The organism is Acinetobacter thutiue, from assembly GCF_030385805.1.
Taxonomy (GTDB): Bacteria; Pseudomonadota; Gammaproteobacteria; order Pseudomonadales; family Moraxellaceae; genus Acinetobacter; species Acinetobacter corruptisaponis.
Map to the genome: position 1 here is coordinate 1 of NZ_JAUDZE010000009.1, position 57671 is coordinate 57671.

Here is a 57671-nt window from a genome sequence, read left to right on the forward strand (position 1 = left end):
AACCAGTAAAAATCCACACAAGTTGTTCTTCTATTCTCTTAATGATCTTCTCGATGATTCGTCATCATCAAGCTAGGTCGGCTATGTTACCCTAAATCTCTTTAAAGTCAACTGATAATTTGGATTTCTTAAAACTTATCTTAATCTAAACAAACCTGACCAACCCAGCCTAGAACCCAGACCACCTTAATCAAATCCTTGTTTATCAACAAGTTTTTATCCACATCACCGCCGATGAGTGGGCATTCTACAGCATTTCAAATACGATGCAAGCGTTTTTAAAATCTTAGTCAATCGGTTGTCTTCTTTTTAAACTTTAAGCCACCTAATCTACTGATTTATATAATTTAAAATTTATTCATTATCTTTAAAAGCAATTTAGTTGATCTAAACATTAATTCAATACACTGTTATTCAATGACTTTTTATTAATATTGCTTTAATTATCAGCTAAAAATCTTGTGAAATAGGTCTTTTATTTATCAATTCCTTGTTATTTATCTTTTTATAAAAGCTGTTTCCTGTAATTTCTTCGATTTAAATTTAAACGCTTAGACGAAAACAACGGCTTTGAATCAATCAAAACCGTTGTTCCAACTGGTTAAATGACAACCATCTATGAAGAGGTTGTCGTTCTGACAATATTCAGGAAATAAAGATGACGTTCATATTGGTCAATAATGTCCTGAATCAAGTCCTCCTGAGTCCAGTCCATCACATCATAGTTTTGACCGCCTTCCCGTAAAAGCACTTCCGCCTGAAAGTAGCTGGCCGCATCCCCATCCGCCCGCCCCAACATAAAACTTGGTGGCACAGTTTCATGTGAGACCACTTTATAGGTGAAGTTAATTTCATGGTGATGGTCAACATGCAGTTGCAGGCCCTGTTCAATCTCCCGAATATCAACCTCTAAATGACGGCGTTTAAATTCACGCTGGATACTTTCAAATGCCTGACGCACCTGTGTATTGATATACTGCTGCACTTCAGCCTCGGTATGTGGATAGTGCATGATCAGGCCCAAACGCTGCTGCCAACTTCGTGGATTATGAATCGCCCGTGGGGTAATCCGCGCTTCCTGAATGGCGTTCATCTTGGTCACATCAAGCTTCAGGGCTTTTAACAGACCCCAACTCATCAGCAACATCACAAAAGTAAACGGTAAGGCGCTCATGATAATGGAGGATTGCAGGGCTGATAGACCACCGACCAGCAACAGGATAATCGCCAGCACTGCCATTAGCACAGTCCAGAACAGTCTTTGCCATGTGGGTGAATTCTCCGTTTTTGCAGTCAGATAATCGGTGACCAAAGCCCCTGAATCTGCTGAGGTCACGAAGAATAGCATCACCAATACGGTTGCAAGCAGGCTCATCACGGTTGAGAAAGGCAAATGGTTTAGAAATTCAAACAAGGCCACTGATGAATCGTTTTGTACCGCCTGAATCAGGGTGGTATTGTGTTCTTGCAAAATACTGAACAGTGCAGCATTGCCTAGAAAGCCCATCCAGATAATGGTAAAACCCGTTGGGATTAACAGCACACCAATAATGAATTCGCGGATGGTTCGCCCTCGTGAAACACGGGCAATAAACATCCCCACAAATGGCGACCATGAAATCCACCATGCCCAGTACATGATTGTCCAGCCACCAATCCAGCCATTCGGTTGGTAGGCATACAGGTTAAATGTCATGCCAAACAGGTTGGATATATACGAACCCATGTTTTGAATGGTAGTCTGGAGTAAATAGATACTTGGGCCAGCAATAAAGACAAAGGCTAAAAGTACCAGTGCCAAAATCAGGTTTAGTTCAGAGAGACGCTTTACCCCTTTATCCAGTCCAAGGAATACAGATAAGGAAGCCAAGGCACTGACAAAAATAATCAGGATAACCTGAACATTGCTGCTCTGTTCGATGCCAAACAGGTAGTGTAAACCCGAGTTGATCTGGGTCACCCCAAAACCTAAAGAGGTTGCGACACCAAAAACCGTACCGATGGTGGCAAAAATATCAATGCTATCGCCCAAAGGCCCATAAATTTTCTTACCGATAATCGGATACAGGGCGGAACGGGTTTTTAAGGGCAGATTATGGCGATAGGCAAAATAGGCCAGGGACAGTCCAACAACCGCGTAAATCGCCCAGGCATGCAGTCCCCAGTGGAAAAAGGTGATGCGCAAAGCCTGCTGGGCCGATGCAACGGTTTCAGGGTCACCACTGGGTGGGCTGACATAATGCATCACGGGTTCAGCGACACCAAAGAACATTAGGCCGATGCCCATGCCTGCGGTAAACAGCATGGCGAACCAGGAACCATTGCTGTATTCAGGCTGGCTGTGATCGGGTCCCAGCTTGATTTTTCCGCTGGCCGAACAGGCAATATAAATCAGCAGGATCAGGAACACCGCAACGGACAGGACATAAAACCAGCTAAAGGAATCGGTGATCCACTGCTTTAGCTGCTGGGTGAGAAATTCAAACGAACTGGGTGCGATAATGACAATTGCCAAAAAAATCGCAATGATAATCACCGTGCTTAAAAACACGTTTGGATTGACATTCGCAAACTGCGAAGATGGTTTGGAAGGCATGGTTACCCCACGTTATTTTAATGATCATGGACAGACCCTAATGGGTCAAACAAGACATTCACAAGGTGAATAAAAGCGAGTTCAGTACATGCAAAACTCGACATTTATTATAGGAAACGTGAAAAATAACGCAGTTGTAATGCTGTAACAGGGCTATTCCTTATGAGTAAACTACTTGGGTAAATGGGCAATATATTGCAGTGCGATCAGGCGTGAAACCACCACCGCAAGGTACATCACCCCACCAAACATTTGCAGCATCGCCAGTACCCGTGCGGCTGGGCTGAGTGGCATAAGATCAGACAATCCTGTGGCGGATTGCAGGCTGAAACTGAGAAACAGCAAATCCAGCCAGCTTTGCAATGGCTGTACCTGATTGGGATTTTGAAAGCTATAGGGCAGGACAAGCTGGCAAATAGCATATAAAAAGGCAAAGCCCCAAGCGATTAGGGTAAAGACCGCACCCGCAGCAAATAGCTCATCCTTGGTGAGATAACGGTCAGCAAACATATAACGCAGCAGTCCATAGGCGGCATAAAAATAGGCAAGCGCCTCAAAGCTATAGGCCGTGACCTGAATGGCTGGTGTGCCATAGCCAATAAAAATCAGGATGGAAAATAGGAAAGCACCACTGACAAAAACCAGTCCCCAAAAGGTAAATACAGGCGTTTGGCGAATTACCTTGGCAATAATCAGTAGCGCCAATACACCCAATGACCAGGTCAAGGCACGGTATTCAGTGTCACCCGATGTCAGCATATATAAAATCAACAGGGCCAGTTGCACCAGTAACAGCCATGCGGATGGGAGTAAACGAAACGTTTTCCAAAATTCCCTCAAGGTTTGCATGTGGTTTTCCCAAGTCTTGTTATGGTTTTCATTATGTTTATAGCATCATACTGCATCCAGAAAGGAAACAATCATTTTGGACAGTTCTTGTTGCAGGCGCTGCTCCTGAATCAGGAAATTATTTTTGCTGACGTAACGCATCATGGTAAACAGGGTGCTGTTAATGATCACGAATGACTTATGCTTGAGTGTTTCAAAGTCCCAGTGTGGATAGTAACGCCCAAACAGGTACATCCCAATTTCCAGAAAATGTCTTTCCAGCACCTGTGCCGCATCCGAGTCACTGTAGGCATGCCAGTTCTTTAAGATTTCAATAAAAAAGCCCTGATCAGACTTCAAAGATTCAAAGCCAAAGGCAATGCTTAATGTGATGACGTCCTGAATACTGGTTTGCTGTTGCAGCATCACCAACTGTTTCAATGCCTGCCCCAGATCCTCACTTTTACGTAGCAGCAGTTCCGCCACAATCTGTTCCTTGTTTTCAAAATACTGGTAAATCGAGCCAACACTTACCCCTGATTTTTCAGAGATTTTAGGTGTGGTGACATGCAACACGCCATACTCAGAAATGCATTTTTGTGTACCCTGCAAAATGCTTTCCACGATCATTTTGGCACGTTGCTGCTGTGGTCTTTTTCTCATGCTCAGCCTCAAGGAAAATGCGAATTGAATACGAACATTTATTCATATTAAGCTTTGATTAAATAACAATCAGGGGCTTTATGCAATGCAAAGCATCGTTAAACCTAAACGTCTGGCTTCTTTTGAAGACATGATTCAGTCGAATATCAAAACCAGGATTTTAAGTTATATGACCCAACAGGAAGTCCAACCGAGTTATGGGGACTATCTGGCACTGAATACCGCCCTGCAAAGTGGTGATGAGCCGATGGATCAGGTGTTGCACTGGGTATTGCAAAACCCAAAGCAGCACCGTAAGTATTTTGAAACGGCGCTGTATGAGGGTTTGGACAAGCTGCCGCATGAGATTCCTGAACTCACTGAGTTTTTTCAGCTCATTGAACAAAAACCCATTTGGTACGATCAAGGCAAGATTGATGAAGCCCTGAAATTTACCTACCGTCTGGGTGTGAATAATGGCCTTATCCTGAGAGATGTTTCCCTCATGACAGGTTATCTGTATCCAGGCTTTAACCAGCCTTTGGTATTGACAGGCGCATTAAAGAAACAGGCGGGCACCCGTTTGGCCGAAACCACCAAATGGTGGGTCGATATCACCGAGCAAGATGGGTTTGAACGTTTTAGCAAGGGCTTTACCTCAACGATTTTTGTGCGTTTTATTCATTCGCTGGTACGACATCAACTGCAAAAATCAGAAAAATGGGATGCTGAAACCTGGGGACTGCCCATCAACCAATATGATCAGGCCATGACCAATATTGCCTTTAGTGGTGTGGTATTGCTGGGTATTCGGGCTTTGGGGATTTTTCCAAGCAGGCAGGAAGTTGACAGCTTTCTACATTTCTGGAAATACGCAGGCTGGTTGATGGGCATTGAAGAAAAATGGCTGGTGGATAAAGAAGCTGACGGCTGGAAAATGCTTTACTGGATGCAGTTTGCACATCCCAAATCCGATGCCACCAGTGTTTCACTGGGCTCTAGTCTATCTAAAGAACCTTTTGAACGAAAATATCGCTATCTGCGCTCTTTCCAGCAAAAACTGGCCTACAAGCAGCATCTGGAAATTACCCAGTTCTTTATTGGACGTAAAAAAATGCAGAAGCTGGGCTTGGCACCGCAATCGGCCTCATGGTTTGCCTATTATCTGATTGGTCGGAATTTAGCACTGTATACAGGCGCCAAACATATTCCAAAGTTAAATTACTTCCTCGAGCAGAATGGACGGCATTTACAGAAAATTGGCCTGTCGCTGTATCGCAATCAATCACAGCAACTGGCAAGCATGCATCAATAAACCATAAAAAAGCCCTCAATTGATGAGGGCTTTTTTTGATCAGAGGTAATTAGTGATCTGACGCGCCAGAAGCACCGATCCCTGTCATTGAGCGAACAAACTGTGCATCAAACGCCTTACGTTCTTTCTCTGCACGTGCTGACTTGTCAGTGACTGAGAACAACCAGCAGCAGAAGAATGAAAGTGGCATTGCGAATAATGCTGGACCATTGAATGGGTTTGGCGCAGTTTCAGAAATCGCCAGTGTATCCACCCACACCGCCTTAGACAGAATGATCAGGCTCACCGCACCCACCAAGCCAACCACACCACCAATCACGGCACCACGTGTCGTCAAGCCTTTCCAGAACATAGACAACACCAGCACTGGGAAGTTTGCACAGCACGCCACTGAGAACGCCAAGCCGACCATGAACGCCACGTTTTGTTTCTCGAACAGAATACCCAAGATCATGGCAAAGATCGCCAAGCCCAAAGTTGCGATTTTTGACATACGCAATTCAGACTGCGGGGTGGTTTGGCCTTTCTTGAATACGTTGGCATAGAGGTCATGTGAAATTGCTGACGCGCCTGACAGGGTCAAACCAGCCACCACCGCAAGGATAGTTGCGAATGCCACCGCTGAGATGAAGCCCATGAACAGGTCACCACCGACAGCATCACTTAAATGTACCGCAGCCATGTTGTTACCACCAACCAACTCCAGTTTACCTGTCACAGCCGCTTTGGCAAGATCAAGGAATTGAGGGTTGTTTGAAACAAACAGGATTGCACCGAAACCGATAATGAATGTTAAAAGATAGAAGTAACCAATGAAGCCTGTCGCAACCACAACTGACTTACGTGCTTCCTTTGCATCTTTCACGGTGAAGAAACGCATTAGGATATGCGGCAAGCCCGCTGTACCAAACATCAAGGCAAGACCAAGTGACAGTGCATCAATCGGGTTTGCGGCAAGCTTGCCTGGCCCCATGATTTTTGCGGCTTCATCCCAGCTCATGCTGTGTGCCTGACTATATACACCAATCGCCTGATTAAACATATTGGTGAAGCTAAAGCCAACCGCTTTCATCACCATGAATGCCATGAATGTCGCACCACTGAGCAACATCACCGCCTTGATGATCTGTACCCATGTGGTTGCCAGCATGCCACCGAAGATCACATAGGCCATCATCAACAGACCCACAATCACCACAGCAATATTGTAGTTCAGGCCGAAAAGCAGCTTGATCAACTGACCCGCACCCACCATCTGTGCGATGAGATAGAATGCCACCACAACCAGTGAACTGAATGCCGCCAGGGTACGAACTGGCTTTTCTTCAAGACGGAACGACACCACATCAGACAGGTTGAATTTTCCGAGGTTGCGTAGACGTTCAGCCACAAGGAACAATACGATTGGCCAGCCCACCATGAAACCCAGTGAATAGAGCAGGCCATCAAAACCTGAGCTAAACACCATTGCGGAAATACCGAGGAACGATGCCGCTGACATATAGTCACCCGCAATCGCCAGACCATTCTGGAAACCACTGATCCCACCGCCTGCCGTATAGAAATCCGCAGTACTGGTGGTCTGCTTTGCCGCCCACTTGGTAATAAACAAGGTGAAGCCAACAAAGATCGTAAACATGATGATTGCATGCCAGTTGGTGGCCTGCTGTTCTGCCGCACCCAAATCTGGACTGGCAAATGCGAGACTTGAGCAACATAGGCTTGCAAACGCAAACACTGCCGCCTTGATTGATGTTCCATTCATCTCAGTGCATTCCTTTTTCATGTGCAATCGCCTCAACTTCCTTGAGGGCCTCTTCATTCAGCTGGTCAAGCTTGTTGTTGGCAATGTAGGAATACACACCACACAACACAAATGACAGCACAATAATGCCTAAACCGAGGGGCATCCCCCACGTGGTGATACCGCCGCTAAATGAACTTGCCAAAAATTCTTTGTTATAGCCAACCAAAAGCATAAAACCAACGTAGATAAACAGCATGATTGCTGTTAATGTCCAACTCAGTGTGCGTTTTTTGCTGACCATCTCTTGAAACTTTGGATTATGTAGAATTCGATCTACCTGTGAATCATCCATAACCAACTCCTTATTTTTGTGTCCAACCGTGGACCCCTTTTTCGAATGGGATTTTTCATTATTCAAATTAGCAAGATTCCACTTGACTCGTAACTTAGACTTTGGTCTCTAAATGTAATCTTGTTTTAACGCACGTTCCGCGCTTCGCGGTATGATAAAAAATGGGACTTGATCACGTGAGCAATATGAACAGTTGGCTGATTATTGGGGTACTTGCCCTGTATATTGTGGTGCTATTCGGCTGCGCGTTTTTCGGAGAGAAACACGCCAGCCGCCTTAGCCTGCGCGGCCGCATGTTGCTGTTCAGCCTGACCCTGGGTGTGTACTGCTCATCATGGACTTTCTACGGTGCCACAGGCGCAGCCGTCCGTGAGGGGGTGATTTTCCTGCCGATCTATCTGGGTCCGCTGTTGTTTATCTGGTTCGGTTATGACATCTGGAGACGGCTGGGCCGTATTCGCCAGCACCACGCCATTTCCTCGATTGCCGACTTTGTCGCGGCCCGCTACGGAAAAAGTGGCAGTCTGGCTGCGCTGGTCACCATCCTTGCCGTGATTGCCATTGTGCCCTACCTTGCCCTGCAACTCCGTGCCATTGCGCTGAGTGCATCGGTGATTCTTGAGCAAAATGCCCATATCCATACCACCACCAACAGTGTGCTGGTGCTGACAGGCGTACTTGCGATTTTGGCGATGATCTTTGGTACACGTCATATTGCCCATACCGAACAGCATGGTGGCCTGATGCTGGCGGTGGCGTTTGAATCTTTCGTCAAGCTGTTTGCATTGCTCTGCGTCGCGGGTTTCTTTTTATTGCAGTCGCCTGAAAATATCAGACAGGTCAGCAGTGATGTCAGCCAGCATTTTCATGACCTCCAGCAGCTTGGTGTACCTGAAACATTCTGGATTCAAACCCTGCTCGCTGCACTGGCAATGATTTGCCTGCCACGCCAGTTCCATGTGGCGGTGGTCGAGTTACGGGATGAAAAGCATATTCGTGGCGCACGGCGCTGGTTTGCAGCCTACTTAATCCTGACCATCATTGCGATTATTCCGATTGCCAGTTGGGCGCTACACTCGCTGCCTGAATCGCTGGGTACACCTGATGTTGCGGTATTGGCCCTGCCGCTCAGCTACCAACAGGACTGGTTGACCCTGCTGGCATTTCTGGGCGGTTTCTCCGCCTCCACAGGTATGCTGCTGGTGGCATCCGTTGCCCTCTCGATCATGCTCAGCAATGACCTGATCATGCCCGCACTATGGCGCTTTAAGATTATTTCCCGACAAGACCAGCAACTTCCCCGAGTGCTGAAACTGACACGGCGCTTCAGTATTGTCAGTGTGATGTCATTGGGTTTTTTATTCTTCCATTTCTTTAATGACATTAACCAGCTCTCGGTTTTTGGTCTACTGGCGTTTAGTGCCGTTGCACAGTTCTCACCAGCCCTGATTGGTGGTCTTTACTGGCGTGGCGCAAGCCGTCAGGGCGTATATGCAGGCCTGTTGATCGGTTTTGCCATGTGGAGCTACACCTTGCTTTTCCCAACGGTGTTGCGCAGCCTGCCTGAGTATTATCAGGCTTTTGCCCAGCATTTGTTGATGTTTGGTCCGTTTGACATCAATGGCTTGCGTCCAGAAGCCCTGCTCGGCTTTGAGTCCTTTGCGCCCCTGACCCACGGTGTGCTGTGGTCTTTGGGATTGAATGTGGTTTCATATATCTGGGTCTCACGCCTGTATCGTCCCAGTGTTGCTGAACAGATTCAGGCTGAAAGCTTTTTTTACTATGAAAGCAAGCCCCTGCCATCCGCCCAGTCCAATACCGACCTGACTGACCTACACCAGAATGCAGCCCGTCTTAAAGTGGGTGACTTGCTGGCGCTGGCAAAACGGATTACGGGGGACCGCCCAACCACACAGGCATTCCAGCAGTTCTGTGAGCAGAACCATGTCATCCTCAATGAAAACCATGTGGCCAATGGCATGTGGTGGCGTTTTACCGAACAATATCTGGCGGGAATTATTGGCGCGGCCTCTGCCCGTACCTTACTCACGACTGCCATGATCAATAACGGCCTGGCTTTAGGACAGGTGGCGAATATTCTGGACCAGGCCTCCCAGTGGCAGCGCTTTAACCAAAACCTGTTGATGACCATGATTGACCATATGACTCAGGGGGTCAGTGTGGTGGATAAAAATATGTGTCTGGTGGCGTGGAACAACCAGTACCTGAAACTGTTTGATTATCCAAAAGATCTGGTTTATGTGGGATGCCCCATTGCTGATTTAATCCGTTATAACGCCGAACAGGGTGAATGTGGACCAGGTTCGGTTGAAGAGCATGTAAATAAACGGATTCACTGGATGAAAGTCGGCAGTGCGCATGAATTTGAGCGGATTCGCAAGGATGGTCTGGTGATCCAGATGCGCGGCAACCCAATTGAAGGCGGCGGCTTTGTCACCACCTTTGCCGATATTACCGCGTTCCGTGAAAATGAGGCGGTGCTGGAAGAACGGGTCAATGACCGTACCCAGCAGCTTGCCAATGCCCTGACCGAACAGAAATTGGCACTGGAACAGGCCGACAAGGCCAACCAGTCGAAAAGCCGTTTCCTTGCCGCAGCAAGCCACGACCTGCTACAGCCCATGCATGCCGCACGCCTGTTCAGCACTGCACTGGAGCAGAGCGTCGAAAAAACTGAGGACATACAAACCTTGCAGCAACTGGACCGTGCCCTGTATGGCGCGGAAAGCATGCTGTCTGCCCTACTGGACATCGCACGTCTGGAGGGCGGAACCATTCAGCCAAAACGTCAGGCCTATTCACTGCATGACCTGTTAAATGACCTCGAACTACAGTTTAAGTCGATTGCCGCACAGCGCAATATTCAGTTGTCTGTCCACGACACCAGGTTCTGGGTAGATACCGACCCGCAATGGATGCGCCGCATTATCCAGAACTTTGTCAGCAATGCCCTGCGCTATACTGCACAGGGTCGTGTGGTGGTGGGCGTGCTGCGTTCGGCACAACGTGCAAAGCATATTCGGATCGGGGTTTGGGATACAGGCCCTGGGATTAATGAACAGCAACGCGTAAAGCTATTTCAGGAATTTGAGCGTTGTGGTCATACCTCGCCTTGGGGTGAGCAAGGTCTGGGATTAGGACTTGCAATCGTGCAACGTATGACCAGCCTGCTGGATTTCCCCGTTCATGTCTATTCAGAGCTGGGCAAAGGTTCCTGTTTTATCATTGAAGTGCCATTGGCTGACGCGCCACAGCAACAAGCCCCTACTCCACAGTTGACCGCGCTGCAACACACAGCCTATAAAGTGCTGTGTCTGGACAATGATGAAACCATTCTGCAAGGCATGCGTACCTTGTTGAGCAAGTGGGGCTACCAGATTTTTACCGCGACTGAACCTGCGGAGGCCCTCAGGCTGATTGAACAGGAAGACATTCAGGTCTGGCTGATTGACCAGCATCTCAACAATGAGCAGCGCGGACTGGATTTCATTGAAAAATATCGTCCAGCCCATATTCCTGTTGCCCTGATTACTGCGGATTCCGATCCAGAACTTCCCCAGTGCCTAAAGCAACAGAATATTGTTTTGCTGAGAAAACCACTGAAACCTGCTGGACTGCGCGCATGGTTATCAGGCTTAAAAATCATGCCGATGGGCTAAATAGCAAAATATTTTGCGTCATAGGCAAAAACCATCAAAACCACAGGATTTTCTGAATAATAAATTGACCAAAGTGCTCAAATGATTTTTGACTATGGCAAAAACGTTCACTTACATTAGTGAACGTTTGTACACTTACTTACAATTAAGCAATCCATTGTTTTTATTTATGATTTTTACCATAAAAAACCCATCTACAACTTTAGTCGTATTCTACTTGCATCCACAAACACGCAAAAATTGATCAACTTGATAGAAGCCGTTTTTCATGCGTTTAGGTTTCTAGCAAAACTATCACAAAGGACATTGATCATGAATAGTAGCCACCCCACCTCTGAGCATACCTCACAACAATTTTACCGCCAATACAGTGCCAACGCCTTATTACCAGAACTAGACTGGCAAAACGTCTTTGCGCAAAGCAAACTTAACGATACCAATTTACGCGCACTGAATACGATTTACCAAGCTGCTGTTCCACTTGCGTTGAATGTTTTCCATGAACTGAACTTTGATGTGTTCGCACCCGCCGCCTACCATCCGCAGGGTTTGGGGTTGTTCGAAAAACTGGCGCAGCAGGAAGAAAAGTTCCTGAACATCCTTGAAACTGAGTCAGCACATCTGGACCATGAAACACGCCATCAAATGTGGAGCATGCTGTTACGTGGCGGTGCGGTACTGGTGTTCAAGGCTTGGCTGGGTCATGTAAAAACGGGCGGCAGCCAACTGGATAAAACCCAGTTTGATGAACTTTCCGACCTGCTGTTTATTAAAACCCGTCCTGAACAATTGGCGCAGCGTTTAAAGGTGGACTCAAGTGCAACACTGCCGCATATTTTTCTGATGCATGAAAATGAAGTGTTTCTAGACCACTTCAACAGTCTGGAAACAGCCGCGCTATTCGTTGATCTGGGTGTATATGATGCGGCGTTCCTGAGTTTACGTGATGACCGTGTGGCTGAATATCTCAAGGCCAAGGGCTATGTCACCCAGGAACAGATTGATGATCTGCAATGCGCACTCAATCCTTTGTACTGCGACAGCTTAATGCCAAAACAGGACTGTTTGGCTTAAGGTCGGATAAAACAAGGTGGAATTCCCACCTTGTTTCTCAAGATGATTTAGAACTTCATGCTCATCCGCATCCAGTAGTTGCGTCCAATATTGTTGAACTGTTCACTGGCCGCATAACCAAACATGGAGGCGCCTGCCTTGTTTAAATGTTCGGTGTAGGTTTGATTCAGCACATTATCCACACCAACCGAAACATCAACAGCATCCGTCAGCTTATAAGTCCCATTCAGGGCCAAGGTGTTGAATGCCTTGCTTTCATTCATGTCATAACCGACCACATTGCCCTCGTTCAGGCTAATGCGATCCTGTTTGGCAACCGCACGCCACAATAAACCTAGACTATATTTCTCCTCGACATAGTGCAGATTTACACGTGCCTCCAAAGGCGCAATCTGGGGAAGTGGACGGCCATCAGAGGTATTTTTGCCCCATGCATACATGCCTGACAGATCAACCTGAATATGATCGCTAAATTGATAGCCAATACCTGTCTCAGCCCCTGCAATCGTTGCATCCACATTCCGCGCCAAAGGATAGCGTTCATTTGCCCCATTGTATTGCAGCAAAATAAAGTCCTTGATTAAACCTACGTAAGCCGAAGCCCAAGTATTCCATGCGCCACGCTCTGCCTGAAAACCAACATCCAACTGCGCGGTACGTTCATTGTTCAGGTTGTCGAGATTATCGAGCATGCGGTAGGTGGTCACTCCCATCATGTCGGTTGAGCCAACACCACGATCTGTTGAGGTGCTATACAGTTCCCAGAAATCTGGGCTACGTTCCACATAACCTAGGCCCGCATAAGTTTTGAGGCCATGTTCAGGCAAGGTTTTTTCGATACGGATAAAACCACTTGGGTTGCTATTATTGCGACTCTTGCCATTTTTTAAACTGTCAATCTTGACCTGATCCACACGCGCACCCGCAACCCATTTCTGATCAGGATCAATGTTGTACGTCCATTCACTAAAAGCACCATAAGACTGGAACTTGAGGTCATTGGCAAATGGCGAGTTCATACTTGGCATTGCATACATGATCATGTTGCCGCCATGCGTATTGCGCTGGCTATCCACGCCAGACACCACACTGAACCTGTCCCAGTCCGTGGTTACCGCCAGACGTGAGTTTAAGGTACGGCGGGCAACCTCCATCTCCATTTTGTTGGGTACAGTCATCTGCATACCATGCATATTCATTGTCGTCATGGGTGCGGCACGCAAACGGAAATTATCCATGATGTGGTCGTTATAACTATAGTCAATCTGTGCCTCAAGCTTTTTAACCACCTCGGTCAGGTTGTTCTGTTCGGCATGTAGCCCCAGACTTTCACGCTTGAACTGTGAACCATCCATGCTGCGGCCTGCATAGGCGGCTTCACCATCGCCTTTGCCAGCACGAAGTTCCAGCCATGAGTCGTCGGTTGGTTTCCAGCCCAGTGCAAGGTCAGCATTCCAACGTTTCCAGTTTGAGTGAACCGACTGACCATCCCCATCCTGATAATCATCCGCCACAGAACGGTTGGCATTTAAACGGGCATATTTGCTTTCATCACCCGCTGCCACCTCGACATTGTGATCAAGCCGCCCATAAGACCCAACAACGACACTCGCTTGTCCACGATAGGGCTTTTGCTGGGTTAACTTTTCAGGCTCGCGCTCAAAAACAACGGTTGCAGCCGAACCTGTATTGGCATATTGAACGGTCTGAGGCCCTTTAATCACTGTAATTTTGTCAAAGCTTTCAGGCTGAATATAAGAAGTGGGTGCATCCATACGCGCTGGACATGCACCCAGGTTCTCTGTGCCATCAGTGAGAATTTTAATGCGTGAACCAAACATGCCCCGAAAGGTGACATCCCCATTGGTTCCACCATTTTTAACGGCATTAAAGCCCATGATACTTTGTAGATAATCGGCCCCATCCGTTGCGGGAATCGGCTGGATCGGTTGCTTGGGATCGGCCTGAATCACCAAGCCATTGCCTTGATTGGGCTGTTGTGCAGTAACCACAATGGGTGCAAGTGAAACATGCGCCTCATGCTGAACAGGTTCTGCCCACGCCATTATCGTATTTGAAGCAGCCAGGACCGCAACCGTCAGCGGTTGTAATAAAAATTTAGGTTGAGCCATCATCGGTCTCTCTTAAAACATAGATAAAACAGCGTCAGAGTTCTAAAAAACCCTAACGAAAATAAAGTTTTAATTTATGCAAAGATTGGCGGAGCCCGCCCTTGTGGCAAGAGGAACAACCGTTGCAGTGCAAAATAAACATGCTTAAAGGCTTGTTGATAAGCAACTAAACGGATTTGGACACGGACCAGCACCTCTTTTACGCCAAATTCAGGCGGCAATACCAGATTGGCATAGACGGTACAGTACTGGCATTGATGGTTTGGATCGTGGTGGTCATGCTGTGGTGCCGAGCCATCGGCCTGTACAAGCTGATGTGTGTGGTGATGGACATGATGCGCTGGACTTTCGGCCATCTGGCTTTTAGGCAGCAACAATGCCTGGGTGATGGTCTCACAGACGGGTGCGATCTGGTATTGCTTCGGCAGCAGGGGTTGCAGGAAAACCGCAATCTGTAAACAGACCGCGGTAAATGCAAGCAACATTCCACAACGAAACAGGGATGGCATGTTCAAATGATCGTTACAGCCTAACGTTTGACTGCAACTTTCTCTTTTTCGCGCTGGCGCACCACCTTTTCCACTTTTTCACGTGCACGCTGTCGCTTTAATGGCGATAAATAGTCAACAAAAAGCTTGCCATTTAAGTGATCCATTTCATGTTGGATACAAACAGCGAGAAGTCCGTCAGCTTCCAGCTCAAACGCTTGACCTTCAAGGTTAATTGCCTCGATTTTTACGCGTGACGGACGCTCAACTTTATCGTATATTTGAGGCACGGAGAGACAGCCTTCTTCATAAGGCTGTGTATCTACAGTCAGTGGAGTGACTTTTGGGTTAATGAACACCAACGGTTGGTTTTTCTCTTCAGAGAGGTCCATGACAATAAGCTGGATATGTTGGTCAACCTGAGTCGCCGCCAAGCCTATACCTGGTGCCTCGTACATGGTTTCGAACATATCCGCTGCAAGCTGACGAATCTCATCAGTGACTTCTTCGACTGGCTTGGCAATGGTACGAAGACGGGGATCAGGAAAACTTAAAATAGGTAATAAGGCCATACTGTTCCTCACTTATGCCATTGATCAAAAAACCAACTGAAGGGAATGCTTGATCAAAAAATTGTGTGTAAAGTCGTTATTATAGCGCAACTACACAGATAATTTTTAGGAATTATGATAATGAAAAAGGTTTTAAACGGCATACAATCATTTCATGCCTTGGGGTTAAAAAAACAACTGATTGCCGCTGCAATTTGTGCTGGATTGGGCATGAGCATCAACCTGACCCATGCAGCAAGCCCGAATGTCAGCCCACCGTCCGTGAAAGCAGGCGCACCGCATGTCTATGTGGTGAAAAAAGGCGATACGCTTTGGGACATTTCAGGCAAGTTTTTAAGCAAGCCGTGGCGCTGGCCTGAAATCTGGGCAAGCAACAAGCACGTTAAAAACCCACACTGGATTTATCCAGGTGACAAACTGCTACTCTGTAGCCTGAACGGTAAACCTTTAATTGGTAAGGATGAGGGTGATGGCTGTGACGGCATTATCCGCCGCTATACAGGCAACACCGCATCAACCTTGCGCCCACAGGTGCGCATTGAGGCGTTGAACAACAGCGTTCCTGTCATTCCATTGGCCCATATCCAGCAATGGCTGGAACGCACCTCGGTACTTCCAGCCGATGCGATTGCCAACACCCCGTATATTCTGGGTACAGCAGACAACCGTGTTCTTGCAGGCAAGGGCCAGAGCGTTTATGTCCGTGGTCAGGGTCTTGAAAATGGCCAACGCTATGGCGTGTTCCGTGAGGGCGAACCATACGTGGTGCTGGATGAGAAAGGCAAGAAACAGGTGCTTGGCGTTGAGTTGACCCAGGTGGCTTCGGGTGTCGCCATTCGCAACGAAAATGACATCACCACGGTTGAACTGACCGACAGCTACAATGGTGAAGTCCGTCGTGGCGACCGCGTCATGGCTGAACAGGATGCCATGCTGCCTACCCTGTTCTATCCAACCGATGCAGGTCAGGTCAAAGACGGCGGCAAGATCATTCGTGTCATGGGTTCTATTGGAACTGCTGCGAAAAACGGTGTGGTGACCGTAGACCGTGGTACGGCTGATGGTATTGAAATCGGACAGGTTTTCAGCACCTATCAGGATGGTGAAACCGTTCGTGACCCTAAAACCAAGGAAACCGTTAAACTTCCTGGACAATATGTGGGCAGCGTCATGATCTTTAAGAGCTTTGACCGTATCAGCTATGCCTATGTGCTGGAAAGTGAGCTACCAATCAAGATTGGTTCAAACATCAAGCCACCTCGTCTTGACGACTAAGTCCTAAAGACCCATGTTGGATCAATTATCACCTCAGCACTACGCCACTGTGTTGGTGTGGTATTTGGTTCAACATTCCCTCTCCAGTTTTCCAAAAATTCTGCGCCACTTTGGTAGTTGTGAACAGGCAACTCAACCCAACCGCTTTGCAGAATGGCAGCAACTTGGCCTACATGCCAGTCATTTAAAACGTTTGCAGGAATTCCAGACTGCACAGGGACAGCAGCAGTTTGCACAGATCGTTCAACTCATTCAAAAACACAGTGACTTCATCTTAACGCCTGACGATATTGGCTATCCCACCCAACTATTGCCCTATTCAGACCACCCACCAATTTTATTTGGGCAGGGACAGGCATCAGCACTGCTGCAACCTCAAATCGCTGTAGTCGGTAGCCGCAAGCCTAGCCCCCATGGACGGCAAATGGCCTATGACTTTGGCTATTATTTAAGTGAAAAAGGCTTTTATATCAGCAGTGGTCTGGCACATGGTATTGATGAGGCAGCACATCGTGGTGGACTGGCGCATCAGCGAACCATTGCGGTGATGGGCACAGGGCTGGATACCATTTATCCTGCCCAGCATAAACAATTAGCCGAAGAAATTCGTCAATCGGGCGCAATTGTGACTGAATTCTTGCCTGCCACCCTGCCTTTAGCCGCGTTTTTTCCACGGCGTAACCGTATTGTCAGCGGCTTGAGCCTTGGCGTGTTGGTGGTGGAGGCGGCATTAAAAAGTGGTTCCATCACCACGGCAAATGCAGCGGCAAATCAGGGCAAAATGGTCTTCGCCATTCCTGGACATATTTACAGCGAGCATCATCAAGGTTGCCATCAACTGATTCGGGAGGGCGCAACCCTGGTTGACCATCCTGAACAGATCATTGAAGACCTGGCTTTACCAACCCAATGGCAAGCCCAGCAACAACGTGTTGAAGAACCCAAAGAAACAGCACCTCCACCACCCAGCCTGCCTACGCACCTGATCGAACTCTACCAGATACTGGACTGGGTTGGACAAGACCTCGACCAACTTGCGCAACGCTATTCAGCATCAATTGCTGATCTCACCGCCCAGTTAATGGAACTGGAATTGCTTGGTTTATGTATTCAGCAAGGTGGACGCTATTTACGTTGCCGCCCAATGCATTAAACTAGCGCCATCCAGCCTTTTAATTTTTTAGTTTTCACATGATCACATCCTCCATTTCCGAAGCGGCACAATTCTTAAAACAAGGCGAAGTGCTCGCCTATCCCACTGAAGCGGTCTGGGGATTGGGCTGTGATCCATTCAATGAACAGGCATTTCAGCACATTCTGGAACTGAAACATCGTCCAGTGGAAAAAGGGGTGATTTTACTGGCTGGGCACCTTGATCAGGTTGAACACTTGCTACAAAGCTTAACATCCGACATTCGCCAGCAAGTCATTGCAAGCTGGTCCGACCGTTTGCCGACAGAGCGTGCCACCACCTGGCTGCTCCCTGCCGATCAGCACATTCCAGACTGGATTAAGGGACAACACCCCCTCGTCGCGGTACGTGTGACCACCCATCCCCTGTGTGTTGGGCTGTGCAACAGCTTTGGTGGCTTTATTGTTTCAACCAGTGCCAATCCTGCGGGTTTAACACCTGCACATAGCCTGCAACAGGCACAGGATTACTTTGCCTCATCACTGCATTATTTAAAGGGTGATCTGGGACTGAGCCAGCAACCGAGCCGAATCTTAAATGCACTCACAGGCGAAGTGATTCGCGCTTAGTACATTAATCATGTAATTCGGTGAAGAGCAGACAAAAAAAAGCTCAGTTATATAGGGATAACTGAGCATAAAAAGGATGTGGATAATCACATCCAGAGGGTTCACAAATTCGGTAAGCAACTTCTTCATTCTCATAACGAATCAGCTTGCTGTGGGCGGTATTATGGAACAATTGTTCAACTTATACAAATATATTATTTATCTAACAAAAAATGTGAAAAGCGTACCATTTTTGTCACTTTCATTATTTTAATAAAATTATATTTCTATTTTTATTCAGCTTTTTTTAGATGACAAATTTAGTCACACTTTAAAATATATTTGTAAATCATATAGAAAGAATGATCATTAGATAAATTTTTTGGTGTGTTTGTTTTTATTTTCAACAAACACACCGCTTATTTGACCTTAATTGGCTGATTCAACCATTCTGGCTGGTGCTTTTACGGTTTTCTTCTGTGCCATCACAATACCCACCAGAATCATCACACCACCAATGCTATGGTAGATCGTCCATTGTTCAGACAACCAGAGGCTGGCAATAATCGCGGTAAACACAGGCATCAGGTTCATAAAAATACTGGTACGGTTTGGGCCAATCGCCTGTACTGCCAACATCCACAACAATGGTGCGATCAACGATGGAAAGATACCTGCATACAGGACACTGCTGACGTTACTGGCATTGATACTGTCCAGACCAAACCAGAGCACAAACGGCAGATGGTAAAGTAGTGCAAAGGCAATCTGGACATAGAGGCTGCTCATAAGAGGAATCTGTAGTTGCCACTTTTTCAGGAACACCCCATAAAAGGCATAGAATGTCACCGCAACCACCATCAGGGCATCACCCCAGTGTCCACCCTGTTGCAGCAGGCTGGACAAGTGTCCCTGGCTGATAATGTAAATCAGGCCAGCAAAGGACAATACGCTGCCCAGGATGGCAAACAGATTTGGCTTATCCTTTAAAATAAAGTAGGCAATAAAGATGGTGAAAATCGGCACAAAGGCATTCACGATTCCCATGTTGGTGGCCGTGGTGTAATGCGCTGCGGTATAGGCAAGACCCTGATACAGCACCATGCCAAAGGCACTGAAAATTGCCAGCTTACCCAACGACTGACGAATCAGCCCACGCTGCTGCCACACCTTTGGCAACATAAACGGCGTTAGAATAATAAAGGCGACCAACCAGCGGTAAAAGCTAATGCTCACTGGGGAAATATAGTCCGCAACATAGCGAGTCACCGCAATGTTCAGTGACCAAATCAATACGGCAATCAGTGGCAATACAAATGCCCATTTCTGATATTTTGTTAACTGACCCATCATCATTCTCACAATATCTCAGCAATGTCCCTATTGTGAAAGATGTCCAAAATAATTGAAATATCGCATTTCAGACATTTATATCGCGGTTAAGACATGCCTGTTTTAAAACAGTTCCCAGACACGCATGGCATGTTCCACCACCTTATGCAGTTGCCCTGCTGTTGCTCCATCCCGTGCCTGTAGGGTGAGGCCCTGCACCACAGTGGCATAGAAATCCGCTATTTCTTGTATAGGCGCTGTGGTTGGCAAGTCACCATCAGCAACGCCCTGCTGAAGTCGTTGCAATAGTTTTTGTTTGGTTTTCAGGCGCTTTTCCAGAATGTTTTGCTGTACCTCCTGTGCATTGTCGGAACAGTTCATGGTCGCCACAACCAGCATACAACCCGCAGGTTTATTGGGCTGGGCCAAACGCTTGACGTTGTCATACAGATAAAGCTCAAAGGCAACTTTCGCTGTTTTGGCCTCTGCAAAGATGGTTTCGATGGGACAGGCTTCATGGGCCAGATAATAATCAATACATTTATGGAACAGTCCTGCCTTATCCCCAAAGCTGCTGTACAGGCTCGGTGCGGTCAACCCAAGCGCCTGGGTGAGATCGCTCATTGAAGTGGCTTCATAGCCATGTTCCCAAAACAACAACATGGCCTTTTCCAGTGCCTGCTGCTCATTAAAGCACTTGGGACGGCCACGCTTCTTTTTCTGCGTGTCATCACAGGGAACGGCTAAAGACTCAGATGCATTTGTCATAAGGGTCACAATTATTTTCATAACGATCATTATTAAATTAATTGACGCAGCAATTTTTATCAACTATTTTATTTTATAGCGATCGTTATAAAATATTAACCTATTCTTTAGCCCTTTTACCAGATAATGGGCAAATCAGGAAATTATTATGGAACATTCTCCCACTTCCGAAATTCGACCCATAGATTCCACCCAGACACAAGGTAGCTGGTTTGCCATACTGGCAGTGGCTATTGGTGCCTTTGCACTGGTCACCAGTGAATTCCTGCCCGTTGGTGTACTGAATAGTGTGGCAACAGACCTGAACATTTCTGTAGGTACAGCAGGCCTGATCATCACCCTGCCTGGGGTAATGGCTGCAATTGCCGCGCCACTACTTCCCATTTCAGTCAAACAGCTTGATCGCCGCTATGTATTGATCCTGCTTACGGCGATTATGGTGATTGCCAATACCATCACCGCCTTTGCCGATAGTTTTCATGTATTGCTACTCAGCCGTCTGGTGCTGGGCATTTCAATTGGGGGGTTCTGGGCCACCGCGATTGCGCTCAGTGGCAAGCTTGCACCCTCTCATTTACCTATTGCCAAAGCCACTGCTGTGGTGATGGCAGGTGTCACCTTTGCAACGGTTCTAGGTGTTCCAATTGGCACCTGGCTCAGTGAGTTCTACGGCTGGCGCAGTGCCTTTGGTATCACTGCGGGTATTGGGCTAATTGTGCTGGTGCTGCAATTTATCTTTCTGCCTGCATTAAAACCTGATTCAGCCATCCACTTTCGAGACCTGCCCGCATTGTTACGCACACCCAAGGCACGCAGTGGCATGCTAATCGTGCTGCTGATCGGCCTGGCGCATTTCTGTGCCTATAGTTATCTGGCACCATTCTTTAAAAATATTGCGGGATTCAATGGCACTACCATTAGCTCGCTGCTGTTGCTTTACGGAATTGCAGGTATTTTTGGCAATGCCTTTGCAGGCTATAGTGGCAACCTCAATGTGCGCTATACCCTGGCCTTTGTCAGCATCTGTTTTGCGATTGTGTTCTTTGGCTTTCCTGTATTTGCAGTACATGAATTTGGTGCAATTGTACTCACCGCCCTATGGGGCTTTGCATTTGGGGCTTTCCCAACAGCCGCCAACATCTGGATGTTTGTGCATGCACCACATGCCGTTGAGAAAGGCATGCCGCTGTTTGTGGGGATGTTTCAGGTGATGATTGCGACAGGCTCGTTACTGGGCGGATATGTGGTTGATCATTTCAATGAAAATATCTTAATTTATGGGGTAATCAGTTTTGTTGCCTTGGCCTTGATGAGTATCTTTACCCTGGCAAAAGGCCTAAACAACCCTAAAGTCACCTGCGAAAACTAAAATGGGTACCCAGATGAAGCATGATGATGCTGAGCAATTTCCCTTTCTGACTGGTATAGAAGTGCATGAATTTCTGTACCAAAAGGATGATATTGTCAGCCCACATTCCTCACTCTGGGGCGATTTCAATTTTAGTTTAAATGGCACGCTGGAATTTGACATTGAGGGGCAATACTATCTTTCCCCACCCAGTTATGGACTATGGTTGCCACCGCGTACTGAACATCAGTCGCTCCCTGTTGAACATGAAATCCACTATATCTGTATTCGTTTGCATCCAAAATTCGGACAATATTTAGGTGATGTGTGCCGTTGCTTTAGTATTGAACCCTTTTTCCGTGCCTTAGTGGTACAGATACTGGAACAGCAGAAACAGGATACGCGACCTGAATACCTTGAACACTTGCTACAGGTGTTGTTTGACCAATTGAGGCAAGCGCCTGCTTATTCACACTATTTACCACAAAGCAGCCATCCAGTTTTGTCACCAATTCTGGAAAAACTCTCCAATCCCGATTTATTTAATGCCAGTCTCCAGCAGGTGCTACAGGACTTTGCCGTGAGTGAGCGTCATGTTTTGCGCCTAAGCCAGCAGGAGTTGCAGCTTTCGCTATCTGAATGGCGCAATCGGGCCAAGATCATCTTTGCCATCAACCAGATTCGTCAAGGCATAACCATCAAGCAACTGGCATTTGCCTTAGGCTACCACCACAGTTCCAGCTTTATTGAGTTCTTTAAACGCTATACAGGCCAGACCCCCATCCAGCTTAAAAACGCCTCCATTTAAAGAACGCCCTGTTTTTATGGATTATTTGTATGGATTCATCTCAACAGCATTGCACTCTGGCTGAATAGCAGTTAAAACAAACAGGTCTTGCACAACAACAAATTAGGATAATCACATGAGCCAATCGGTTTACCACATTCCAGTTAAGGACATTAAGGGTCAGGACGTTGATCTTGATCAATATCAGGGCAAAGTCCTATTGATCGTCAACGTTGCGTCAAAATGTGGTTTGACACCACAATATGAGGGTTTGGAAAAACTTTATCAGGCCAAAAAAGATCAGGGTCTGGAAATTCTCGGTTTCCCTGCCAATAACTTCTTAGAGCAAGAGCCAGGCACAAACGATGAGATTGAACAATTCTGCTCTCTCAACTATGACGTGCATTTCCCACTTTTTGCCAAAATCTCTGTTGCAGGTGATGATAAGCACCCACTTTACCAGACACTGACTCAGGCGATTCCTGAACGTACGGGTGAGGGCCCTTGGTGGAAAGACCTTGTGGACTATGGTTTAACCCCAAACAATCCGCCTGAAGTGTTGTGGAACTTTGAAAAATTCCTCGTCAATAAAAATGGCGAAATCGTTGCACGTTTTGCACCAGACATCACTGCCGATGACGAACGTATTGTCAGCGCGATTGAAGCTGAGTTAGCCAAATAATTTTACTATTAAAGCGTAAAGCCTCGCCGATCAGGGCGAGGACATCAGCGACTGGCTAAGCCATGAAACTGCCGTTAGATTTGGATACCATTTAAAAATTGGTCATCACATACGGCAATCATTGGTTTAGTCTTTGGAATAGCGACGAATTATCACAATACAGGGGCAAAACAGGCACTCCAAACCCACACAAAAGCTGAACCATTGCCCCATCAATCATAAATAAAAATAGATCAACATCAGGTTTTAACAGGCGAATTTCCATACCCGACAACAACTCCAGAATTTCCTGCACCAGCCATTCCCGATATTCAAGCACCACTTGATAGGCATGAGGATAAAGCTGTTCAATTTCAAAAATGGCTTTAAACAGAAGATGATAAGTGCTATTCAGGTCGGCATGTAAGAGATAAATTTCCCTGAGTTTATCGGCTGCCGTGAGGTGCTGGCATGAATACATAATTGCCCGCACCTCTTGTTTAAGCCGCTCTTTTTGCACCTTCATACATATTTCAATAAATCGTTCTTTAGACTGAAAATTATTATAAAACGTCATTTTGGCGATTTTGGTTTCTTGCAAAATAAAGTCTATGCCTGCCTTATGAAATCCATAGGTATCAAATAGCTGGATGGAGGTATACACCGCCTGTAATGCTTTTGGAGAAATCTTTAAATTTGGCATATAGATACCGTCCACTCATCTTTTTTTTTGTATTTAAATGAGATAAAAATGCCATTGCCCTTATGGTGGACGAAAAAAAGGCATGCAGAGGCCCTAAAAGACTGCCCTGTCGCATCTCAAGTTTTATTGTCGATCTGTTTTTTTAGTCACAACGAACTAAGGCCTGAACACCCAAAGGCGATCAAGCTGTGTAAAAGACTAATCTGGAAGCGTAAGAATAAAATACATAGCCAACTCCTAAAATTCGGAATTCTGCCAATGCACTCATTAAGAATTATGGTGGCAGAACGAAAGAGGGTTGACAGACTGGGCGTAAATTCCAGCACGCGCGGACGCGTCCCCCTCTCGCCCTACCGCAACGAAAAGGGGGACGTGAGGATTTCACACAAATCTACCCCTCAGAGGAATAAATCTGATGTGTTTACGCTCGGTCTGTCAAAACCGACTGACCATGTGGGTCAGCGTTTTAAGAATAATCTGTGAGTTGGCGGGTGTCAATGCAAGGAAATGGCAAGCTATTAAATTTGTTGGCTTTTAAATAGGGTGGCAGAACGAAAGAGGGTTGACCGACTGGGTAAGACTCCAGCACACCCGAAAGTGTCCCTCTTCCGTTCTACCGTTACGAAAAACAAATTATGATAAAAATATAGGCTAGCAGACACAAAATAATCTGCGATTTTGCAAGTGTCAATCTAGGATAATGGCAAGCTGTTAAATTTCTTAGCTTTTAGATAGGGTGGCAGAACGAGAGTGGGTTAGCAGACTGGTTTGGGATCCAGCACACTCGAAAGTGTCCCACTCCCGTCCTACCGTTACGAGAGCAAGGTAAAATGTTTATACAAATATCTATAAACAGACTCCTGTCTCAAACAATTGCGGATGACATTTATAAATAGCATATTTCTTACCAAATTCAGATACAAGTTTAAGTATTTAACTAAAAAGAGAAATTTTGAGCCTATAACCTCAATAGCCCTCTTCTTTACATAAGCAATCTTAATGAATTACAAAAATCACTTTTTTATTCATATTTTTTCATTATAGTGACGTTCTTCACATATTTTGGTGCAGTTCAGCATGATGGAAAACCAGTCGATCAAAGCCATCCTTTCAGCCATGACACTTGCTGCTGCATTTACACTGACAGGCTGTGATCAAGTTCCCCATGACAATGAGCAGGTGGAACAAGAATCTGAATTTGAACAGCCTGCTACAACAGCGAATCAGGATAACAGCACCGAAATGATCAAGGCGCAGGACACCCAAAACCTGAGTCGTGGCAATATGCTCAACATCGCACGCGATATTGCAAAGTTGCAGCTTGAAACTGATGATTATGTGGCCTTGTTAAAGCAGTCACAAAGCAGCCTTGAACAGGCGATTCAGGATCAAAATGTTCAGCAACTGCAAAATACCACAGGTGAGCTTAAACAGGAATTACACGGACTACATGACACTTTACTTTCACTGAACCTAAAAAGTAATGAGGTTGACCAGATTCGCCAGAGTCTACTTACAGCCAACCAGCAACTTCTGAGCATGCCTTTGCTGCATGGTCAACTGGACATTGCCCAGCTAGACTTTGCAAAAATTGAAAAGCAGTTCAACACCATTCAAATGGATATGGTCAAACTCGCAACGCTGGTTTTGGGCAAGCAAGCCAGTTCTGACAACGCAAACACCTAGAGCTATTGCACTGGATAGGCGGGTTTAAAATGATGACCCGCCTGTTTGCCCAGATTGGATAGCTGTAAGCCATGCTGGGTCATCTGCTTATATTTTTCCAGCTCAATATTCAACTGGGTTACACGCTGTTTCAGCTCAATCGACATAAACTGGTTTGACTGCGCCAAGGCCACCCATCCTGCCTGTACCCTTTGCTTTGGATTGTCATGGCTAAGCTGCTTTTGCATCCACTCATAAAGCTTCATTGCCCGTTGATGTGCTTCAAACTTATAGGCAAACAAGGTGGTGGAAATCGCTGCTTCTGGGATTTCTCCCATCAACTTCATTTCAATCTGCCTAAGCTGATAGGCATATAAATCAACACGGTACTTTAACAGGTTCTGGCTAAACCACTCCGCAAAATCAATCAACAGCTCCATGACCTGCTGGCATTGCAGTAGCAACTGCTGTTTTTCCTGAGCTGGCTTACGCTGCTCGATCTTCTGGACTCGCCATGTACGATACACTGCCAGTCCACCCACCACAAAAGCCCCGATTGAACCCGAAACAATTCCACCAATCGCCGCACCAATTGCCAAACTATTCTTCATGACTGAACCAGACGGCTTATACTGCAAATAAGGACGGGATATTGCCTTGCTTTGGGATGAACCAAAATTGCGATAAACCGCAAATCCAGTATTCATCAGAGGAATGGGCAGGAAATCATCCATACCTGCCAAATGTTGTAGGCTGGCTAAGGCGGTTCTTTGCACCGATTCATAACTCAGCGCCAGATCGGCAAAAACCGAGGGATATTTTTCCTGTAGATGTGCCAGCTCAATATTGACCACAATGGCAATATGCGGATGGTTTTGTGCGAACTTCTCGATCGCCTCCACATCCATCGTACATTTCACCTGCATCGGCGTGCCATCCACAATCAGGTCAAAACCTGCCAAATGTGAATGTTCCGCAAACTCAATGGTGTGTCCCTGCTGACTCAGGTTGTAGGCCACCTGCTGTTTGGCAAGATAGGACGAAACACGCGACAAGGCTGCCTCATGATCATAATCAGGCGCGGGGATCTGTTTTAGGTTATAGAATGCATCTGGATTTCCCTTTGATGCCGCAACCAGTGCATCCAGCACCAAAGGATTGATCTGTAAGTAATTCCAGATAAAGCCCAGACTATAATTGGCAGCATTCACCCCACTTACCAGTTTTAGCTCACGCCCTGTCAGGATACGCTGTAAAGCTGTATTAGCCGCCTTATGCCGATCCAGATGCATCACCACATCGTGGTTATTTAATAATTTTGGAGCAGACTCGATCACATGCTTGTAATAAGGAATGATAAATTCGCTGGCTGCCAGCCAGTGATTCAGGGAATACCCAACAAACTTTAGTTTTTGCTGTATGTCCAACAAGGGCTGGGTTGAATCAGTGAAGTTTGTCTGTAATGTCTCAGGCAACATTAAGGCAACTGTACGGCTGGTAAGCTGTTCATACCTTGCCTGTTGCTGGATATGATCCAACTGCCCTAAACGTTGCAATGCCTCAACCACATCACTGTTGCCCTGCTCATTCAGGTAACCATTTCGATTTAACAGGCACTCAATAAAATCATAATGCACATGCTCAGGTTGTAACGACTGCTGCGCGAATAAAGCCTGATACATTTCAATGGCAACCGACCATTCTTCAAAATGCTGATATAGCTTAGCCAGCGCAAGTTTTATCTTGATGTCGTCATATTCATCATGCAACTGTTTCAGGATGCTTAGTTTTAGGGGACTATCCTTACACTTTGCCAGATGTGACAAAAGCCCATCCAAAGCCTGAGCATTATATTGCTCATCCGCATACTGCAAACTAAAGGCAAGGCCCTGTTCAAACCAGGCATAACGATGGGCATGTTGTGAGTAGGCAGGAATAAACACCTGATTGATCAGTTTGATCAGGCGTAGGGAGCAATTGATTTCTTCAGCCGTGCTGTGCGGAAAATCCCAGCTTTTAGGCAAGGCAATGTGGAATAAATGTGTATATAAACCAGCGGTGAGTTCAGGCTGCTCAAGTGTTACAAGCTTCAATTGATCTTTGGCAGATAAATGATGTCCTTGCTGTTCAATGCGATCCAAACGCAACTTTAAGACATTGCTTGCTAACATACTTTTCCTAAACTTATTTTTATCAGATTTATGGTTTTCTATTGTGGGCTTAAACCAGCAATCCAATCCTCATAAATCTTTCGACACTCTTGACCCTTAAATATATCCTTTATTCGTGCATCCCGCACATAAAACCAAATAAAAAACTTTAAGCAACCAAATCCCTGTATTTGCTTTTGCTTTAATTCATGATCTTTCCCACGAATATCTTTCTCATCTACCAGCCTTGTTGTTCCATCAATAAAAAACCATGTTTCCTGGGTACTCTTTCTTTTTACTCTCATCTTATACATATCAGAAAGTTTTCAAGCCATCAGCCTATCTCAAGTTGATACTGAACAGCCTCACCACTTTTTATCTTAACTTTCTCTGTTCCAATTTGCCCACATTCAATACAAACAAAATCCTGCCAAGCATCATTTTGAACATCCTGTAAACGCGCTGATTTTTCAATCCAGGGATTCCAGATAACCGTACTGGTCGCATTAGATTGAATGTAAATAGAATCATATTGATTCTGTAACAATTCAAATCTTCCTGCTGTTTTTGGATAAATGCGATCTAATTCCTGTGTAAATGAGATCTGCTGATTTTCTTGCATCTTTAAACTATTTCCATCAAGCTGATCTATATATTCTGTTTGGTCTAAACCAATAATTTGTGCAATTTTAGTATTCGCAGGAAAATAACTATGCCAGACAAAATCACATTCAATATCAACTTGATCTCGGTTGCTTAACTTCAATTCGAGCTGCAACTGTTCTCCACAAACAATAGACATCTGCAAGCTAAAGGCAAAATTCCAATATTTACGTGTTTCTACACTGTCATTTAGCTCAAAAGTAATATGATGCCCCTTTTCATCAGCTGAAATATCAATTAAATTCCAAAGAAAATTACGGGCAAAACCATGCGATGGGTAGTCAGTATTTTGCTGGTGTGCACCAAACCAGGGAAAACATAACGGAATTCCTCCTCGAATCGCCTTACCCAAAGCATAAGAATTCAAATCTGAAAGCCATAAAAGTGGCTTATTCTGTTGTTTTGAGAAAAACTCTAAAATTTGTGCACCCTGAAAACTAATGACAGCTTCACAAAATGAGTTAGAAATTTTGAGACAATCTAACTCACTATGAGCCAATTTTACTAAGGTCACACCTGGGATACTAAACATAGGATGTATAAATATTTCTGTTTTGGTTTATCTGTATTTATAACATAAAAAAAAGCCACCTTACGGTGGCTTTCTCAATGTCAAACCAGCAAATTACAATGCACGGTTTTTCATCTTACGGATGGTTTCAAGCTGACCTGAAATCTCTGATAGAGATGCCAGTGCAGCCGCTGAGTCCAGGTCACTCTTTTGATTTGCCAGCAATTGTTCAGCTTGTTTACGAGCTTCCATAATTGCCACTTCATCCAGGTTGTCAGCGCGGATTGCAGTATCTGCAAGCACGGTCACAACATGAGGCTGAACTTCCAGCACACCGCCTGATACATAAACAATTTCTTCTGTACCATTTTCCAACTGAACACGAATCGGTCCTGGTTGGAGCAAGGTCACAAGTGGCGCATGTCCTGGCAAAATACCAAGCTCACCACCCGCACCTTTTGCGATCAACATCGTAACTTGTCCAGAGTAAATCGACTCTTTAACACTTACAACATCACATTGCATAGTCGCCATGAGAATCTCCTTAAATTAGAGTTGCTAATTAAAGTTTCTCGGCTTTAGCAATCACTTCGTCAATACCACCAACCATATAGAACGCTTGTTCTGGGATGTGGTCGTATTCACCAGCTAATAGACCTTTAAAGCCACGAATCGTTTCTTTAAGTGGTACTAGTTTACCAGGCGCACCAGTAAACACTTCAGCTACGTGGAACGGTTGAGAGAAGAAACGCTGGATTTTACGTGCACGGTAAACAACCAGTTTATCTTCTTCAGCCAATTCATCCATACCCAGGATTGCGATGATGTCTTTAAGCTCTTTATAACGTTGCAATACGTTCTGTACAGAACGTGCAATTTCATAGTGCTCTTGACCAACAACCAATGGGTCTAGCTGACGTGAAGTTGAGTCAAGTGGATCGATCGCTGGATAAATACCAGAAGATGCGATGTCACGGCTCAATACAACAGTTGCGTCCAAGTGGGCAAACGTTGTTGCAGGTGATGGGTCAGTCAAGTCATCGGCAGGTACATATACCGCCTGGATCGAAGTGATCGAACCAGATTTAGTAGATGTAATACGCTCTTGAAGAACACCCATTTCCTCTGCAAGTGTCGGCTGGTAACCTACCGCAGATGGCATACGACCTAACAATGCTGATACTTCAGTACCTGCAAGTGTATAACGGTAGATGTTGTCGACGAATAATAATACGTCACGACCTTTACCATTTTCGTCTTTTTCATCACGGAAGTATTCAGCCATGGTCAAGCCAGTCAACGCTACGCGTAAACGGTTACCAGGTGGCTCGTTCATCTGACCGTAGACCATTGCTACTTTGTCAAGAACGTTAGAATCTTTCATTTCGTGATAGAAGTCGTTACCTTCACGAGTACGCTCACCAACACCAGCAAACACAGATAAACCTGAGTGAGCTTTCGCGATGTTGTTGATCAACTCCATCATGTTAACGGTTTTACCAACACCCGCACCACCGAACAGACCAACTTTACCACCTTTCGCAAACGGGCAAAGCAAGTCGATGACTTTAATACCAGTTTCCAAAAGGTCAGTAGAAGCTGCTTGTTCAGCATAAGAAGGCGCTTGACGGTGAATTGGCAAACGCGTTTCAGTCGCTACAGGACCTGCTTCATCAATCGGGCGACCTAAAACGTCCATGATACGGCCAAGCGTAGCTGGGCCAACTGGAACAGAAATCGGTGCATTTGTACTGGTTACATTAAGACCACGTTTAAGACCTTCTGTAGAACCCATTGCGATGGTACGAACAACACCATCGCCAAGCTGTTGCTGAACTTCTAGTGTAGTTTCAGTACCGTCAACTTGGAGAGCGTCATAGATCTTAGGAACGCTATTGCGCTCAAACTCGACGTCGATAACCGCGCCGATGATCTGAATGATACGACCGCTACTCATTGCTGTCTCCTCAATTCAAACTAATAATGTTAAACGGCAGCGGCACCGCCAACGATCTCGGAAATTTCCTGAGTAATCGCGGCTTGACGCAGCTTGTTGTAAATGAGCTGTAGGTCTTTAATCAATTGTCCTGCGTTGTCTGTCGCCGCTTTCATCGCGACCATACGAGCTGACTGCTCACATGCAACGTTTTCAATCACACCTTGATAAACCATAGACTCGATATAGCGAACCAACAAACCATTCAACAATACTTCTGCTTCTGGTTCGTAGATATAGTCCCAACCATAGGTACGGTTGAGATCATCGCCTGCTTGTGCTGGTGCCAAAGGAACAAGTTGTTCCACTTTAGGCTGCTGGGTCATCGCATTGACGAAACCATTTGACACGAGGTAGATACGATCCAGCTCGCCCTTGTCAAATGCGTCAAGCATCACCTGTACTGAGCCAGTCAACTGTTCCAGACTCGGCGCATCGCCAAGTTGGGTGGTTGCACCAAGCACCTTACCGCCGTAATTCTTAAAAAACGAAACCGCTTTTTGACCAATCAAAGCAAATTCAACTTCAATTGACTGCTGTTGCTGTGCTTTGACATGCTGCACAACTTTCTTGAACAAGTTAATGTTCAAGCCACCTGCCAAGCCACGATCTGAAGACACCACGATATAGCCAACGCGCTTAACTGGGCGGTCAACCATATAACGGTGTTTGTATTCAGGGTTCGCTTGTACCAAGTGAGCAATTACACGGCGCATATTATCGGCATACGGACGGCCCTGAGCCATGCGCTCTTGCGCACGACGCATTTTAGAAGCAGCTACCATTTGCATCGCGCGAGTAATCTTTTGCGTGCTCTTGATACTAGCTACTTTGGCGCGAATTTCTTTTAAATTTGCCATACGCTTAACCTAGTATTCGAAAGCCCTTTCGAGCTTCCGAAGGTTGATCCGTGAACCAAACTTAACTAAAGCTTAACTTAGTAAGTTTGAGTCGCTTTGAAGCTCTCAATACCTGCTTTGAATGCTGCTTCGATGTCTTTGTTGTAATCACCAGTTTCATCGATCTGTTGCATCAACGCAGCATGTTCAGAACGGAAGTAAGAGATTAACGCAGCATCAAAGTCTACGATCTTCTTCACTTCCACGTCAGCCATGTAGCCTTCGTTAGATGCATATACAGAAACAGCCTGGTCAGCAATTGAGTAAGGAGCATATTGTTTTTGCTTCATTAACTCAGTTACACGTTGACCATGCTCAAGTTGCTTACGGGTTGCTTCATCAAGGTCAGAAGCAAACTGAGCAAACGCAGCCAATTCACGGTATTGTGCTAAAGCGGTACGGATACCACCAGACAATTTTTTGATGATCTTGGTCTGAGCTGAACCACCAACACGGGATACAGAGATACCCGCGTTCACAGCAGGACGAATACCTGCGTTGAATAATGATGTTTCCAGGAAGATCTGACCGTCAGTAATCGAAATTACGTTGGTTGGTACGAATGCAGATACGTCACCCGCTTGAGTTTCAATGATTGGCAATGCAGTTAAAGAACCAGTTTGACCTGTTACTGCGCCATTCGTGAATTTCTCAACATAATCAGCTGAAACGCGAGAAGCACGCTCAAGAAGACGTGAGTGAAGATAGAATACGTCACCTGGATACGCTTCACGACCTGGTGGACGACGTAACAATAATGAAATTTGACGGTAAGCAACAGCTTGCTTAGACAAATCATCATAAATGATTAACGCATCTTCACCGCGGTCACGGAAGTATTCACCCATTGTACAGCCAGAGTACGGAGCCAAATACTGCATTGCTGCAGGATCAGCGGCCGCAGCTGCGACAACAGTTGTATACGCCATAGCGCCAGTTTCTTCCAGCTTGCGCACCACGTTTGCAATTGTTGATTGTTTTTGACCAATCGCAACGTATACACATTTAATGCCAGAGTTTTTCTGAGCGATGATCGCATCGATCGCCATTGCTGTTTTACCAGTTTGACGGTCACCAATAATCAACTCACGCTGACCACGACCTACAGGGATCATGGTATCAACTGATTTATAACCAGTTTGAACAGGTTCGTCGACAGATTGACGCCAAATTACACCTGGTGCCACTTTTTCAACAGCATCAGTCAGTTTTGCATCAATTGGGCCTTTGCCATCAATTGGGTTACCCAAAGCGTCTACGACACGGCCAAGAAGTTCAGGACCAACTGGAACTTCTAATACGCGACCAGTACAGCGAGCTTTTTGACCTTCTTGCAGGCTTAGGTAGTTACCTAAAACAACGGCACCCACTGAATCCTGTTCTAGGTTCAGTGCCATACCAAATAAGCCGCCGTCGAATTCGATCATTTCACCGTACATTGCATCCGCAAGACCGTGAATACGCACGATACCGTCAGATACCATGACGATGGTACCTTCATTCTTAGCGGTCGCGCTGGTGTCCAGATCGCCGATACGCTGTTTAATGAGCGCACTGATCTCGGATGGATTCAGTTGTTGCATTGCGCTATTCCTCAATCTTTTTTAAGTTCAGTCTTTTTGCTGTTAGGCAAGAAGACGAGTCCGCATTTTTTCAAGCTTGTTAAGCGCAGAGTCATCTATCACTTGGTCGCCTGCACGAATCACAACACCTGCGATCAACGCTGGATTAACGCTAACAGTCACATGAACGGTTCTGTTAAAACGTTTTTCAAGCGCATGAGCCAAAATATGCTCTTGTTTCGCATCAATTGGAAAAGCAGATTCAATCTCCACTTCCAATGTGTTGTTGTTCTGCGATTTAAGTAATTCGTATTCTGCTGCGATTTCAGGCAATAAAACCAAACGATCGTTGTCTGCAAGCAATGTCAAGAAATTAGACACCGATTGAGACTGATCTTCACCTAAAACCTTTGCAAAAAGACCTACTTGTTCCGCAGGAGTCAGCTCAGGGCGATTTAAATAAGCGGAAAATGCTTCGTCTTGCACCGCAGCACTGAGCAGTTGTAACGCATTTGACCAAGCGTCAGTTGCATTCTGCTCAGATGCATAAGCAAATGCTGCTTTGGCGTACGGGCGTGCTAACGTCAAGAGTTCAGCCATATTCGCCTCGCTTAAAGTTTAGCAGCCAGCTGATTCAGCATGGCATTATGAGCTTCTGCGTCAACTTGTTGGTTCAGAATTTTTTCTGCGCCAGCAACTGCCAAAGCAGCAACTTGTTGACGTAATTCTTCGCGAGCAGCATTGATGTCCTGATCAACAGTTTCTTTCGCCTGTTGACGGATACGTTCACCTTCAGCAGATGCCTGGGTACGCGCTTCTTCTACCAATTGTGCTGCACGACGGTTCGCTTGTTCGATCAATTGAGCCGCTTGTGCTTTCGCCGCATCCAGTTCCGCCTTAACCTGTGCTTGCGCATCGGCAAGGTCAGCCTTGGCTTTCTCAGCAGCGTTTAAGCCATCAGCAATTTTACGCTGACGCTCACTAATCGCATTGATTAGTGGTGGCCAAACAAACTTCATGCAGAATGCGACGAACATCGCAAATGCAATTGCCTGGCCAATCAATGTGAGGTTGATATTCATTTCGCTATTCCTCAATATGTGGATTTAGGAATTAAGCTATTAACCTACAAATGGATTAGCGAAGATGAAGAACAAGCCAATACCAACACCGATCATAGGCACAGCATCAAGAAGACCCGCGATTAAGAACATACGAGTTTGAAGTTGTGGAGCCAATTCTGGTTGACGAGCAACAGCTTCCAAGAAGCGACCGCCCAAAAGACCAAAACCAATCGCAGTACCTAAAGCACCGAAAGCGATCAAGATAGCAGATGCAATTGCAACTAGACCTAAAGTGAGTTCCATGAAAAATTCCTCAGAGGTTAGGTTATTACCAAATTAAACTAAAATTTAAGCCCAACCGTCAGGTGACAGTCAGGCAATACCATTAATGCTTTTCGCTTGCCATGCTCAAGTAAACGATGGTCAGCATCATAAAGATAAATGCTTGCAGCGTGATTACAAGAATGTGGAAGATAGCCCAAGGCACAGATAACGCCCACTGGATCCAGAACGGCAACAATGCGATCAAGATGAAGATCAACTCACCCGCATACATGTTACCGAACAGTCGTAGAGCCAACGAAACTGGACGAGCAAGGAAAGTTACTAATTCCAAAATCAAGTTCACTGGAATCAATAACGCTTTTGCAACTGGGTTACTTGGGTTAAATGGGTTAAGTGCCAACTCGCCAACGAATCCACCAATACCCTTTTCACGGATACTGTAGAACAAGATCAATACAAATACAGACAGGGACATACCTAGGGTAATGTTCGGGTCAGTAGATGGGACAACCTTGAAATAAACGTGGTGAGGGTCCATGCCAAACACACCTGCACCAATCTGTTGAGCTAGATAAGGAATCCAGTCAACAGGAATCAAGTCCATTGCGTTCATGAGGAAAATCCACACGAAAATGGTCAATGATAATGGGGCAATTAAACGTGATTTGCCGTGGAAAGTATCACGAACACTTGAGTCCACAAACTCGATGATCATTTCAATTGCTGACTGGAATCTGGTTGGAACACCTGCATTTGCAGCTTTCGCAACTGTCCAGAACAACAAACAGAAAATAACACCAAGTCCGATAGACCAACCCATTGAATCCAAGTGAATTGCAGTGAACCCCATCGATTGAGCTTCTTCAGCAGTCTCAGCCAATTTCCATGTACCGTCAGGCATTTTGCCATAGGTCATATTGGTCAAGTGATGCTTGATATACTCGGTCGAAGTCAGGGCATGTTCTTCAGCAGCCATAAATCACACCTGGTCAATGTCAATCATTAAAAAGAAGCGGAACGAATCCTGCGAACTGCAAAAATCTCGTACCCTCTTCCAAAAATCTCAAAAATGTGTTTCATTCTCGTTGCTGAAGACGTGACACCCAGAATGGTGCAACCCACGACATAGCCTGAACGAGGATAAATCCACAAAACAATGCCACCGCTGACAACGGTTTGACATTGCTCAAAATTAAAATAAAACCCACAATCACAATTGCAAACTTACCGAGCATTCCCCGATACATATTCAGCATGACCTGTCTTGACGCCCTTGCCCCAGCCGTCCTAAACGACTGCCAGGCAAAATAACAATGCGCCAACCAACAAACCAGTGCCCCAAGCGCAGCACTCAGGGCGGCAGTGGTGTCTTTTATCAACCATGCCAGCAACGCTGCCACAGGAATCATGCACGCCTGTAAGAAGACCAAAGCTTTTGCTAATCGTCGGTCAATCAAGCGACTAGTTCGGCTCATTTTTTACCCACTTACAGCATAACTGCTTGACAAGTTTTAATCATGATTGTTTTGAATCGCAGGCATTATAGAGTTACACCCCTGAACATGCAATCTTTTCTCGACTTAAGTCTGTTTTTTTCGTTAGCCCATTTTTTGACGATACAGTCAATTGGTTTTTATTTTTTTCATCAATTTTGTGTACTTAATACGCATTTATCGGTTTTTGAAGCCAATTTTTTCCACGCTGTTACAAAATTGCCCTCACCACGCATGCTTTCATCCACGGGCTGGAAAACCACTGGGTTCAATTTTTGATACTGGCTGCTGCTGGCAGATGTTTCAGCCAATAGGCACATTTGTGCTTTAGGCCGATTGTCCATGAGATATTTAATCTGGGCAGCAGTCGGTGCAATATGTGGATCATCGGTTAATGCGCCTGCAAACCTCAGGTTCAGCGCCCTCTCTAAATATTGATAGGCATCATGATAGGACCAGTAGGGTTTAGATTTACTCGAACTTTCATATTGCTGGGATGCCTGTAGCATCTGCTGGGCAAAGTCCTTGGCATTGGCCAGATATTTCGCCTTGTTTTCTGGATATTGCTGTGAACGCAAGGTCGCAATAAAGAAAGCGATACGTACAGCATTGTTGGGATCTAGCCATACATGACTGTCCACTGTATTTGCCAGTGCAGTACCACGTAAGTTGCGTTGTGGCAAGATGGTCAGGATTCCTGAATCAAGCAGTGCAATCGCCTTGCGGTTTTGATTGAGTAGCTTCTCCAAAGGCGCTTCATGCACTTTACCGAGCCATAACACCAATGAGGCATCCTGAATCGCCTTGCGATGGGCTGGGGTAAGCTGTACATCATGGCCTGTCTGGTCACCCAGCAACAGTACTGGTTCTTCCACACCATCGGTGACTTCTTTTGCAATCAGGTAAATGGGATGTGTTGAAACCACTAAACTTTGTGTCCAGCCCCATGTGCTCAACATTGACAACAAGACCAGAAAAGAAAGGCGCAACATCACAGGATTACTCAAGAAAGCGAAGCATGTTATAATATAACAAAAGTTAAAAAATGCCTATGTCTATTTTCAGGATTCATCGCACTATCTATTACCCAGTCCATTTAATATAGATCGTTATAGATGAATTGCATGATATGATAGTGTGTCTGTTGATACACCTGCGACACAGGTTATATATAGTCAAAATATCAATAGGCCCTACAAAAACAATGAGGTCAATTTATGAGTTCTTGTTCACACGAACATGACAATGCATTACACGGTGTTCACGGTCATCACGATATTAAGGCGCGACTTGCCGAAGCAGAGATTTTATGCACTGCGGCGGGCGCTCGCCTGACACCTTTGCGTAAAGAAGTGCTTGAACTCATCTTAAATGCCTCTGCCCCAATGGGTGCCTATGACCTCCTGGCAAAAATCAAGGGGCAGGCAGACCGCCCTGCCGCCCCTCCCACAGTTTACCGTACCCTGGACTTCTTACTGGAGAAAGGCTTAATCCATCGGCTAACCTCAATTAATGCCTATATTCCCTGCTGTCATCCACGTGAGGGGCATCAGGCCGCATTCCTGATTTGTACAGAATGTCACTCGGTTAAGGAGGCATCGGCACAGGGCCTGATTCAACAACTGGACCAGCTTGCCGCCTCTGACCAATTTTCTGCTCAACACAGCATTATTGAGATTTCTGGAAAATGTCACCAGTGCAGCCTGCCTCAGTAAACCCTCCGCTGATCCAACTGGAGAATATCTCAGTTCGACGCGATGAACGGGATATCTTGCGCAACGTTGACTTTGCCTTGCAGGCGAAAGAGATTGTAACGCTGATTGGTCCGAATGGTGCAGGCAAGTCCACCCTGATCAAGGTCTTGCTTGGCATCATGCCACCCAATAAAGGCAAGGTTCATTTTTCCAAAAAGCTTAAAATGGCCTATGTCCCACAAAAGTTTAATCCATCTGCCAGCCTGCCTTTACGTGTACAGGACTTGTTGGATTTGGAAGTTTGCGAAGCCCATTTACGTGAAGAGATTATCCGTGATACAGGTATCCTGAAACTACAGCAGTCCAAGGTCCAGCAACTTTCAGGCGGTGAACGGCAGCGGGTGTTACTGGCACGTGCCCTGTTGCGCCAGCCAGACATTCTAGTGCTGGATGAACCGATGCAGGGTTTGGACATTCAGTCCGAGGCCGAGCTATACGACTATGTGCGCAGTTTACCTGAGCGTTATGGCTGTGCGGTGCTGATGGTTTCCCATGACCTGCAATGGGTCATGCAGGGTACACACCGTGTGGTCTGTTTAAATAAACATATCTGTTGCAGTGGTTTACCTGAAAGTATTCAGCAGCATCCTGAATATCAGGCGATTTTCGGTACGCAACGCATGTTTTACCAGCATCATCACAACCACTGCGGACATAGTGATCATGCTGAACCCTGTAGCCACGATCCACGCCCCCACATTCACCCTGAACCAAAGGCCTAAGCCATGATGGAATGGTTACAACTACTATTACCCGCTTGGATCATGGGCACATTGTTGGTGTTTTTAACTGCACCACTGGGCTGTTTAATGTTATGGCGTAGAATGTCATTTTTTGCAGACACTATGGCGCATGGCACACTGCTTGGTGTCGCTGTTGCAGGTATTCTGCATTTACCTTTCTGGCTGGGTGTTGGCTGTCTGGCGGCATTGCTGGTTGCCATTCTATGGGTTTTGCATGACTCACGTTTACCGAACGATGCCCTGCTCGCCTTGTGTTCGGCAACCCTGCTTTGTTCGGGCCTTTTATTAATCCAGCAAGTACCGAGCTTACGTCCAGAACTGTTAAGTTATCTGTTTGGTGACCTGCTCAGTATTGAATGGGCCGATTTACCTATCTTTGCAATCGTAATCATCAGCGCCCTTGTGGTGCTTTATCGCTCATGGTCGGCACAAATCCAGATTGCCATTGACCCCGATATTGCCATGAGCGAAGGCGTCAATGCCAACTGGCAACGCCTGATTTTCATGCTGTTGCTGGCCTTGTTTACTGTACTGGCATTACGTGCCGTGGGTTCACTGCTGATGGGTGCGCTACTGGTGATTCCTGCGCTTAGTGCCCGTTTGCTGGCGCACTCACCTAAACAGATGGTGATCTGGGCATTCATACTGGCTCAATTTGGCGTTACGGTTGGCTTATGGTCAAGTGCGGCGCTCAACATTGCCACAGGTTTAAGTATTGTATTGTGTATGGCACTTTGTTTTGCCATCATTTTTATGGGACAGAAACTGAGTTCACATTCCCAATAAAATAGGTTAAATTTTTTCCATCGAAATGCCCACCCAGTACAAACTATAATGCTGTAAGGCAAACCCAAGGTGTGACGAGAATGTCCAATCATCCAGAAACACTCCAGACTAAAATGACAGAGAAGTTTGCACAGGAATACGTCACTGCGAACTACCGTTATATTTCAGCCTATAATGAGCTGAATGCTCGCACCTCACAACGCCAGCAGGCGCTGACGATTTTCATCACCTTTTTTATTGGTCTTTTGGCCGCATTGATTGCAGCCCACAATGCAACCACCAGCCTAAACTCCCATATTGAATGGATCTTATTCGGCTTCCCTGTCGCTTCCGCCACCTTTGCATTCCTGAACTACAAATATGAACGCATCATCACCAATTTACGGCGTTTTCTCTCAAGTCTGGAACGTTATCACGATGCCCATCTCGACATTCCGAGTTACAATACCGATCAACAGTGGGTCAATGACTCCAACCACGCCCGACGTTTTCACGACTATGCCTGTGCTGTCTTGATTCTGGCATGCAACAGCATTGGGATCAGTGCATTCTATGTCCTGTTCCCACAACATATCCAGCAGTCCTATTTCGTGATTTCATGTGTGGTGGCTGTGGCGATTTTAAGCGCGGGCCTGCACTGGTTTTTACCAAAGTTTGGCTACCAGACCCCGAAATAGCAGCTATTGAGAATCATAAGTAGGCAATAATTTCATTCAATCCACACCACTGACCTCAAACACTAGACAGTCCTATTCATCCAACTACTCTATTACAACTTTAATCAATCTCTTGACAATTTGGTGAAAACCACAAAATTTGCTATATTTAGCGTTTTTCCGCGACACTTATTTCGGTAACTATGAATACGGCAATACAATCAGCGCTTGATCATGCGGTACAATCCCTTCAACAACAAGGGGTACTTCCTTCCGATTGGACCAATACGAGCCATTTAACCCGTACCAAAGACCGAAGTCACGGTGACTTCGCCTCAAATATCGCCATGATCGGCTCCAAGCCAGCTGGCATGAAACCACGCGATCTTGCTGAAAAAATTCTGGCGGCACTCCCAGAAGTGGCTGACATTAGCAAGGCGGAAATCGCTGGACCTGGCTTTATCAACTTCTTTTTAAACGCAGACCAGCGCTTTGCTGTACTTGACCAGATTCAGGCACAAAAAGATCAATATGGCCGTAGTCAGGTTAATGCAGCCAAAAAAATCCAAGTTGAATTTGTTTCCGCAAACCCGACCTCTAGCCTGCATGTGGGGCATGGACGTGGTGCAGCTTATGGAATGACCGTTGCCAACTTATTAGAAGCAACAGGTGCCAAAGTTGACCGTGAATATTACGTCAACGATGCGGGCCGTCAGATGGATATCCTGGCGACCTCAACTTATTTACGTTATCTGGAATTACTGGGCCAGAAGCTGGTTTTCCCTAAAAATGCCTATCAGGGCGACTATGTTAAGGAAATCGCGCAAACGATTATTGATCAAGATGCTGATGCGTATGTCCGCCCAGTGGCCGATGTCTATAAAGATGTGCCTGAAGATGTGCAGTATGCGGATGAACTCGATGCTGATGGCAACAAAGTCGTTCTTTCTGGCGACAAGGAAAAGCATATTGATGGTCTGATTGCCAATTCTCAACAATTGTTAGGTGCAGGCTATCGTGTTTTCCATCAGGCGGCTTTACATGCCATTCTAGATGACATCAAGGACGATCTCGCTGACTTTGGCGTGACCTTTGATGAATGGTTTAGTGAGGCATCATTAACCGAAAAGATTGATGAAGCACTGGCAACACTAGACCAGCGTGGCTTCCTTTATGAAAAGGATGGCAACATCTGGTTTAAATCAACCGAATTTGGTGATGAAAAAGACCGTGTGGTGAAACGCCGTAATGGTCAAACCACCTATTTCGCGTCTGACATTGCCTATCATCTGAATAAACTGCAACGTGGTTATACCGACCTGATTGATATCTGGGGTTCAGACCACCACGGCTATATTTCACGTGTCAAGGCCGCGATTGATGCAATGGGTTATGACTCGAAAAAACTGACTGTTCTTTTGGTACAGTTCGTCAGCTTATGGCGTGGCGGTGAGATGGTGCAGATGTCATCACGTTCTGGTCAGTTCGTGACTTTACGTGACCTACGCAAAGAAGTGGGTAACGATGCAGCGCGCTTCTACTATGTCATGCGTAAGTCTGAGCAACACATCGACTTTGACCTAGACCTTGCGGTTTCACAAAGCAAGGACAATGCGGTGTATTACATTCAATATGCCCATGCACGTATTTGCCGTATGCTGGAAAAAGCTGCTTCTACAGGCATCAATATTGACGCCGCAGCAGCACGTGAGCATGCCAACCGTCTAGAACTTGATGCTGAAACTGAAATCTTGTCCAAGCTTGCCGCGTATCCTGACATTCTGGTACGTGCAGCAAATGCCTATGAACCACACCAGATCGGCAACTATCTCAAGGAATTGGCTGCCCTGTTCCACGGTTGGTACAATGAACATAAGGTTTTAAGTGATGATGCATCACTTACACAAGCCCGCTTATTGCTTTCAATCAACGTACAGCAAGTGCTACACAATGGTTTAGAATTGCTTGGTGTGTCTGCTCCTGAAGCCATGTAATATATAGGCATTACGGTAAACAAAGCATATGTTAGACATAATGCCTTGTTTACCGAAGATTCAAGTGACCCATAACATAATAGAATCAAGAGGAATTTCAGGTGTTTGGAAAAACGCAACGTGGTGTATCTGAACGACCAAACAAGCCCAAAAAACCACTCATTCCAAAATGGCTGGGGATGCTTGTCGCAATTCTAGCGATTCTATGCGTGGGTGTCATGTTGATGCTTTGGCAGCCGTGGCAACCTGTTCCGACCAAGACTCAGGTGACTTCTCCACATGATCAGGAAGAGGACACCAACAAGGACTACCGTTTCTATGACCTGTTGCCACAACAGCAGGTGACGCCAATTCCTGAACAGGCTGTGCCAGAAACCAAGCAACAGGGCAATGTGGTGATTATTGAGTCACCGAAACCTGAAACAACCACAGTGGAAAACCCTGCAAATATCACGGCAACTGAAGAAACAGTTCCAGCCCGTCCAACTTATATTTTACAGGTACGCAGCTATCCTGATCCTGATAGTGCCGATGCCCGTCGTGCCGAAATTATCTTGAATGGCTTATCTGCCGATGTGGTTAAAACAGTGGAAAATGGCCAGACATGGTACCGTGTTTTCTCTGGTCCTTATGATAGCCAGGATGCGGCACTTGCGGCACAACAAACCCTGCAACACAGCGGCATTGACTCCATCGTGATCAAGCGTTAATAAATTTAGAATTAAAAAAGGGGGAAACAATATGTTTCCCCCTTTTTCTATTTTATATCTGGCTTTAAGCACATTGTGAGTGCAGGCTTTTCTGCTCAGCATGCTGAAACGCTGGACGTTGCTGGACACGTTGTACAAAAGCCTGAATATTGGGATATTTTCCATGCAGTCGATTTTGAATCGCAATCAGTGGAAAAGCCATTTGAATGTCCGCAAAGGAAAAATCGCCTGCAAAATATTCATGTTTCGCCAAATATTCTTCCAGGTAGAGAATATGCTCTTTTACCCGCGGGCGCACGAAGCCTGCCTTTACCCCATCAGTGATCTTCTGTGCAATCGGACGGATGACCCAGGGCACATGCTTGCTCACACTATTCATCACCAGCGTCATGACCAGCAATGGCATCAGCGACCCCTCGGCATAGTGCATCCAGTAGGAATACTGACGCTGTTCTTTGGGATGTGGCGGCTTGAATTGTTGCTGCTCATCATATTCCTGCTGTAGATAATCCAGAATGACTGCCGACTCCACAATCACCTCATCATCATCGACCAGAATCGGGGCTTTTCCCAGTGGGTGGATTTTCTTTAAACTTTCTGGGGCGGCATAGCTGGATGTTCTTTGGTAGTACTCAACCTGGTAGTCCACACCAAGCTCCTCTAATGCCCACAGAATCCTGAAAGAACGTGAGCATTGCAGATAATGTAAGGTAATCATTTTTGTGCCTGCTTTGTGCGACGCAACTGCCGTGTCCATCCCTCTGACAATTGCGTTTAGAATTATATTTTGCTCAAGCACAATAGCACTTTAGTCTTAAACAATCATGGTCTGAATGTCTAAACTACGTAACAAAGTTTTAGTGACAGGCGTTTTACTACACACATTAAGAAGTTTTTCTTTTAAGTCTTGTGAAACAGGTTGTTTAAATATTACCCGACGTTCAATCCGTTCCTGTTGCTCACGATTGCTATGGAAGTCAACCTCAACGCTAAACTCGCCCAAATCCATTTCCTTATGCTTGGCATACATCCGCAAGGTGATCATGGTGCACGATGCCAAACTGGCGCTCAGGAAATCATAAGGGGCTGGACCTGTATCATGCCCACCAAATGCTTCTGGCTTATCTGTCAGGTACTGGTGTGTTCCACTGCTCACCCCTCCTTTCCAGGGTTCAGGCAATGTTTGAACGTTTGCACTCGCAATTATACTCATTTTGAAGCCCTCATTTGATCAGGCAAGACAGGTGCTTCCAGTCGTTTACCTGGATAATCAGGAATTTCCCCAAAACGCGCATCATGATTGATCCAGTCCTCACGTGCCTGTTGCAAGTCCTCCATCGTACGCCCAACAAAATTCCACCACAATAAAATTGGCGACTCGAATGGTTCACCACCAATCAACAACAGGCGATGGCCCTCAATCAGCTCAACCTCAATCTCAGTTAACCCTGTTTCCAGCACCACCATATTATCGGTATTCAGTTCATGTCCATTGACCCGAGCAGTACCCTCAAGTGCCATAAAGGCATATTCAAACTCTGGATTAAGGGGGATACGGGTTCTGGTATTGGCCTGTGCGGTCAAGTCCACACCCACCAATGCTGTATGCACCTGAACAGGTGACACGGTTTGTAAAAACTCCCCCACAAGCACCGTAAACTCAACTTGATCCTTGCTGACCACAGGTAATTCTGGATAATGCTCAAACTTGGGCTGCATATCGCGCTTGGCATCAGGCAAGGCAATCCACAACTGTGCCGCGTGCATTTTGGTTTCAGTATCAGGTGCCACCTCGGTATGTGAAATCCCATGCCCCGCAGTCATCAGGTTGACCTGTTTTGGACGAATCAACTGCTTTGAACCAAGGCTGTCGGTATGCATCATGGTACCTTCAATCATCCATGTGAATGTCTGCAAACCGATATGTGGATGAGGTCCAACATCCAGACCATCACCCGCAGGAAAACTGACAGGCCCCGCATGGTCAAGGAAACACCATGCACCAACCAGACGCTTGTGGCGGCTAGGCAGGGCACGCTTGATGACTGTCCCCTTACCAATTTCGGCTGACCGTATCGTGAATTCCTGAATAAATTGGTTGATGTAGGTTTCGCAGTCTTTTGAATCAGAAATATCGTAATCATTGTTATTGCTCATGATATCGCTCTCTTTTACCTATGCTGTTGCAATGAGTTGTTTTATTGATCTTAGCAACACAAACCCCATTCAATATAGTCTTTTGGTAATACGCAGAGTGTTATGCATGGGACAATCCTGACTCAGGACTGATAATCAGCATTCTTTCGCTCAGTGGGGTGGCATCTCCACAATCAGGCCCGTTAGGCGTCGCACCAATGGCAAGAAAACCAGCACCACAGGATAGGCAATCGCCCAGGAAAACATCCAGGTGGCAAGCCATTGGTTGATGAAGCCTGTGTTAAAACCCATATTCATAAGCAGGTTAATGAATGATATGGTTCCACTCATTAAGCATGACAAGAGTAAAGGTATAATCCAGCCCGCATACTTTGCTGGCAGCTTGGCCATAAATCGTTTTTTTGTTGTCAATTTTGACCTCCCCATTGCCTGTTGCCATCCATCATCATGCTGATTTCTTCAACTGCTGTTTTAGGTTTTTCATAAACTGGCCAAACTGGGGGAAAAATTCTTCAAATAAAGGATGATCCCGATTTTCCAGCATGACCTCACTAAATAGTTTCAGACCAACCGCAAATGATGTGGTGGTTTGATCGTTAAACAACTCCGCTTTCCTCAAACGTTCGACGATCTCAAAAATGTCATCATGGTTGCCCGTATAAAATTCCAGACGCTCAGTGTAGGTTGAAGCCAGCCCTTTCGGGTCCTTTAAATGCTGTACGGTGACATGGTATTGATGTTGTTTCATAATGTTCTCCAATATGCCTTTTTAAGCACTTTCCTTAATTTCGACCTGCATCAGGTCAACTTGATATTGCTTAAACACAACTTTCAGCGACTGTAAAAATTGTGCCTGCTTTGCTGCGGTTAAATCTGTACAACGAATTTGCAGCAGTTGACTTTTAGACAAGGTGGGGAGGTTAAATTTCGTCTCGGCACGATGAAACTGGTAACTGGCAAGCAAACCTGCCACCACCAAATCACTGACCACGCGATAGACCGTTGCCAAACTTAACTGCTGTTTTTGCTCATGCAATTGCTGGTAGATTTGCTTCACGGTGAGGTCTTCTGTTTGCTGTGCCAACAAGGACAAAACCGCCATACGTGGATGCGTTACCCTTAATCCTGCCTGCCTGATTTTTTGCTGTAGCTGTAACATCACTTGCTCCCAACTTATAGGCGTCCAATCGCAATTGCAGCCTGATCAATTTTTTCAGCAATTTGATAAATCTGCTCCTGTTGCAAGTCCGCGATATTCAGCTTTAAACGCAGCGCGGTTTTTAGATTCTCCATCGCACGATGAATCTCAATCAGTTGGTCATTGTTGTGAATCTCACGTCGCAATCGCAGCTTTTCCAGTAATCCATCCAGCATCTCCTGCTGCTCTTTCAGGTAAGCCCTACCATATTCGGTCACCTGGTATTGCTTACGTTCAGCATCACGTAGTGAAATAAAATTCATTTCCTCCAAACTGGTCAGCGTTGGATAAATTGTGCCTGCACTCGGGCTATATCCATCCCCCACCAGATCACTAATTTCCTTAATAATTTCATAACCATGTTTTGGGCTTTGCTGAATCAAATGTAAAACCAAAAGCTTCATTCGCCCTGATTCAAACAAGCGTCCACGGCGGCCTGTTCGGTGATGTTCCCGATGATGTATATCACGTTCGCTTTCATGATGATCTGATTGATGTCTCATCTTTATTTTTCTCATATTGCACAATTTATGCATATTAAGATATATCTTAAATAATCTTATAGCAAGTTAAGATATATCTTTAAATTTTAAAGTTTTGATATTTATTGGATTATTTATTTTTTAGTAAGAAATTTGGAAGAATTAAGTAATAAAAAAGAGCAGCTAGGCGCTCTTGTTACTGGCAATAGGTATCAAATATATTTGTAAAGTAAATAAATTGTTTCAAACACAACCGTTCTACCTTTTATAAAACACCGATAAAATCCTTAATGATTTGAAAAGTTTAAACTTTTTTAATTTCATATAATAGTCAGTATGTTAAATAAGGAATTAGATAAAAATTTTGATATGGATATGTAGGTGAAAATTTATTCGACCTTTATAATAATAAATTGGATCATGTTATAGTTAATGATAATTGCAAACCAACAAAGCATCAATTTTCATAATGATTTTACTTCTTGACATTGATGGAGTCTTGGAAACTTCTCCTTCTTGGAAAAAACCAGAGTTCCTAGAAGACAACTTCTATAAATTCGATGAAAACTCTCAAAAAAACTTCATTGAAATTATTGACAAAATAAATCCTGAAATCATTTTGACAACTACTCACAGAATTAATTACAACTTAATGGAATGGAATCAAATTTTTGAATTAAGAGGTATACATGTTGATAAAATATCTAAAATAAATGACGCAAAAAAAGCAATCGACATTAAGAAAAGAAATGTTGAAATTGAAGAATGGTTTTCAAATAATAAAACTGCTGAATTTTTAATTCTTGATGATGATAAAAGTTTAAACGAACTCACTGATAATTTAAAAAATCGTTGGATACAAATAGACTCTATGCTTGGAATCACCGAATCAATAAAAAATCAAATATTGGAAAAAATAAATAATTTCAACTACCGCATGCGAAATTAACTTAGAGTATTTAAGAAAAATCAAATAGTTAAAAATTAAATTTAACGTAAAAAAGCAAAAAGCCGACTTTTGTAAGTCGGCTTTTTTGATCTATTTTAGGAAGCCTACTGCCGCGAGCACAGCTCTAAGCATAATTCAGGCAAGCAGCGTTGCTGCTTGAAATCCCGTCTGCCGCGGGCACAGCCCTTGGCGTAAATTTGGCTAAAAGCTATCGCTTTTAGAAAGCCCATGCTACCGCAGGCATAGCCTTTGGCGTAATTCAGGCAAGAAGCTTCGCTTCTTGAAATCCCTGAATTACTCCCACTCAATCGTTGCAGGTGGCTTAGATGAAACGTCATAAACCACACGTGAAACATCTTTAATTTCGTTCATGATACGGGTTGAGATTTTATCAACCAGTTCATACGGTAAATGCGCAAAACGTGCTGTCATAAAGTCAACAGTTTCAACAGCACGAAGCGCAATCACCCATGCATAACGACGACCATCACCAACGACACCCACAGATTTCACGGGCTGGAACACTGCAAAGGCTTGCGCAGTCTTGTCATACCAACCACTCACACGAAGTTCCTGCATAAAGATGTCATCAGCAAGACGAAGAATATCAGCATATTCTTTTTTCACTTCACCCAAGATACGCACGCCCAAACCTGGGCCTGGGAATGGATGACGGTAAATCATGCTATGCGGCAAACCAAGTGTTGTACCCAGTTTACGCACTTCATCCTTAAACAGGTCACGCAATGGCTCAACCAGATCAAAAGCCAGGTCTTCTGGCAGACCACCCACATTGTGGTGTGACTTGATCACGTGTGCCTTACCCTGCTTGCTTGCAGCAGATTCGATCACGTCAGGATAAATCGTCCCTTGTGCCAAGAATTTCACGCCATCAAGCTTACGTGCCTCTTCCGCAAACACTTCGATAAATTCACGACCAATGATCTTACGTTTCTTCTCAGGATCAACTTCACCCGCCAATGCGGTTAAGAAACGTTCTTCAGCATCAGCACGGATCACGCGGATTCCCATGTTGTCCGCGAACATCTGCATCACCTGATCTCCCTCGTTTAAACGAAGCAAACCATTGTCCACAAACACACACGTTAATTGGTCACCAATCGCCTTATGCAACAATGCGGCAACCACAGATGAGTCCACACCGCCAGACAAGCCCAACAGAACCTTTTCATCACCAATTTGTTTACGTAATTGTTCCACACGTAAATCGATAATGTGTTCTGGTGTCCAGAGACCACGGCAACCACAAATTTGATGCACGAAATTAGAAAGAAGTTCCGCACCTTTTGCAGTATGGGTTACTTCTGGATGGAACTGCACGCCATAGAAACGGCGTGTTTCATCACTGACCGCAGCAAATGGGCAACTTGGTGTGCTTGCGGTCACCTTGAAACCCTCAGGAATTGCGCTGACCTTGTCACCATGACTCATCCAGACATGAAGCTGGTTTTCACGATCCTGCAAGTTGCCAATCAACTGGTCACGCACCAGAATGTCAACCTCAGCATAGCCAAACTCATGTACCGTACCTGGCTCCACCTTACCGCCAAGTTGCTCAGACATGGTTTGCAGGCCATAGCAAATACCCAGTACTGGCACACCCAACTCAAACACCACCTGAGGTGCGCGTGGGCTACCCTCCTGATGCACGCTCTCAGGGCCACCTGACAGAATAATCCCGTTTGGATTAAATGCGCGAATATCCTCCTCAGACATATCGAACGCATACATTTCAGAGTAGACGCCCGCTTCACGTACACGACGTGCAATGAGCTGGCTATATTGAGAGCCGAAATCCAGAATCAGGATACGATCTTCAGTAATTTGAGTATTGGTCGTCATGGCGAATCATTAAAGGCAAATGAATTAAGCGCCATATTCTAGCATTTTTCACGCTTTGACGCACCGCAATTCATCATCTATCTTATTTTTTAGCTGTGGTTGTCAATCAGGCCTGATATTTAAACCAAAATCTCAGCCAAACACACAGATAAAAGAGAGTTAAATCAACAATTCTTGCCCATTCTGCTCAACACAAAGCAAAAATTGGTGCTAAGATGTTGAGTTAGAGATGCGTTACCATGGAAAGGTATTCAATCGACTACATCGTTTCCTTTTTATGGGATGGCGATGTCCTTGAGCAAAGGAAAATTAAAAAGCCTATAAGGGAAATTGGTGCATCGCCAATGTCCTAAAATATTTCACTATCATCTATGGCTTGCCCATTCACGGGCAACAATTAGGACTTGAAGGACCAATACAATAATGTTTCAAGAAATGATTGCGGATTTTCAACAGAATTTCTGGTTATATATTTCAATCCCGTTTATCAGTGGTTTTATTGGCTATGTGACCAAAGTGATTGCAATTCAAATGATGTTTGCACCACTTGAATTTAAGGGATTAAGGTTATTTGGTCTTCCAATTGGATGGCAAGGGATTGTTCCCCGCAAGGCTGAAAAGATGGCAACCACTGCCGTTGAGCTAATGACCTCCAAGTTGATTAAACCACAGGAAATTTTTGCCAGACTCGACCCCAAGCGTATCGCCCAGGAAATTGAAAAACCCCTGATGGCGGCTGCCGAAGACATTACCCGCGAGGTTGCACAGGAATACCATCCTGGTTTATGGGAAGGCATGCCAGAGTTTGCCCGCAAAAAGCTGATCAAGCGTGTGCAGGACAAAGCCCCTGAAATTGTTGAGCATATCATGGGCGAGGTGCAAAAAGATGTCATCAAATACTTTGATATTAAACACATGGTCGTGAGCAACCTACTCAAGGATAAACGGCTGCTCAACGAGATCTTTAAAAAAGTTGGCAGGCAAGAGTTTAAGTTCTTTAGCAATATTGGCTTTGTGTTTGGCTTTGCGATTGGTGTGGTGCAAATGGCGGTGTGGGTCGTCACCCAAGGAAAATATCCTTGGTTACTGCCAATGTTTGGTGGTTTCGTCGGCTTCTTTAGTGACTGGATTGCTTTACATTTGATGTTTAGACCACTATACCCCAAAAAAATCATGGGTTTCACCATGCAGGGTTTATTTATTAAACGTCAGAATGAGGTCGCTGCCGATTATGCAGCATTGATTTCCAAACAGTTGCTCACCTCCCGCAACATGATGGAAGAGCTGTTTTCTGGCACACACTCAGACAAGGTGATTGAACTGGTCAGCCGCCATGTTAAGCAGGAAATTGACTTACAGGCAGGTATTGTTCGCCCACTGGTGGTGTACGCGATTGGCGGTGAAAAATATCAGAACCTTAAGAGCGAAGTGGCTGAACGTATTTTACAGCAACTGCCAGAAACCATGCGTTATGTGGAATCCTATGCTGAAGATGCCATGAACATTCGTAACACCCTGATTGAACGCATGCAACAACTGAGCCCTGAAGAGTTTGAGGGAATGCTCCGTCCTGCATTTAAAGAAGATGAATGGTCGTTGATCATTGTGGGCGCGGTGCTAGGTTTCCTTGTTGGGGAAATGCAGATCCACTTTATGCTGTAAATCTAAAATCCGTACAATTAAAAATAGGGAGCAATTGGCTCCCTGTTTTTTATGATTTAAAACTTAATGAGCATGTGCAACCTTTTCAATGCTGATCACCTCAACATCGGTTGGTTTATAGCGATGTGTATCCACCTCACCCACCAGACGCACATGGTCACCTACTTTCAAACCTGCCTTACGCCAGATGTCATCATCCACCTCAACGTTGATTGAACCACTTGCATCCTTAAATTCGTAATGGTCACTCTGAAGATGCTTCACAATTTGGCCTGTCAGTGTTACGCCTGTTTCATCAGCCAACTTGGCCGCCTGAGTGGCTGTAACCACATTTTTAGCCGCTTCCTGCACAATGGCTTGGTCAGGTTTACCAGCCCAGGTGGCTATTGATAAAGCTGTCAACAGCACAATGCCACAGCCCGCAATCATTTTTTTCATTTTTACCTATCCTGTATTAAACTCTTATGATCTAAACAGAAATTTATTGTTCTGTCGGCTTAAGTTTGTAATCAACAGTAAACTTTATTTATGTATATACCTAACCCCGCTAACAAAAGCGGGATTGCTGTTCACTACTTTTCAATTACGTGGTCAAGACTCAAACGACCTGCGCCATACAGCATCACATAAAGTAGCCCACCCGCCATGACAACATTCTTCATGAAATTAATCTGCTGGCTGTGATCCGTTGAATCATGAAACAAGAAAGCTGTTAAGACACTAAAAACTGCCAAGCCAAAGGCAGCAAAGCGTGCCTGAAAACCAAATAACAACGCTAGGCCACCACCAAACTCAACTAAAATGGTGAGGGGTAACAGTGCAGCAGGCACCCCCATCGATTCCATATACTGGGCAGTTGCAGCATAACCTGTAATTTTACCCCAACCAGAAATCAGGAAAATTTGTGCAATCAAGATACGCGCCACCAGCGTCACAATATTCTCAACGCTTGGCTGTGTGACGATATTTTTTACAACGACATTCGGATTAAACATGATCAGCTCCACACTGTTTATTTTTTAACATGACAACAGTGTAGGAATGTTTTATTTTGCAATAAACAGCATATTTGTGAATACATCATTCTATATTTGCAACAAAGAAGTCTTTTTCGCCTCAATCCATCATTTTTCAACCACATTGTAAAGTTACCAATAATTTTGCTTTTTATACTGACTTTCCCTAAAGGCACTGCTAGGATTTAGCTCAAATTTATTGTATTCACATTTTATGGAACTCATTGATTTTATTCTGCACGTTGACGAACATCTTTTAGAGTTCATTACCAATTATGGCATATGGATTTATGCCATTCTGTTTTTAATCATCTTTGTTGAAACTGGTTTGGTAGTGATGCCCTTTTTACCAGGCGACAGCCTGTTATTTGCTGCGGGTGCGCTGGCTGCGTCAACGGGTGCCATGGACCCATGGGCACTCGGTATCCTGCTGTTTATCGCAGCGGTATTGGGTGATACCGTCAATTACCATATTGGCCGCTACATTGGCCCACGTGTATTTGAAATCAACTCACGTTTTATCAATCAGCAACACTTGATCAACACCCAGCAGTTTTTTCAGCGTCATGGTGGAAAAACCATTATCTTTGCTCGTTTTGTGCCGTTTGCACGCACCTTTGCACCTTTTGTTGCGGGTGCAGGCAGCATGAATTACAAGTTTTTCCTGACCTATAATGTGGTTGGCGCTTTCTGCTGGGTTGCCTCTTTCATTACCCTCGGTTATTTATTCGGAAACATGCCAATTGTGAAAGACAACTTCACCCACCTCATTTTTGGCATCATCATTATCAGTATCCTGCCAGGTGTGATTGGTTTTATTCGCCAAAAACTGAATAACCGTAAAACACAATAATTCAATGTCTGCCTAGAAGAAACGAAAGATCATTGGCAACATGCACATCAGCAGCAACATGGCCGATCCTTTATATAAATGGTCGGCTTTGATTCCAACCAGGCTACCTGCCAGCAAGGCACGGCCAAACACCATCCAGAAGATTGAAACAGGGATCAGCACCACACTGAACACCGCAAACACCAGAACCGTATTCTCTACCGAGTCCCATGTTTCACTGGGAAAAATCCCTGCCGCCAGCAGCAAGGTTTTAGGGTTTCTCAAAGCCGAGACAAACAACTGTGGCGTTCGGATATGTGGGTGATGCTGGTCATGTTTTTGCAGGTGTGAACTTTTCCATAAATGAAAGGCCAGCCATAACACATAAGCCACACTGGCAACATGCAGAATGTGGGTGAGTGCTGGCCAGATGGGATGGAACAGATGGATAAAGAGTGCCCACAACCCGATGCCATAGACATAACCCAACCATTCCATAGGAATAAACGGCAGGGTTTTCAATACACCTTGTTGATGGGTTGAACTGGCGAGTAAAGCATTGGTCGGCCCAGGAATCAATAACACCGCGATCATCGCAAAAACAAAAAACCAACTCTCAATCATAGACATACCGAATAACCCTACACGCCCGCCACCTTAAACGAATTTGGGACAAGAACACAAATTTTAGGATGTTGTCTGAGAGGGAAAATACGCAGGATCAGTGCTTTAAAATTTACAATATATTGATTTTATTAGTTATTTATTGAAACATTTTGCTAAAATTTAGTTATATGCCACCGTGGCAAACCACGGTGACAGAAGATCAACACTTATGATTTTGGACGTTGCTTCACAATAATTGGACACCCCTTGAACTGTGCCGCCTGCACAATGGCATCCTGCTGTCCAAGCACGTTGGCAAGCTCGGTATTCTTGGTGTTCATGGACTGCCCCATATTGACCGAGATGGATGGACCAAAACCCCATCCGCCCTTGCCCCAGCCACCACCGAGTCCAACACCCACGCCCACACCTGTACGTTTTGGTGTCTGCACGCCATTGTCGATGTACTGCTGGATACGGTTGTACTCTGCCTGCAACTGCTGGCAATTGAGCGACTGGTACTGGGTGGGTGACACGTAGGCTGGTTTAACCGTCGATGCACAGGCACCCAACAACATACTCGCTGCCAGCACAGGCATCCAATATAAGCGTTTCATAAGATTCTCTTATTTCTTTGACTCAATCTCATTGAACAGCGTGACATAAGCGACGGTCAATTTATGTTCAGATGCCAAATGAATCAAGGGTAAATTCTTCTGATGTGATTCTTTCATCAATACTGATGGCGGCAACATGCTTTCCAGCACAGGTAAACCATCATCCTTTAACTGCTGAACCACTTCACGGGGAAGTTTTGCCTGAGACTGGAACTGATTGACCACAATCCCTTCAATCTCCAAGCGATCATTATGATCATCTTGGGTTTCGATCACATTTTCAATCAAAGTTTGTAACGCACGTTTTGAGAACACGTCACAGTCGAATGGAATCAGCACGCGGTCTGCCGAGATCAGCGCAGACAGGGTAAAGAAGTTAAATGCTGGTGGTGTATCAATAAAGATACGGTCATAACGGGCGCTGAGTGCCTGAATTGAGTCACGTAATTTATAAATCTTGTGCTTGCTTTCCAGCGCGTGCTCCAGCGTACCCAGGCTTGGGCTGGCAGGAATCACATCCAGATTTGCGAAAGCGGAACGGTGCACATAGCTGTCCAGTCCCTTGCCACGGGGTGCTTTTAAAATCGAACCAATGGCATTGCCAATCAGGCCCTTTTGCTGCGTGGTTCCCAGCACATCCTCAAAAAAGTTTTCAATGTTTGGCTCCAATGCTGCCTTATCGGCAGAATAGGTGGCATCTTCACCCAAAAGGTACTGGCTTGAGTTTGCTTGTGGATCAAGGTCAATCACCAGGGTTCTTAAGCCCTGTTGAGCACTGATCGCAGCCAGATTGACCGCAATACTTGATTTCCCCACACCACCTTTTTGGTTAAATACCACACGCGTTAACATGATTTCCCTCTAACAAGATTTTTGTAAACTGCACGCAGTTTAACCTAGAGCCCACACAATTACTAAAACAATGTCAAACAATTACGCAAAAACTGGTTTAATGATGACCAGCCCCAGAATCCCCACCAGCGCCACCGTACCGATCAATAAACCAGCACGCCGCTGCACCAGCAAGATACTGTCATCTTTCTTGTAGGTTTTGATCAGGGAAGACCACAACACAAAAAATAGAATGATCTTGGCATAAAACCATGGCTGTACATCAAAGTTATTCATAAACAGTAGAACCGCACCCGTCACAATAATCAGGGTGAGGGATAGATGCTGTAATGCCACAAAGCCTTTACGCGCATGGCTGTTGGGCTGCTGGTCCCTGACACCCATATATAGGGTTGCCGCACGGGTGAAAAACACCAGAATCAATAAACTTACAGCCGACATATGAACAATTTTAGTGAGTAAATGTGCGTCCATCATTGATCCTTAGTTTTTTGGTGCATGGGCACATTCAGGGCTTGCAGGTGCCTGCCCCTGCCATTCCGTTGGAATATAGGCGTGAATTGCCAGTGCGTGAATCTGCCCAGGACTCATCAACCCTGCCGCAACGGCATAGACCTTTTGATGGCGCTGTACCAGACGCAGCCCCTGAAACTCCTCACTCACCACAATCACCTTAAAGTGGGATTCCTTGCCTGGGAAATATCCCCCATGCCCTGCCGACTCATTGATCACCTCAAGATGGATGGGTGCCAAGGTTTGTAAACGTTCAATCAACTGCTGTTCTAATTTCATCGGTCACTCTGTCAGGTCAGATTGAGATAGCTGCCAAGTATACATGACTGAAAGTGGTGGGTCTGTTGAGATTTCACAGCGACTTCGATGTCTGGATCACTCAATCCTGAGCAAAAGTGCATTTTTCTTGGTTTTTAGGCTGAAAATGCTTTTATTTTATGCAATTAAGCAATTTCTTTGAATAAAGTTATTGACCGTTGTTTTGCTTAATGTATTATAGCTGGCACGCGGGAATAGCTCAGTTGGTAGAGCATAACCTTGCCAAGGTTGGGGTCGCGAGTTCGAGTCTCGTTTCCCGCTCCAGATTGGTTTTTTTAAGTGTAAGTTTTAGTAAAAACTGCTCAATATGCGGGAATAGCTCAGTTGGTAGAGCATAACCTTGCCAAGGTTGGGGTCGCGAGTTCGAGTCTCGTTTCCCGCTCCAAATTTAAAAGGCCCTAGTCAAATGATTAGGGCTTTTTTCTTGTTTTAGAAATTTAAGTGACTGTATTATTTCTGCGCTGCGATGACCGCAATCTCAATTAACCATTTTGGATTGACCAGATCAGCCTGGATTGTGGCGCGCGAAGGTGCAACATGCCCCCTTAACCAGTCTACCCAGATCGCATTCACAATTGGAAAGTCTGAAAGATCCTTTAAAAATAGCTGGGCCGACAGTAAACGAGATTTATCCGTATCTGCCAAAGCCAAAAGCTGCTCAATGGTTGCCAGTACTTCTCGGGTTTGCCCCTCAATATCCAAATCGGCATTCTTAGGCACCTGCCCTGACAAATACACCACCTTGTTAAATACCGTTACGGCACTCATCACTTCGTTGGTGTTGATTTTCTGAATATCTGAATTTGACATTATGACGTCCTTATTGCTGGTTTATAAATGTGACACGCGAAGTGACACCACACATCAGTTCATAGCCCACCGTGCCTGATGCTGCCGCGACCTCATCAATTGCGAGAACTGTTCCTGTACGGGATTTACCCCATAACACCACTTCACTACCCACCTCAGCATCAGTGACTGGGGTGAGGTCAACCGCCAGCATGTCCATGCTGACACGGCCAATGGTCTGGGTACGGATACCATTGACCAGCACGGGTGTACCTGTTGGTGAAATACGCTGATACCCATCCGCATAACCGCATGCGACAATGCCGATGGTCATGGCTTGGCCCGCCACAAAACTTGAACCATATCCCACACTTTCATTGGCATTCAAGCGCTGGATGGCAATGATCTCACTACGCAGGCTCATGGTTGGTGCAAGTCCCCAGTCCTGTATGCTGTGTCTTGGATAGTCTGGCGAGCTTCCATACAGCATGATGCCGCCACGGACATAATCCGACTGAATCTGATGCGGATATCTTAGGATGGCGGCACTGTTACTAACCGACCTTTCACCTAGCAAGCCCTGAATGGTGGTTTCAAACTCCGTCAGTTGATAGTCAATCCCCTGATCTCCAAAACGGTCTCCATCCGCATCCGAGAAATGCATCATGTGGGTGATCGTGGCAACATGGGCGGACTGGCTCAACTGCCGCCAGATTTCACGGTATTGCTGTGGCTTAAACCCTAATCGGTTCATTCCACTATTCATTTTCAGGAAAATATCAAACTGGGCTGGGTAGATATGCTGCTGCAACCATGCAACCTGCTGCTCACTATGCACGGTAAAGC

Annotated in this window: 60 protein-coding genes and 2 tRNA genes (1 of these 62 running past the window's edge); 21 read left to right on the forward strand and 41 right to left on the reverse strand. The window is 45.4% G+C overall.

What is annotated here, in order from left to right:
- Positions 1–616: 616 nt before the first annotated feature.
- The 3 genes from QTA56_RS14810 to QTA56_RS14820 all read right to left on the reverse strand — a co-directional run bounded on the left by QTA56_RS14810 (position 617) and on the right by QTA56_RS14820 (position 4087).
- Positions 617–2596, reverse strand: coding sequence for a glycine betaine transporter (locus QTA56_RS14810; protein ID WP_267981769.1), 1980 nt, complete (start codon positions 2594–2596; stop codon positions 617–619).
- 171 nt (positions 2597–2767) lie between these two features.
- A complete protein-coding gene (locus QTA56_RS14815) occupies positions 2768–3445 on the reverse strand; it encodes an ion channel (protein ID WP_267981770.1) in 678 nt (225 codons plus the stop codon).
- A 45-nt stretch (positions 3446–3490) separates the two neighbouring features.
- Positions 3491–4087, reverse strand: a complete 597-nt coding sequence (locus tag QTA56_RS14820) for a TetR/AcrR family transcriptional regulator (RefSeq protein ID WP_267981771.1) — start codon at positions 4085–4087, stop codon at positions 3491–3493.
- Positions 4088–4172: 85 nt separating this feature from the next.
- Here QTA56_RS14820 and QTA56_RS14825 point away from each other — a divergent pair, with 85 nt between their 5' ends.
- Positions 4173–5381 carry an oxygenase MpaB family protein gene (locus QTA56_RS14825; RefSeq protein ID WP_267981772.1) on the forward strand — a complete coding sequence of 403 codons (1209 nt, stop codon included), beginning with the start codon at positions 4173–4175 and terminating at the stop codon, positions 5379–5381.
- Between the two features lie 49 nt (positions 5382–5430).
- Here QTA56_RS14825 and QTA56_RS14830 read toward each other — a convergent pair whose 3' ends face one another.
- Both QTA56_RS14830 and QTA56_RS14835 read right to left on the reverse strand, forming a co-directional pair.
- Positions 5431–7146: a cation acetate symporter gene (locus QTA56_RS14830; RefSeq protein ID WP_267981899.1), complete on the reverse strand. Its 1716-nt coding sequence runs from the start codon at positions 7144–7146 to the stop codon at positions 5431–5433.
- 1 nt (position 7147) lies between these two features.
- Positions 7148–7480 carry a DUF485 domain-containing protein gene (locus QTA56_RS14835; protein ID WP_267981773.1) on the reverse strand — a complete coding sequence of 111 codons (333 nt, stop codon included), beginning with the start codon at positions 7478–7480 and terminating at the stop codon, positions 7148–7150.
- A 185-nt stretch (positions 7481–7665) separates the two neighbouring features.
- Here QTA56_RS14835 and QTA56_RS14840 point away from each other — a divergent pair, with 185 nt between their 5' ends.
- Together QTA56_RS14840 and QTA56_RS14845 are read left to right on the forward strand one after the other, a co-directional pair.
- Positions 7666–11160 (forward strand): hybrid sensor histidine kinase/response regulator, encoded by a 3495-nt coding sequence (locus tag QTA56_RS14840; protein ID WP_267981900.1) that lies wholly within the window; start codon positions 7666–7668, stop codon positions 11158–11160.
- Positions 11161–11472: 312 nt separating this feature from the next.
- On the forward strand, positions 11473–12234 hold the full coding sequence (locus tag QTA56_RS14845; RefSeq protein WP_267981774.1) for a hypothetical protein: 762 nt from the start codon (positions 11473–11475) through the stop codon (positions 12232–12234).
- Between the two features lie 47 nt (positions 12235–12281).
- On the opposite strand, the gene QTA56_RS14850 is transcribed toward QTA56_RS14845, so the two are convergent.
- From QTA56_RS14850 to def, 3 genes are all read right to left on the reverse strand, one after another.
- Positions 12282–14366, reverse strand: a complete 2085-nt coding sequence (locus QTA56_RS14850) for a TonB-dependent copper receptor (protein WP_267981901.1) — start codon at positions 14364–14366, stop codon at positions 12282–12284.
- Positions 14367–14440: 74 nt separating this feature from the next.
- Positions 14441–14875 carry a DUF2946 family protein gene (locus tag QTA56_RS14855; protein ID WP_267981775.1) on the reverse strand — a complete coding sequence of 145 codons (435 nt, stop codon included), beginning with the start codon at positions 14873–14875 and terminating at the stop codon, positions 14441–14443.
- A 20-nt stretch (positions 14876–14895) separates the two neighbouring features.
- Positions 14896–15426 (reverse strand): peptide deformylase, encoded by a 531-nt coding sequence (gene def, locus QTA56_RS14860; protein WP_267981776.1) that lies wholly within the window; start codon positions 15424–15426, stop codon positions 14896–14898.
- A 120-nt stretch (positions 15427–15546) separates the two neighbouring features.
- On the opposite strand from def, the gene QTA56_RS14865 reads away from it, so the two are divergent.
- The 3 genes from QTA56_RS14865 to tsaC are packed head-to-tail and all read left to right on the forward strand — an operon-like array spanning position 15547 to position 18462.
- Complete coding sequence (locus QTA56_RS14865) at positions 15547–16701, forward strand: LysM peptidoglycan-binding domain-containing protein (RefSeq protein WP_267981777.1); 1155 nt, start codon at positions 15547–15549, stop codon at positions 16699–16701.
- A 13-nt stretch (positions 16702–16714) separates the two neighbouring features.
- On the forward strand, positions 16715–17854 hold the full coding sequence (dprA, locus tag QTA56_RS14870) for a DNA-processing protein DprA (protein ID WP_267981778.1): 1140 nt from the start codon (positions 16715–16717) through the stop codon (positions 17852–17854).
- Positions 17855–17892: 38 nt separating this feature from the next.
- Entirely contained in the window at positions 17893–18462 is a 570-nt protein-coding gene (gene tsaC / locus QTA56_RS14875; RefSeq protein WP_267981779.1) for an L-threonylcarbamoyladenylate synthase type 1 TsaC, read from the forward strand.
- A 408-nt stretch (positions 18463–18870) separates the two neighbouring features.
- Here tsaC and QTA56_RS14880 read toward each other — a convergent pair whose 3' ends face one another.
- Positions 18871–19791 (reverse strand): DMT family transporter, encoded by a 921-nt coding sequence (locus QTA56_RS14880; RefSeq protein WP_267981780.1) that lies wholly within the window; start codon positions 19789–19791, stop codon positions 18871–18873.
- Positions 19792–19896: 105 nt separating this feature from the next.
- Positions 19897–20550, reverse strand: coding sequence for a TetR/AcrR family transcriptional regulator (locus QTA56_RS14885; protein ID WP_411956109.1), 654 nt, complete (start codon positions 20548–20550; stop codon positions 19897–19899).
- Positions 20551–20689: 139 nt separating this feature from the next.
- Between QTA56_RS14885 and QTA56_RS14890 the strand changes: the two genes are divergently transcribed.
- The 3 genes from QTA56_RS14890 (at position 20690) to QTA56_RS14900 (ending at position 23358) form a co-directional block, all read left to right on the forward strand.
- Entirely contained in the window at positions 20690–21910 is a 1221-nt protein-coding gene (locus QTA56_RS14890; RefSeq protein ID WP_267981782.1) for an MFS transporter, read from the forward strand.
- Positions 21911–21923: 13 nt separating this feature from the next.
- Entirely contained in the window at positions 21924–22697 is a 774-nt protein-coding gene (locus QTA56_RS14895; protein ID WP_267981783.1) for an AraC family transcriptional regulator, read from the forward strand.
- Between the two features lie 115 nt (positions 22698–22812).
- Positions 22813–23358, forward strand: coding sequence for a glutathione peroxidase (locus QTA56_RS14900; protein WP_267981784.1), 546 nt, complete (start codon positions 22813–22815; stop codon positions 23356–23358).
- A gap of 118 nt (positions 23359–23476) precedes the next feature.
- On the opposite strand, the gene QTA56_RS14905 is transcribed toward QTA56_RS14900, so the two are convergent.
- Positions 23477–24040 (reverse strand): TetR/AcrR family transcriptional regulator, encoded by a 564-nt coding sequence (locus QTA56_RS14905; RefSeq protein ID WP_267981785.1) that lies wholly within the window; start codon positions 24038–24040, stop codon positions 23477–23479.
- 1077 nt (positions 24041–25117) lie between these two features.
- Here QTA56_RS14905 and QTA56_RS14910 point away from each other — a divergent pair.
- Positions 25118–25726, forward strand: coding sequence for a PM1805 family lipoprotein (locus QTA56_RS14910; RefSeq protein ID WP_267981786.1), 609 nt, complete (start codon positions 25118–25120; stop codon positions 25724–25726).
- A 2-nt stretch (positions 25727–25728) separates the two neighbouring features.
- Here QTA56_RS14910 and QTA56_RS14915 read toward each other — a convergent pair whose 3' ends face one another.
- The 13 genes from QTA56_RS14915 to QTA56_RS14975 all read right to left on the reverse strand — a co-directional run bounded on the left by QTA56_RS14915 (position 25729) and on the right by QTA56_RS14975 (position 37320).
- Entirely contained in the window at positions 25729–27876 is a 2148-nt protein-coding gene (locus QTA56_RS14915) for a hypothetical protein (RefSeq protein WP_267981787.1), read from the reverse strand.
- 38 nt (positions 27877–27914) lie between these two features.
- Positions 27915–28169, reverse strand: coding sequence for a hypothetical protein (locus QTA56_RS14920; protein ID WP_267981788.1), 255 nt, complete (start codon positions 28167–28169; stop codon positions 27915–27917).
- 20 nt (positions 28170–28189) lie between these two features.
- Positions 28190–29032 carry a D-hexose-6-phosphate mutarotase gene (locus tag QTA56_RS14925; protein WP_267981789.1) on the reverse strand — a complete coding sequence of 281 codons (843 nt, stop codon included), beginning with the start codon at positions 29030–29032 and terminating at the stop codon, positions 28190–28192.
- Positions 29033–29143: 111 nt separating this feature from the next.
- Positions 29144–29563 (reverse strand): F0F1 ATP synthase subunit epsilon, encoded by a 420-nt coding sequence (locus QTA56_RS14930; RefSeq protein ID WP_267981790.1) that lies wholly within the window; start codon positions 29561–29563, stop codon positions 29144–29146.
- Between the two features lie 28 nt (positions 29564–29591).
- Positions 29592–30986 carry a F0F1 ATP synthase subunit beta gene (atpD, locus tag QTA56_RS14935; protein ID WP_267981791.1) on the reverse strand — a complete coding sequence of 465 codons (1395 nt, stop codon included), beginning with the start codon at positions 30984–30986 and terminating at the stop codon, positions 29592–29594.
- A gap of 29 nt (positions 30987–31015) precedes the next feature.
- The gene (gene atpG, locus QTA56_RS14940; protein WP_004674080.1) at positions 31016–31885 is read right to left on the reverse strand and encodes a F0F1 ATP synthase subunit gamma; all 870 of its coding nucleotides are present in this window, start codon (positions 31883–31885) and stop codon (positions 31016–31018) included.
- Positions 31886–31962: 77 nt separating this feature from the next.
- On the reverse strand, positions 31963–33507 hold the full coding sequence (gene atpA / locus QTA56_RS14945; RefSeq protein WP_004656522.1) for a F0F1 ATP synthase subunit alpha: 1545 nt from the start codon (positions 33505–33507) through the stop codon (positions 31963–31965).
- 42 nt (positions 33508–33549) lie between these two features.
- On the reverse strand, positions 33550–34086 hold the full coding sequence (locus QTA56_RS14950) for a F0F1 ATP synthase subunit delta (RefSeq protein ID WP_267981792.1): 537 nt from the start codon (positions 34084–34086) through the stop codon (positions 33550–33552).
- A gap of 11 nt (positions 34087–34097) precedes the next feature.
- Positions 34098–34568 carry a F0F1 ATP synthase subunit B gene (locus QTA56_RS14955; RefSeq protein ID WP_267981793.1) on the reverse strand — a complete coding sequence of 157 codons (471 nt, stop codon included), beginning with the start codon at positions 34566–34568 and terminating at the stop codon, positions 34098–34100.
- Between the two features lie 39 nt (positions 34569–34607).
- On the reverse strand, positions 34608–34853 hold the full coding sequence (gene atpE / locus QTA56_RS14960; protein WP_000424060.1) for a F0F1 ATP synthase subunit C: 246 nt from the start codon (positions 34851–34853) through the stop codon (positions 34608–34610).
- An 82-nt stretch (positions 34854–34935) separates the two neighbouring features.
- On the reverse strand, positions 34936–35811 hold the full coding sequence (gene atpB, locus QTA56_RS14965; protein ID WP_267981794.1) for a F0F1 ATP synthase subunit A: 876 nt from the start codon (positions 35809–35811) through the stop codon (positions 34936–34938).
- A 100-nt stretch (positions 35812–35911) separates the two neighbouring features.
- Positions 35912–36310 carry an ATP synthase subunit I gene (locus QTA56_RS14970; protein WP_010589287.1) on the reverse strand — a complete coding sequence of 133 codons (399 nt, stop codon included), beginning with the start codon at positions 36308–36310 and terminating at the stop codon, positions 35912–35914.
- A gap of 170 nt (positions 36311–36480) precedes the next feature.
- Complete coding sequence (locus QTA56_RS14975) at positions 36481–37320, reverse strand: metal ABC transporter substrate-binding protein (RefSeq protein WP_267981795.1); 840 nt, start codon at positions 37318–37320, stop codon at positions 36481–36483.
- 225 nt (positions 37321–37545) lie between these two features.
- On the opposite strand from QTA56_RS14975, the gene QTA56_RS14980 reads away from it, so the two are divergent.
- The 6 genes from QTA56_RS14980 to QTA56_RS15005 all read left to right on the forward strand — a co-directional run bounded on the left by QTA56_RS14980 (position 37546) and on the right by QTA56_RS15005 (position 42971).
- Positions 37546–38043: a transcriptional repressor gene (locus tag QTA56_RS14980; RefSeq protein WP_267981796.1), complete on the forward strand. Its 498-nt coding sequence runs from the start codon at positions 37546–37548 to the stop codon at positions 38041–38043.
- Positions 38016–38804, forward strand: coding sequence for a zinc ABC transporter ATP-binding protein ZnuC (gene znuC, locus QTA56_RS14985; RefSeq protein WP_267981797.1), 789 nt, complete (start codon positions 38016–38018; stop codon positions 38802–38804). Before QTA56_RS14980 ends, znuC begins: the two co-directional genes overlap by 28 nt.
- A gap of 3 nt (positions 38805–38807) precedes the next feature.
- Entirely contained in the window at positions 38808–39611 is an 804-nt protein-coding gene (znuB, locus tag QTA56_RS14990; RefSeq protein ID WP_267981798.1) for a zinc ABC transporter permease subunit ZnuB, read from the forward strand.
- Between the two features lie 80 nt (positions 39612–39691).
- Positions 39692–40288, forward strand: coding sequence for a hypothetical protein (locus tag QTA56_RS14995; protein WP_267981799.1), 597 nt, complete (start codon positions 39692–39694; stop codon positions 40286–40288).
- A gap of 182 nt (positions 40289–40470) precedes the next feature.
- Positions 40471–42261, forward strand: a complete 1791-nt coding sequence (argS, locus tag QTA56_RS15000; RefSeq protein ID WP_267981800.1) for an arginine--tRNA ligase — start codon at positions 40471–40473, stop codon at positions 42259–42261.
- Between the two features lie 101 nt (positions 42262–42362).
- Positions 42363–42971: an SPOR domain-containing protein gene (locus tag QTA56_RS15005; RefSeq protein WP_267981801.1), complete on the forward strand. Its 609-nt coding sequence runs from the start codon at positions 42363–42365 to the stop codon at positions 42969–42971.
- Between the two features lie 64 nt (positions 42972–43035).
- On the opposite strand, the gene QTA56_RS15010 is transcribed toward QTA56_RS15005, so the two are convergent.
- From QTA56_RS15010 to QTA56_RS15040, 7 genes are all read right to left on the reverse strand, one after another.
- Positions 43036–43689: a glutathione S-transferase family protein gene (locus QTA56_RS15010; RefSeq protein WP_267981802.1), complete on the reverse strand. Its 654-nt coding sequence runs from the start codon at positions 43687–43689 to the stop codon at positions 43036–43038.
- 96 nt (positions 43690–43785) lie between these two features.
- On the reverse strand, positions 43786–44184 hold the full coding sequence (locus tag QTA56_RS15015) for an OsmC family protein (RefSeq protein ID WP_267981803.1): 399 nt from the start codon (positions 44182–44184) through the stop codon (positions 43786–43788).
- A complete protein-coding gene (locus QTA56_RS15020; protein ID WP_267981804.1) occupies positions 44181–45128 on the reverse strand; it encodes a pirin family protein in 948 nt (315 codons plus the stop codon). The genes QTA56_RS15015 and QTA56_RS15020 overlap by 4 nt, the downstream gene beginning before the upstream one ends.
- A gap of 150 nt (positions 45129–45278) precedes the next feature.
- On the reverse strand, positions 45279–45554 hold the full coding sequence (locus QTA56_RS15025; protein ID WP_267981805.1) for a DUF2798 domain-containing protein: 276 nt from the start codon (positions 45552–45554) through the stop codon (positions 45279–45281).
- 19 nt (positions 45555–45573) lie between these two features.
- Positions 45574–45876 (reverse strand): DUF3861 domain-containing protein, encoded by a 303-nt coding sequence (locus QTA56_RS15030; RefSeq protein WP_267981806.1) that lies wholly within the window; start codon positions 45874–45876, stop codon positions 45574–45576.
- A gap of 21 nt (positions 45877–45897) precedes the next feature.
- Complete coding sequence (locus QTA56_RS15035) at positions 45898–46287, reverse strand: Fur family transcriptional regulator (RefSeq protein ID WP_267981807.1); 390 nt, start codon at positions 46285–46287, stop codon at positions 45898–45900.
- A 14-nt stretch (positions 46288–46301) separates the two neighbouring features.
- Positions 46302–46829 (reverse strand): PadR family transcriptional regulator, encoded by a 528-nt coding sequence (locus QTA56_RS15040; RefSeq protein WP_267981808.1) that lies wholly within the window; start codon positions 46827–46829, stop codon positions 46302–46304.
- A gap of 448 nt (positions 46830–47277) precedes the next feature.
- On the opposite strand from QTA56_RS15040, the gene QTA56_RS15045 reads away from it, so the two are divergent.
- On the forward strand, positions 47278–47757 hold the full coding sequence (locus tag QTA56_RS15045) for an HAD domain-containing protein (protein ID WP_267981809.1): 480 nt from the start codon (positions 47278–47280) through the stop codon (positions 47755–47757).
- A gap of 294 nt (positions 47758–48051) precedes the next feature.
- On the opposite strand, the gene guaA is transcribed toward QTA56_RS15045, so the two are convergent.
- On the reverse strand, positions 48052–49620 hold the full coding sequence (guaA, locus tag QTA56_RS15050) for a glutamine-hydrolyzing GMP synthase (RefSeq protein WP_267981810.1): 1569 nt from the start codon (positions 49618–49620) through the stop codon (positions 48052–48054).
- Positions 49621–50055: 435 nt separating this feature from the next.
- On the opposite strand from guaA, the gene QTA56_RS15055 reads away from it, so the two are divergent.
- Positions 50056–51282, forward strand: coding sequence for a DUF445 family protein (locus QTA56_RS15055; RefSeq protein ID WP_267981902.1), 1227 nt, complete (start codon positions 50056–50058; stop codon positions 51280–51282).
- Positions 51283–51345: 63 nt separating this feature from the next.
- Here the strand turns inward: QTA56_RS15055 and QTA56_RS15060 are convergent, their stop codons facing one another.
- Together QTA56_RS15060 and QTA56_RS15065 are read right to left on the reverse strand one after the other, a co-directional pair.
- Complete coding sequence (locus tag QTA56_RS15060; RefSeq protein WP_267981811.1) at positions 51346–51720, reverse strand: NirD/YgiW/YdeI family stress tolerance protein; 375 nt, start codon at positions 51718–51720, stop codon at positions 51346–51348.
- Positions 51721–51854: 134 nt separating this feature from the next.
- Complete coding sequence (locus QTA56_RS15065) at positions 51855–52277, reverse strand: DoxX family protein (RefSeq protein WP_267981812.1); 423 nt, start codon at positions 52275–52277, stop codon at positions 51855–51857.
- Positions 52278–52512: 235 nt separating this feature from the next.
- Here QTA56_RS15065 and QTA56_RS15070 point away from each other — a divergent pair, with 235 nt between their 5' ends.
- Positions 52513–53151 carry a DedA family protein gene (locus QTA56_RS15070; protein ID WP_267981813.1) on the forward strand — a complete coding sequence of 213 codons (639 nt, stop codon included), beginning with the start codon at positions 52513–52515 and terminating at the stop codon, positions 53149–53151.
- Between the two features lie 12 nt (positions 53152–53163).
- On the opposite strand, the gene QTA56_RS15075 is transcribed toward QTA56_RS15070, so the two are convergent.
- The 5 genes from QTA56_RS15075 to QTA56_RS15095 form a co-directional block, all read right to left on the reverse strand.
- Positions 53164–53754, reverse strand: coding sequence for a LysE family translocator (locus QTA56_RS15075; protein ID WP_267981903.1), 591 nt, complete (start codon positions 53752–53754; stop codon positions 53164–53166).
- Between the two features lie 209 nt (positions 53755–53963).
- Entirely contained in the window at positions 53964–54353 is a 390-nt protein-coding gene (locus tag QTA56_RS15080) for a hypothetical protein (protein ID WP_267981814.1), read from the reverse strand.
- A gap of 9 nt (positions 54354–54362) precedes the next feature.
- Positions 54363–55205, reverse strand: a complete 843-nt coding sequence (locus QTA56_RS15085) for a ParA family protein (protein ID WP_267981815.1) — start codon at positions 55203–55205, stop codon at positions 54363–54365.
- Positions 55206–55286: 81 nt separating this feature from the next.
- On the reverse strand, positions 55287–55679 hold the full coding sequence (locus QTA56_RS15090; RefSeq protein WP_267981816.1) for a SirB2 family protein: 393 nt from the start codon (positions 55677–55679) through the stop codon (positions 55287–55289).
- 9 nt (positions 55680–55688) lie between these two features.
- Positions 55689–55997, reverse strand: a complete 309-nt coding sequence (locus QTA56_RS15095) for a BolA family protein (RefSeq protein WP_267981817.1) — start codon at positions 55995–55997, stop codon at positions 55689–55691.
- A gap of 227 nt (positions 55998–56224) precedes the next feature.
- Between QTA56_RS15095 and QTA56_RS15100 the strand changes: the two genes are divergently transcribed.
- Both QTA56_RS15100 and QTA56_RS15105 read left to right on the forward strand, forming a co-directional pair.
- Positions 56225–56300: transfer RNA gene (locus tag QTA56_RS15100), tRNA-Gly, on the forward strand.
- A 45-nt stretch (positions 56301–56345) separates the two neighbouring features.
- A tRNA-Gly gene (locus tag QTA56_RS15105) sits at positions 56346–56421 on the forward strand.
- A 65-nt stretch (positions 56422–56486) separates the two neighbouring features.
- On the opposite strand, the gene QTA56_RS15110 is transcribed toward QTA56_RS15105, so the two are convergent.
- Positions 56487–56846 (reverse strand): RidA family protein, encoded by a 360-nt coding sequence (locus QTA56_RS15110; RefSeq protein WP_267981818.1) that lies wholly within the window; start codon positions 56844–56846, stop codon positions 56487–56489.
- Positions 56847–56856: 10 nt separating this feature from the next.
- Positions 56857–57671 carry the 3' portion of an alanine racemase gene (gene alr / locus QTA56_RS15115; RefSeq protein WP_267981819.1) on the reverse strand. Its footprint extends 289 nt past the window's final position, so the window shows 815 of its 1104 coding nt (coding positions 290–1104); its start codon lies off the right edge, out of view — the gene reads right to left on this strand; the stop codon is at positions 56857–56859.

Coding starts and splice junctions, on each gene's coding strand:
- znuC (WP_267981797.1), top strand. CDS start 38,016: ATGTCACCAGTGCAGCCTGCCTCAGTAAACCCTCCGCTGATCCAACTG.
- QTA56_RS14880 (WP_267981780.1), bottom strand. CDS start 19,791: ATGGGTCAGTTAACAAAATATCAGAAATGGGCATTTGTATTGCCACTG.
- QTA56_RS15090 (WP_267981816.1), bottom strand. CDS start 55,679: ATGGACGCACATTTACTCACTAAAATTGTTCATATGTCGGCTGTAAGT.
- QTA56_RS15020 (WP_267981804.1), bottom strand. CDS start 45,128: ATGAGCAATAACAATGATTACGATATTTCTGATTCAAAAGACTGCGAA.
- QTA56_RS15095 (WP_267981817.1), bottom strand. CDS start 55,997: ATGAAATTAGAACAGCAGTTGATTGAACGTTTACAAACCTTGGCACCC.
- QTA56_RS15055 (WP_267981902.1), top strand. CDS start 50,056: ATGATTGCGGATTTTCAACAGAATTTCTGGTTATATATTTCAATCCCG.
- guaA (WP_267981810.1), bottom strand. CDS start 49,620: ATGACGACCAATACTCAAATTACTGAAGATCGTATCCTGATTCTGGAT.
- QTA56_RS14810 (WP_267981769.1), bottom strand. CDS start 2,596: ATGCCTTCCAAACCATCTTCGCAGTTTGCGAATGTCAATCCAAACGTG.
- QTA56_RS14815 (WP_267981770.1), bottom strand. CDS start 3,445: ATGCAAACCTTGAGGGAATTTTGGAAAACGTTTCGTTTACTCCCATCC.
- QTA56_RS15015 (WP_267981803.1), bottom strand. CDS start 44,184: ATGAGTATAATTGCGAGTGCAAACGTTCAAACATTGCCTGAACCCTGG.
- QTA56_RS15075 (WP_267981903.1), bottom strand. CDS start 53,754: ATGATTGAGAGTTGGTTTTTTGTTTTTGCGATGATCGCGGTGTTATTG.
- QTA56_RS14915 (WP_267981787.1), bottom strand. CDS start 27,876: ATGTTAGCAAGCAATGTCTTAAAGTTGCGTTTGGATCGCATTGAACAG.
- QTA56_RS15065 (WP_267981812.1), bottom strand. CDS start 52,277: ATGTTTAATCCGAATGTCGTTGTAAAAAATATCGTCACACAGCCAAGC.
- dprA (WP_267981778.1), top strand. CDS start 16,715: ATGTTGGATCAATTATCACCTCAGCACTACGCCACTGTGTTGGTGTGG.
- QTA56_RS14930 (WP_267981790.1), bottom strand. CDS start 29,563: ATGGCGACTATGCAATGTGATGTTGTAAGTGTTAAAGAGTCGATTTAC.
- QTA56_RS14980 (WP_267981796.1), top strand. CDS start 37,546: ATGAGTTCTTGTTCACACGAACATGACAATGCATTACACGGTGTTCAC.
- QTA56_RS15110 (WP_267981818.1), bottom strand. CDS start 56,846: ATGTCAAATTCAGATATTCAGAAAATCAACACCAACGAAGTGATGAGT.
- argS (WP_267981800.1), top strand. CDS start 40,471: ATGAATACGGCAATACAATCAGCGCTTGATCATGCGGTACAATCCCTT.
- QTA56_RS14835 (WP_267981773.1), bottom strand. CDS start 7,480: ATGGATGATTCACAGGTAGATCGAATTCTACATAATCCAAAGTTTCAA.
- QTA56_RS14890 (WP_267981782.1), top strand. CDS start 20,690: ATGGAACATTCTCCCACTTCCGAAATTCGACCCATAGATTCCACCCAG.
- tsaC (WP_267981779.1), top strand. CDS start 17,893: ATGATCACATCCTCCATTTCCGAAGCGGCACAATTCTTAAAACAAGGC.
- atpA (WP_004656522.1), bottom strand. CDS start 33,507: ATGCAACAACTGAATCCATCCGAGATCAGTGCGCTCATTAAACAGCGT.
- QTA56_RS15035 (WP_267981807.1), bottom strand. CDS start 46,287: ATGTTACAGCTACAGCAAAAAATCAGGCAGGCAGGATTAAGGGTAACG.
- QTA56_RS15040 (WP_267981808.1), bottom strand. CDS start 46,829: ATGAGACATCAATCAGATCATCATGAAAGCGAACGTGATATACATCAT.
- QTA56_RS14825 (WP_267981772.1), top strand. CDS start 4,173: ATGCAAAGCATCGTTAAACCTAAACGTCTGGCTTCTTTTGAAGACATG.
- znuB (WP_267981798.1), top strand. CDS start 38,808: ATGATGGAATGGTTACAACTACTATTACCCGCTTGGATCATGGGCACA.
- QTA56_RS14865 (WP_267981777.1), top strand. CDS start 15,547: ATGAAAAAGGTTTTAAACGGCATACAATCATTTCATGCCTTGGGGTTA.
- QTA56_RS14920 (WP_267981788.1), bottom strand. CDS start 28,169: ATGTATAAGATGAGAGTAAAAAGAAAGAGTACCCAGGAAACATGGTTT.
- QTA56_RS15010 (WP_267981802.1), bottom strand. CDS start 43,689: ATGATTACCTTACATTATCTGCAATGCTCACGTTCTTTCAGGATTCTG.
- QTA56_RS14830 (WP_267981899.1), bottom strand. CDS start 7,146: ATGAATGGAACATCAATCAAGGCGGCAGTGTTTGCGTTTGCAAGCCTA.
- QTA56_RS15070 (WP_267981813.1), top strand. CDS start 52,513: ATGGAACTCATTGATTTTATTCTGCACGTTGACGAACATCTTTTAGAG.
- atpB (WP_267981794.1), bottom strand. CDS start 35,811: ATGGCTGCTGAAGAACATGCCCTGACTTCGACCGAGTATATCAAGCAT.
- QTA56_RS15060 (WP_267981811.1), bottom strand. CDS start 51,720: ATGAAAAAAATGATTGCGGGCTGTGGCATTGTGCTGTTGACAGCTTTA.
- QTA56_RS15085 (WP_267981815.1), bottom strand. CDS start 55,205: ATGTTAACGCGTGTGGTATTTAACCAAAAAGGTGGTGTGGGGAAATCA.
- def (WP_267981776.1), bottom strand. CDS start 15,426: ATGGCCTTATTACCTATTTTAAGTTTTCCTGATCCCCGTCTTCGTACC.
- QTA56_RS14970 (WP_010589287.1), bottom strand. CDS start 36,310: ATGAGCCGAACTAGTCGCTTGATTGACCGACGATTAGCAAAAGCTTTG.
- atpD (WP_267981791.1), bottom strand. CDS start 30,986: ATGAGTAGCGGTCGTATCATTCAGATCATCGGCGCGGTTATCGACGTC.
- atpE (WP_000424060.1), bottom strand. CDS start 34,853: ATGGAACTCACTTTAGGTCTAGTTGCAATTGCATCTGCTATCTTGATC.
- QTA56_RS14850 (WP_267981901.1), bottom strand. CDS start 14,366: ATGGCTCAACCTAAATTTTTATTACAACCGCTGACGGTTGCGGTCCTG.
- QTA56_RS15045 (WP_267981809.1), top strand. CDS start 47,278: ATGATTTTACTTCTTGACATTGATGGAGTCTTGGAAACTTCTCCTTCT.
- QTA56_RS14950 (WP_267981792.1), bottom strand. CDS start 34,086: ATGGCTGAACTCTTGACGTTAGCACGCCCGTACGCCAAAGCAGCATTT.
- QTA56_RS14845 (WP_267981774.1), top strand. CDS start 11,473: ATGAATAGTAGCCACCCCACCTCTGAGCATACCTCACAACAATTTTAC.
- QTA56_RS14975 (WP_267981795.1), bottom strand. CDS start 37,320: ATGTTGCGCCTTTCTTTTCTGGTCTTGTTGTCAATGTTGAGCACATGG.
- QTA56_RS15025 (WP_267981805.1), bottom strand. CDS start 45,554: ATGGGGAGGTCAAAATTGACAACAAAAAAACGATTTATGGCCAAGCTG.
- atpG (WP_004674080.1), bottom strand. CDS start 31,885: ATGGCAAATTTAAAAGAAATTCGCGCCAAAGTAGCTAGTATCAAGAGC.
- QTA56_RS14910 (WP_267981786.1), top strand. CDS start 25,118: ATGATGGAAAACCAGTCGATCAAAGCCATCCTTTCAGCCATGACACTT.
- QTA56_RS14995 (WP_267981799.1), top strand. CDS start 39,692: ATGTCCAATCATCCAGAAACACTCCAGACTAAAATGACAGAGAAGTTT.
- QTA56_RS14900 (WP_267981784.1), top strand. CDS start 22,813: ATGAGCCAATCGGTTTACCACATTCCAGTTAAGGACATTAAGGGTCAG.
- QTA56_RS14895 (WP_267981783.1), top strand. CDS start 21,924: ATGAAGCATGATGATGCTGAGCAATTTCCCTTTCTGACTGGTATAGAA.
- QTA56_RS14820 (WP_267981771.1), bottom strand. CDS start 4,087: ATGAGAAAAAGACCACAGCAGCAACGTGCCAAAATGATCGTGGAAAGC.
- QTA56_RS14955 (WP_267981793.1), bottom strand. CDS start 34,568: ATGAATATCAACCTCACATTGATTGGCCAGGCAATTGCATTTGCGATG.
- QTA56_RS14855 (WP_267981775.1), bottom strand. CDS start 14,875: ATGCCATCCCTGTTTCGTTGTGGAATGTTGCTTGCATTTACCGCGGTC.
- QTA56_RS15030 (WP_267981806.1), bottom strand. CDS start 45,876: ATGAAACAACATCAATACCATGTCACCGTACAGCATTTAAAGGACCCG.
- QTA56_RS15080 (WP_267981814.1), bottom strand. CDS start 54,353: ATGAAACGCTTATATTGGATGCCTGTGCTGGCAGCGAGTATGTTGTTG.
- QTA56_RS14840 (WP_267981900.1), top strand. CDS start 7,666: ATGAACAGTTGGCTGATTATTGGGGTACTTGCCCTGTATATTGTGGTG.
- QTA56_RS14905 (WP_267981785.1), bottom strand. CDS start 24,040: ATGCCAAATTTAAAGATTTCTCCAAAAGCATTACAGGCGGTGTATACC.